Annotated in this window: 42 protein-coding genes; 25 read left to right on the top strand and 17 right to left on the bottom strand. The window is 73.0% G+C overall.

Features of this window, described 5'->3' with window-relative positions; genetic code table 11:
• Positions 1 to 37: 37 nt before the first annotated feature.
• Positions 38 to 955, bottom strand: coding sequence for an RNA polymerase sigma factor SigJ (gene sigJ / locus AB0L00_RS43955; RefSeq protein WP_364443847.1), 918 nt, complete (start codon positions 953 to 955; stop codon positions 38 to 40).
• A 78-nt stretch (positions 956 to 1,033) separates the two neighbouring features.
• On the bottom strand, positions 1,034 to 2,284 hold the full coding sequence (locus AB0L00_RS43950; protein ID WP_364443845.1) for an MFS transporter: 1,251 nt from the start codon (positions 2,282 to 2,284) through the stop codon (positions 1,034 to 1,036).
• 64 nt (positions 2,285 to 2,348) lie between these two features.
• On the opposite strand from AB0L00_RS43950, the gene AB0L00_RS43945 reads away from it, so the two are divergent.
• Entirely contained in the window at positions 2,349 to 2,735 is a 387-nt protein-coding gene (locus AB0L00_RS43945) for a MerR family transcriptional regulator (RefSeq protein ID WP_345363205.1), read from the top strand.
• Between the two features lie 5 nt (positions 2,736 to 2,740).
• Here AB0L00_RS43945 and AB0L00_RS43940 read toward each other — a convergent pair whose 3' ends face one another.
• Entirely contained in the window at positions 2,741 to 3,301 is a 561-nt protein-coding gene (locus AB0L00_RS43940) for a hypothetical protein (protein WP_364443843.1), read from the bottom strand.
• Between the two features lie 164 nt (positions 3,302 to 3,465).
• Here AB0L00_RS43940 and AB0L00_RS43935 point away from each other — a divergent pair, with 164 nt between their 5' ends.
• Together AB0L00_RS43935 and AB0L00_RS43930 are read left to right on the top strand one after the other, a co-directional pair.
• Positions 3,466 to 4,101, top strand: coding sequence for a PadR family transcriptional regulator (locus AB0L00_RS43935; protein WP_364443842.1), 636 nt, complete (start codon positions 3,466 to 3,468; stop codon positions 4,099 to 4,101).
• Entirely contained in the window at positions 4,098 to 5,564 is a 1,467-nt protein-coding gene (locus AB0L00_RS43930) for an FAD-dependent monooxygenase (RefSeq protein ID WP_364443840.1), read from the top strand. Before AB0L00_RS43935 ends, AB0L00_RS43930 begins: the two co-directional genes overlap by 4 nt.
• 170 nt (positions 5,565 to 5,734) lie before the next feature.
• Here the strand turns inward: AB0L00_RS43930 and AB0L00_RS43925 are convergent, their stop codons facing one another.
• Positions 5,735 to 6,010 carry an isoamylase early set domain-containing protein gene (locus AB0L00_RS43925; protein WP_345363197.1) on the bottom strand — a complete coding sequence of 92 codons (276 nt, stop codon included), beginning with the start codon at positions 6,008 to 6,010 and terminating at the stop codon, positions 5,735 to 5,737.
• Positions 6,011 to 6,132: 122 nt separating this feature from the next.
• A complete protein-coding gene (locus tag AB0L00_RS43920; protein WP_364443837.1) occupies positions 6,133 to 7,365 on the bottom strand; it encodes a cytochrome P450 in 1,233 nt (410 codons plus the stop codon).
• A gap of 169 nt (positions 7,366 to 7,534) precedes the next feature.
• Between AB0L00_RS43920 and AB0L00_RS43915 the strand changes: the two genes are divergently transcribed.
• Positions 7,535 to 8,353 (top strand): hypothetical protein, encoded by an 819-nt coding sequence (locus tag AB0L00_RS43915; protein WP_364443835.1) that lies wholly within the window; start codon positions 7,535 to 7,537, stop codon positions 8,351 to 8,353.
• A gap of 52 nt (positions 8,354 to 8,405) precedes the next feature.
• Here AB0L00_RS43915 and AB0L00_RS43910 read toward each other — a convergent pair whose 3' ends face one another.
• From AB0L00_RS43910 to AB0L00_RS43885, 6 genes are all read right to left on the bottom strand, one after another.
• Positions 8,406 to 11,687, bottom strand: coding sequence for a BTAD domain-containing putative transcriptional regulator (locus AB0L00_RS43910; RefSeq protein WP_364443833.1), 3,282 nt, complete (start codon positions 11,685 to 11,687; stop codon positions 8,406 to 8,408).
• A 91-nt stretch (positions 11,688 to 11,778) separates the two neighbouring features.
• Complete coding sequence (locus AB0L00_RS43905; RefSeq protein WP_364443831.1) at positions 11,779 to 12,552, bottom strand: helix-turn-helix domain-containing protein; 774 nt, start codon at positions 12,550 to 12,552, stop codon at positions 11,779 to 11,781.
• The gene (locus AB0L00_RS43900; protein ID WP_364443829.1) at positions 12,549 to 13,859 is read right to left on the bottom strand and encodes a cytochrome P450; all 1,311 of its coding nucleotides are present in this window, start codon (positions 13,857 to 13,859) and stop codon (positions 12,549 to 12,551) included. Before AB0L00_RS43900 ends, AB0L00_RS43905 begins: the two co-directional genes overlap by 4 nt.
• Positions 13,860 to 13,927: 68 nt before the next feature.
• Positions 13,928 to 14,692 (bottom strand): alpha/beta hydrolase, encoded by a 765-nt coding sequence (locus tag AB0L00_RS43895; protein ID WP_364443827.1) that lies wholly within the window; start codon positions 14,690 to 14,692, stop codon positions 13,928 to 13,930.
• Positions 14,638 to 15,303, bottom strand: coding sequence for an ATP-binding protein (locus AB0L00_RS43890; RefSeq protein ID WP_364443824.1), 666 nt, complete (start codon positions 15,301 to 15,303; stop codon positions 14,638 to 14,640). Before AB0L00_RS43890 ends, AB0L00_RS43895 begins: the two co-directional genes overlap by 55 nt.
• A 362-nt stretch (positions 15,304 to 15,665) precedes the next feature.
• Positions 15,666 to 17,069 carry an FG-GAP and VCBS repeat-containing protein gene (locus AB0L00_RS43885; RefSeq protein ID WP_364443822.1) on the bottom strand — a complete coding sequence of 468 codons (1,404 nt, stop codon included), beginning with the start codon at positions 17,067 to 17,069 and terminating at the stop codon, positions 15,666 to 15,668.
• A gap of 144 nt (positions 17,070 to 17,213) precedes the next feature.
• Here AB0L00_RS43885 and AB0L00_RS43880 point away from each other — a divergent pair, with 144 nt between their 5' ends.
• Positions 17,214 to 18,005 (top strand): 3-hydroxybutyrate dehydrogenase, encoded by a 792-nt coding sequence (locus tag AB0L00_RS43880; RefSeq protein WP_364443820.1) that lies wholly within the window; start codon positions 17,214 to 17,216, stop codon positions 18,003 to 18,005.
• A 56-nt stretch (positions 18,006 to 18,061) separates the two neighbouring features.
• On the opposite strand, the gene AB0L00_RS43875 is transcribed toward AB0L00_RS43880, so the two are convergent.
• The gene (locus AB0L00_RS43875) at positions 18,062 to 18,844 is read right to left on the bottom strand and encodes a polysaccharide deacetylase family protein (RefSeq protein WP_364443818.1); all 783 of its coding nucleotides are present in this window, start codon (positions 18,842 to 18,844) and stop codon (positions 18,062 to 18,064) included.
• A 340-nt stretch (positions 18,845 to 19,184) separates the two neighbouring features.
• On the opposite strand from AB0L00_RS43875, the gene AB0L00_RS43870 reads away from it, so the two are divergent.
• The 3 genes from AB0L00_RS43870 (at position 19,185) to AB0L00_RS43860 (ending at position 22,000) form a co-directional block, all read left to right on the top strand.
• The gene (locus AB0L00_RS43870; protein ID WP_364443817.1) at positions 19,185 to 20,396 is read left to right on the top strand and encodes an MFS transporter; all 1,212 of its coding nucleotides are present in this window, start codon (positions 19,185 to 19,187) and stop codon (positions 20,394 to 20,396) included.
• A 126-nt stretch (positions 20,397 to 20,522) separates the two neighbouring features.
• Entirely contained in the window at positions 20,523 to 21,395 is an 873-nt protein-coding gene (locus AB0L00_RS43865; protein ID WP_364443815.1) for an SDR family NAD(P)-dependent oxidoreductase, read from the top strand.
• Positions 21,392 to 22,000, top strand: coding sequence for a carboxymuconolactone decarboxylase family protein (locus tag AB0L00_RS43860; protein WP_364443813.1), 609 nt, complete (start codon positions 21,392 to 21,394; stop codon positions 21,998 to 22,000). Before AB0L00_RS43865 ends, AB0L00_RS43860 begins: the two co-directional genes overlap by 4 nt.
• Before the next feature lie 111 nt (positions 22,001 to 22,111).
• Here AB0L00_RS43860 and crcB (AB0L00_RS43855) read toward each other — a convergent pair whose 3' ends face one another.
• The 3 genes from crcB (AB0L00_RS43855) to AB0L00_RS43845 form a co-directional block, all read right to left on the bottom strand.
• Positions 22,112 to 22,474, bottom strand: coding sequence for a fluoride efflux transporter CrcB (gene crcB / locus AB0L00_RS43855; RefSeq protein ID WP_364399083.1), 363 nt, complete (start codon positions 22,472 to 22,474; stop codon positions 22,112 to 22,114).
• The gene (crcB, locus tag AB0L00_RS43850) at positions 22,471 to 23,043 is read right to left on the bottom strand and encodes a fluoride efflux transporter CrcB (RefSeq protein ID WP_364443811.1); all 573 of its coding nucleotides are present in this window, start codon (positions 23,041 to 23,043) and stop codon (positions 22,471 to 22,473) included. The genes crcB (AB0L00_RS43855) and crcB (AB0L00_RS43850) overlap by 4 nt, the downstream gene beginning before the upstream one ends.
• 127 nt (positions 23,044 to 23,170) lie before the next feature.
• Positions 23,171 to 24,907 (bottom strand): ABC transporter ATP-binding protein, encoded by a 1,737-nt coding sequence (locus AB0L00_RS43845; protein WP_364443809.1) that lies wholly within the window; start codon positions 24,905 to 24,907, stop codon positions 23,171 to 23,173.
• A 362-nt stretch (positions 24,908 to 25,269) separates the two neighbouring features.
• Between AB0L00_RS43845 and AB0L00_RS43840 the strand changes: the two genes are divergently transcribed.
• The 6 genes from AB0L00_RS43840 (at position 25,270) to AB0L00_RS43815 (ending at position 30,982) form a co-directional block, all read left to right on the top strand.
• Positions 25,270 to 26,973: a hypothetical protein gene (locus AB0L00_RS43840; protein ID WP_364443808.1), complete on the top strand. Its 1,704-nt coding sequence runs from the start codon at positions 25,270 to 25,272 to the stop codon at positions 26,971 to 26,973.
• A 35-nt stretch (positions 26,974 to 27,008) separates the two neighbouring features.
• Positions 27,009 to 27,263 carry a hypothetical protein gene (locus AB0L00_RS43835; RefSeq protein ID WP_364443805.1) on the top strand — a complete coding sequence of 85 codons (255 nt, stop codon included), beginning with the start codon at positions 27,009 to 27,011 and terminating at the stop codon, positions 27,261 to 27,263.
• On the top strand, positions 27,260 to 28,048 hold the full coding sequence (locus tag AB0L00_RS43830; protein ID WP_364443802.1) for a hypothetical protein: 789 nt from the start codon (positions 27,260 to 27,262) through the stop codon (positions 28,046 to 28,048). Before AB0L00_RS43835 ends, AB0L00_RS43830 begins: the two co-directional genes overlap by 4 nt.
• Positions 28,045 to 28,428 carry a hypothetical protein gene (locus AB0L00_RS43825; RefSeq protein WP_364443799.1) on the top strand — a complete coding sequence of 128 codons (384 nt, stop codon included), beginning with the start codon at positions 28,045 to 28,047 and terminating at the stop codon, positions 28,426 to 28,428. The genes AB0L00_RS43830 and AB0L00_RS43825 overlap by 4 nt, the downstream gene beginning before the upstream one ends.
• 131 nt (positions 28,429 to 28,559) lie before the next feature.
• Positions 28,560 to 28,751: a hypothetical protein gene (locus tag AB0L00_RS43820; RefSeq protein WP_364443796.1), complete on the top strand. Its 192-nt coding sequence runs from the start codon at positions 28,560 to 28,562 to the stop codon at positions 28,749 to 28,751.
• Positions 28,752 to 28,981: 230 nt separating this feature from the next.
• Positions 28,982 to 30,982 (top strand): prolyl oligopeptidase family serine peptidase, encoded by a 2,001-nt coding sequence (locus AB0L00_RS43815; RefSeq protein WP_364443793.1) that lies wholly within the window; start codon positions 28,982 to 28,984, stop codon positions 30,980 to 30,982.
• Positions 30,983 to 31,031: 49 nt separating this feature from the next.
• Here the strand turns inward: AB0L00_RS43815 and AB0L00_RS43810 are convergent, their stop codons facing one another.
• Entirely contained in the window at positions 31,032 to 31,418 is a 387-nt protein-coding gene (locus AB0L00_RS43810; RefSeq protein WP_345363152.1) for an STAS domain-containing protein, read from the bottom strand.
• Positions 31,419 to 31,566: 148 nt separating this feature from the next.
• Here AB0L00_RS43810 and AB0L00_RS43805 point away from each other — a divergent pair, with 148 nt between their 5' ends.
• Positions 31,567 to 32,118: a winged helix-turn-helix domain-containing protein gene (locus AB0L00_RS43805; RefSeq protein ID WP_364443789.1), complete on the top strand. Its 552-nt coding sequence runs from the start codon at positions 31,567 to 31,569 to the stop codon at positions 32,116 to 32,118.
• An 87-nt stretch (positions 32,119 to 32,205) separates the two neighbouring features.
• On the opposite strand, the gene AB0L00_RS43800 is transcribed toward AB0L00_RS43805, so the two are convergent.
• Entirely contained in the window at positions 32,206 to 33,459 is a 1,254-nt protein-coding gene (locus AB0L00_RS43800; protein ID WP_364443787.1) for a hypothetical protein, read from the bottom strand.
• Between the two features lie 173 nt (positions 33,460 to 33,632).
• On the opposite strand from AB0L00_RS43800, the gene AB0L00_RS43795 reads away from it, so the two are divergent.
• The 10 genes from AB0L00_RS43795 to AB0L00_RS43750 all read left to right on the top strand — a co-directional run bounded on the left by AB0L00_RS43795 (position 33,633) and on the right by AB0L00_RS43750 (position 43,179).
• On the top strand, positions 33,633 to 34,775 hold the full coding sequence (locus tag AB0L00_RS43795) for an FAD-binding oxidoreductase (protein ID WP_364443785.1): 1,143 nt from the start codon (positions 33,633 to 33,635) through the stop codon (positions 34,773 to 34,775).
• Positions 34,772 to 35,023 carry a (2Fe-2S)-binding protein gene (locus tag AB0L00_RS43790; protein WP_345363144.1) on the top strand — a complete coding sequence of 84 codons (252 nt, stop codon included), beginning with the start codon at positions 34,772 to 34,774 and terminating at the stop codon, positions 35,021 to 35,023. Before AB0L00_RS43795 ends, AB0L00_RS43790 begins: the two co-directional genes overlap by 4 nt.
• 50 nt (positions 35,024 to 35,073) lie before the next feature.
• Positions 35,074 to 36,438 (top strand): FAD/NAD(P)-binding oxidoreductase, encoded by a 1,365-nt coding sequence (locus tag AB0L00_RS43785; RefSeq protein WP_364443849.1) that lies wholly within the window; start codon positions 35,074 to 35,076, stop codon positions 36,436 to 36,438.
• 165 nt (positions 36,439 to 36,603) lie between these two features.
• Positions 36,604 to 37,500 carry a dihydrodipicolinate synthase family protein gene (locus AB0L00_RS43780; RefSeq protein ID WP_364443782.1) on the top strand — a complete coding sequence of 299 codons (897 nt, stop codon included), beginning with the start codon at positions 36,604 to 36,606 and terminating at the stop codon, positions 37,498 to 37,500.
• Positions 37,493 to 38,497, top strand: a complete 1,005-nt coding sequence (locus AB0L00_RS43775) for a proline racemase family protein (RefSeq protein WP_364443780.1) — start codon at positions 37,493 to 37,495, stop codon at positions 38,495 to 38,497. Before AB0L00_RS43780 ends, AB0L00_RS43775 begins: the two co-directional genes overlap by 8 nt.
• 110 nt (positions 38,498 to 38,607) lie before the next feature.
• Entirely contained in the window at positions 38,608 to 39,759 is a 1,152-nt protein-coding gene (locus AB0L00_RS43770) for a branched-chain amino acid ABC transporter substrate-binding protein (RefSeq protein ID WP_364443777.1), read from the top strand.
• 10 nt (positions 39,760 to 39,769) lie between these two features.
• On the top strand, positions 39,770 to 40,663 hold the full coding sequence (locus AB0L00_RS43765) for a branched-chain amino acid ABC transporter permease (protein WP_364443774.1): 894 nt from the start codon (positions 39,770 to 39,772) through the stop codon (positions 40,661 to 40,663).
• On the top strand, positions 40,660 to 41,676 hold the full coding sequence (locus AB0L00_RS43760) for a branched-chain amino acid ABC transporter permease (RefSeq protein ID WP_364443771.1): 1,017 nt from the start codon (positions 40,660 to 40,662) through the stop codon (positions 41,674 to 41,676). Before AB0L00_RS43765 ends, AB0L00_RS43760 begins: the two co-directional genes overlap by 4 nt.
• Entirely contained in the window at positions 41,676 to 42,485 is an 810-nt protein-coding gene (locus tag AB0L00_RS43755) for an ABC transporter ATP-binding protein (protein ID WP_345363135.1), read from the top strand. Before AB0L00_RS43760 ends, AB0L00_RS43755 begins: the two co-directional genes overlap by 1 nt.
• Complete coding sequence (locus tag AB0L00_RS43750; RefSeq protein ID WP_364443769.1) at positions 42,469 to 43,179, top strand: ABC transporter ATP-binding protein; 711 nt, start codon at positions 42,469 to 42,471, stop codon at positions 43,177 to 43,179. Before AB0L00_RS43755 ends, AB0L00_RS43750 begins: the two co-directional genes overlap by 17 nt.
• The last annotated feature ends 113 nt before the right edge of the window (positions 43,180 to 43,292 follow it).

Here is a 43,292-nt window from a genome sequence, read left to right as displayed (position 1 = left end):
GCCGGCCTCGTCGAGGCCGGCGGCGCGGACGAGACGGTCAGAACCGGACGCCGGGCAGCTTGTCGGGGTTGCGGATCCCGTCGATCGCGGTGATCCGGCCGGCGTCGACGGTGAACGCCATGACGGTGAGCACGCCGGACGGGTCCAGCATGATGAGCCCGGGCGCGCCGTTGACGTCCGCGATCCGTACCTCGACGGACGGCTGGACGATGAACCCCACCAGCAGGCGCGCGACCTGCTCGGCGCCTCCCTCGACCCGGCTCACCGCCGGGACCTTGCCGCCGCCGTCGCCCCGCATGGTGACGTCGGGGTCGAGCACGCCCACGAGCCGGTCCAGGTCGCCGCCCTGACAGGCCGACAGGAACGCGGAGACGAGTTCCCGCTGTTCGTCGTACGTCGGCGGGAACCGCGGCAGGCCGTCCTCGACGTGCTTGCGTGCCCGCGAGGCGAGCCGGCGCACCGCCACCGGCGTGCGGCCCACCACGCCGGCGACCTCGTCGAAGGGAATCCCGAACACGTCGTGCAGCAGGAACGCCGTCCGTTCCGCCGGAGACAGGCGCTCGAGCACGACCAGCAGGGCCATGCTCACCGTTTCATCGAGCGTCACCCGATCGGCGGGATCGTCCGCGTGGGCGTCCCCGACCAGCGGCTCGGGCAGCCACGGACCGACGTACCGCTCTCGCCGGACGCGCGCGCTGCCCAGCGCGTCCAGGGCCAGCCGGCCGACGGTGGTCGTCAACCACGCGGGCAGCTCACGGATCGTGGACGGGTCCTCGAGCCGGCGCAGCCGCAGCCACGCGTCCTGCACGCAGTCCTCCGCCTCGGCCAGGGACCCGGTGGTCGCGTACGCGACGCTCAGCAGGCGCGGCCGTTCCGCTTCGAAGGCCCGGGCGAGGTCCTCCTGCGTCCACCGGCCTCCGGCGGGCATGTCACCGTTCCTCGGCGCTCCGGTCACGACCGCTCTCCTCCAGCCACGGCGAATCTCATGTTCCAGTGACGACATACCGCGCCGAAGTGTGACATGAGGGTCGGCTCACCGAGGATCCGGCACGGCCTCCCGCGAGCCGGCCGGCGGAGCCGAGGCCGGGTGGCCGTCCCGGAAGCCGTGGGCGCGGGCCGCGAGCACCACCAGCAGGACCGGCGCCATGAGCACGAGGACACTCCAGGGGAACGACCCCGGGCCGGACCGCGCGAGCAGGAGGCCGCCGACGATCCCGCCGCCGGCCATGGCGACGTTCCACAAGGTGACGAGCATGGCCTGGGCCGCGTCACCCTGCTCACCGCCCGCCTGGCCCGCGGCGGTCTGCAGGAGGGTCGGAACGCCTCCCCAGCCGAGGCCCCACAGGGCGCTCGCCGCGTACACCGGCGCGGGATCGTCGGCGAACAGCGCGAGGACGGTGGCCGCCAGCGCGACCAGGAGCGTGGCGGCGATGGTGAGGGTGCGCAGCCGTCGGTGGATCTGTACGCCGACGACCCAGATGCTCACCAGGGACGCGATACCGAACACCAGCAGCACCAGGTCGGTCGAGTCGCCCATTCCGTGCCGGTCGAGGAACGTGGCGATGTAGGCGTAGAGGATCGTGTGGGCCAGGACGAAGACCAACGTGACGACCAGGACCGCCGCCACACCGGGGACGCGGAGCGCGCCGAGGATCGGAGTCCGCTCGTGCTGCCGCAGGCCGGGATGGTCGGGAACCGACGCGGTGATCCACGCGATGAGGACGACGGTCAGCGCGGTCATGCTCCAGAAGGCCGTCTGCCAGCCCAGCGCCTTCCCCACGAAGGTCCCGGCGGGCACGCCCAGCGACAGGGCGATCGGGATGCCGGCCATGGCGATGGCAAGCGCCCGGCCCTGAAGGTGAGCGGGGGCCAGACGGCGGGCGTACCCGGCCAGCAGTGCCCACGCCACGCCCGCCGCCACCCCCGCCACGAAGCGGGCCGCCATGGTCAGGGGGTAGCTCGTCGAGACGGCCGTGACCGTGTTGGCGACGGCGAATCCCGTCATCGCGGCCAGCAGCAGCCGCTTGCGCCGCCACCCCGCCGTCGCGGAGGTCAGCGGGATCGCGGTCGCCGCCGTGGCGAGCGCGTAGACGGTCACCAGCTGTCCGGCCGCCGACTCGCTGACGTGGAGGTCCGCGCTGATGCCGGGCAGCAGACCGGCGGGGAGCGTCTCGGTCAGGCTGGTGATGAACACGGCCGTCGCCAGCGCCAGCAGCGGGGACAGCGGGAGGCGCCGGCCTTCGGCGGCCGGATCGGCAGATGGGGATGCGTGATGGAGGGACATGCCCGTATGCTCAAACCTTCACATTGATGTGACGGTCAACTCGGGACCATGTGAGGTGGCGCACATGCGCATCGGGGAGTTGGCGGAACGCACGGGCACGTCGAGGCGGCTGCTGCGCTACTACGAGGAGCAGGGTCTCATCGTCTCAGCGCGCTGCGCGAACGGCTACCGCGACTACGATCCGCGCTTCGTCGACCGGGTCATCCAGATCAGAGGGCTCCTCGACGCGGGCCTGCCGACGCGGATCATCAAGCAGATCCTGCCCTGCCTCGACAAGCCGAGGTCCATCCACTTCCCGGACGCGACCCCGGAGATGCTCGCGACACTCGAGCGCGAACGCGACCGGATGACCGAGCGCATCACCTGCCTGACCCGCAACCGGGACGCCATCGCCGAGTACCTCGATGTGGTCCGCGGCGACGCCCCTTCCGCCGCCGACGCGGCGTCCTGACGACCTCAACCCAGGCGCGCGATCCTGCGGCGGCCGGACGCGCGGGGCCTCAGCCGGGCGACGGGGAGCAGGTTCTCGCTACGCAAAGCGTACCGCTCGTCGAGTGACGCGCTGCTGAGCAGGCGTGCGGTGAGCTCCCTCCGCTCCACGCCATCGGCGACCGGCAGGACCTCGGCCCGCACCTCGCGCGCGGTCGGCCCGGCGTCGATCCCGGCCCGGAGCCGTGCCGCCTCCGCGTCGCCGTCCGCTCCGTCGGTGACCACGGCGACGGCCGTACGGGAGCCGCCGTCCTCGACCTCGAACGTGACGTCTTCGGCGCCGCACAGGTCGCGCACCCGGTCCGACGCGACCTCGGTGGCGCGCACGAGGACGACATAGTCGTCGCCGTCCCGCAGGTGGTCCACGGCGACCGGATCGAGCTGCGGGACCTCGTCGATCTCCGTCAGGCGAGCGGTCGGCGTGCCGTCGAACCGGTACGGCAGGACCCGGCCGCGGGACACCCGGAACGCCACCCGGTTGACGGCTCCGATCACGTGGATCGCCACAGCGTCCAGCAGATACCCCATACGGCGTCCATCCGGCTCGGCGGCCTCCACTGTAGCCCGGCCCGGCCCGAGGCTCCATGTGCCGCGTCGACGAACGGCGACGGCGCTCGGGCCGCGTCGGCGGATTCGCCATCGATGGCCGACGCCTTATAGTAGGTTCCGGCTATTAGGGGGCGGTGATTCTGATGGCGAAGCGAAAGATCTCCAACACACTGGCGCTGGCCGTGCTGGGCCTGCTGCAAGAGCAGCCGATGCACCCGTACGAGATGGCGTCCACCCTGCGGGAGCGGCACAAGGACAGCAGCTTCAAGGTCAACTCCGGGTCGCTGTACGACACGGTCGAGGCGTTGGTCCGGCATGGCTGGATCGAGCCGGTGGAGACGGCGCGTGAGGGCAGGCGGCCGGAGCGGACCGTGTACGCGCCCACCGAGCTCGGCCAGCGCGAATTCGTCCGCTGGATCGACGAACTCCTCCGCACGCCCGTCGCGGAGTACCCCAAGTTCATGGCCGCGGTGTCCTACCTCGGCGCGCTCGGTCCCGACGGGGCGGCGGAGGCACTGACCGAACGGGCCGGGCATCTGGAGCGGCGGATCGAGGAGACGAACACGGTGCTGGCCGACACGGTCGGCTCCGGCCAGGTCCCTCGGCTGTTCATGATCGAGGTCGAGTGCGCGCTGCACGCCTGGGAGGCCGAGTTGGCCTGGACACGGCGGACCATCGCGGAGATCCGCGACGGCAGCCTGTTCTGGCCCGAGGTCGAGCGAACCGAACAGGGATGGACCTGGTCCGCCTCCACAGACCGGAAGGGAACCACCCGATGACCGAGGTGTTGATCGTCGGAGCCGGTCCGGCCGGGCTGTTGCTCGCCGTTGAGCTCCGGGTCGCCGGCGTCGACACGGTCATGGTCGAACGCCACGCGCAGCGGCCGGGCTTCTGCCGGGGCTTCAACCTCAACGCCCGCGCCCTGGACCTGCTGGCGCGGCGCGGCCTCGCCGACAAGTTCATCGGCGAGGGCTGGCAGGTCCCGCACGCCCCGTTCTCCGGCCTACCGGTGACGCTCACCCTCGCGGGCGCGCATACCGACCACCCGTACTCGCTGGGCATCCCGCAGACCCGGGTCGAGGAGATCCTCGAGGAGCACGCCCTCGACCTCGGAGCCGACATCCGGCGCGGACACGAACTGCGCGCCCTGGAACAGGATCCCGAGTCCGTCACCGCCACCATCGCCACCGGCGACGGGGAGTACCGCGTCCGGGCGGCATACCTGGTCGGTTGCGACGGCGGCCGTAGCACCGTCCGCAAACAGGCCGGCATCGACTTCCCCGGCACCGAGGCGACCCGCTTCACCCTGCTCGGCGATGTCGAGCTCGCCGATCCCGACGCGTTGCCGTTCGGCGTGACCACCGGCCCCGGCGGGGCCGTGTTCGTCATTCCCCGCCCCGGCTACGTCAGGGTCATCACCTCTGACGGGCGGCCTCCCGCGGACAAGGACGCCCCGGTCACTCTCGACCTGCTCCAGACCGCCGTGGATGACGCGCTCGGCCGCCACGTCGAGCTGCGCGCCGCGCGCTGGCTGACCCGGTTCGGCGACGCCGCCCGGCAGGCGGCCGAGTACGTCCGGGGCAGGGTCATCCTGGCCGGTGACGCCGCGCACATCCATCCGCCGGCCGGGGCGATCGGGGTCAACGTCGCCCTGGACGACGCGTTCAACCTCGGCTGGAAACTCGCCGCCACCGTGCGCGGCACCGCGCCGGCGAACCTGCTCGACAGTTACCACGCCGAACGCCACACCGCCGGCGCGCAGGTGCTGGCCAACACCCGGGCCCAGGTGCTGCTCGGCGACGCCGACGATCGGCTCGCGCCGCTCACCGACCTGCTCACCCGCGTCGCCGGCCACCCCGCGGGCAACCGCGCCTTCGCCGAGACCATCACCGGACTGGACACCCGCTACGAGATGCGCCCCGCCACCGACCATCCCTGGCTGGGCCGCCTGGCGCCCGACCTCGCCCTGACCACGGACGCCGGCCGCACGAGCCTGGCCGAGTTGCTCGCCTCGGGCCGTGGCCTGCTGCTCGACCTGACCGGCGGAAGCGCCGTCCGCGAGTCGGCCGCAGGGTGGGCGGACCGCGTCGACATCGTCCCCGCGACCTGCCCCGACCAGCCCGACCTCCACGCGATCCTCCTGCGGCCGGACGGTCACACCGCCTGGCTGCGCACCGCCGACCACGACGACGCCGACGGCCTCCACCAGGCGCTGCGACACTGGCACGGCGCAGCGGCCTGACCCGCGAGCCGGCTTCTTGATCGACGCCTTCCGTGATCACTGGCATCCACTGACGATAGAGAGCAGCGATTGCCAGTGATCTCCCACGCGTAGCGAGGGTGCTGAGCGACGACCCCGGGCGGCCGGGACGGCTGCTCGGGGTCGTGGTCGAGGCGGTGAAGGAGGTGGGGTCAGACCTCGATCAGGGAGCCGTGCTCGTCCCTGCGGTCGGCGGTCTCGTCGTCGAACCACACGCCGCCGGTGGCCAGGTAGCGGAACCGGTGGACGCCGGGGGAGAGGATCACCGAGACGGTGCGCCTGCCGTGCCGCCGCCTGATGAGCTCGTGGCGGCCGGGCTCCCAGTCGTTGAAGTCGCCGACGACGCTGACGACGCCGTCCGGCTGGTCGGGGGGAAGGCTGAAAGTGACACGGGTCTTGCGGCCGAACAGCCGCGAGCGCCTGAGCATCGAGGTCCTCGCACAGGTGTCGATCAGAGGGGGACTCACAGCATGGCGCGCCCGAAGACGGACGGCGCGGACGACACGGCGTGTAACGCAGAATTCACGTATTTGATCCGCTGTGTGCGGCCTCAGAAGGCGCAGGGCAGCCGGCTGATCCCGTTAATGAAGCTCGTACGCTGCCGGACGGGCGGCGCGGTGGCGTGCAGGGCGGGCAGCCGGGTGAACAGCTCTCGCAGCAGCACGGTCATCTCGCGGCGGGCGAGGTGCGCGCCGAGGCAGAAGTGCGGACCGGGCCCGCCGAACCCGACATGGGGGTTGGGCGTCCGGGTGATGTCGAAGACGTCCGGGCGGTCGAAGACGGCCTCGTCGCGGTTGGCCGAGTTGTAGTACAGGACGACGCGGTCGCCGGCCCGGTAGGTGTGCCCGAGCAGGTCCACGTCGCGGGTGACGGTGCGGCGCATCCAGGTCACCGGCGTGGCGTACCGCACGACCTCCTCGACGGCGCCGGGCAGCCGGGTGTCGAGGTCCTCCATCAGCAGCGCCCGCTGGTCGGGGTGGTCGGTGAACAACGTCAGGGCGTGGCTCAGCGCCGTGCGGGTCGTCTCGTTCCCCGCGATGACCAGGAGCCCGAAGAACTTGCCCAGCTCGCGTTCGGTCAGTGACTCGCCGTCGACGTTCGCGGTGACGAGGGCGGTGACCAGGTCGTCAGCCGGACGTGCCCGGCGTTCCCCGGCGAGCTCGCCCATCAGGCGGTGCAGGTAGGCGAACCGCTCGGCGACCATCGAGACCCGGTCCTGCCCGTCGGGGCCCACGTAGTCGGGGTCGCCCACCCCGATGATGAGGTTGGTGGCGTCGATCACGCCGTCGTACTCCGACTCCGGGATTCCCATCATCGCGCAGATGATCGTGAGCGGCAGCGGCATCGCCACCTCGGTGACGAAGTCGCACGGCCCGCGCTCGACCAGCCGGTCCACGATGTTCCTGGCGACCAGCGCGACGTCGTCCTCGAACTTTTTGATCATCCGGGGCGTGAAGGCGCGGGAGACGATCCGGCGCAGCCGCGCGTGCCGGGGGTCGTCGATGCTGATCATGGATCCGGTGAACTCGCTCAGGAGGGGTGGCGGGTCGTCGAGACTCGTCGCGGTCGGCTCCGAGCTGAAGACCTCCGGATTCCGGCTGACCTCGATGATCTGCTCGTGCCGGGTCAGCGCGAAGAACCCGTTCACCGGCTGTGCCGCGTCCGGCGCGTAGTCGACGAACACCGGACGCCCGGTGGCCCGCAGCGCCGCGAACGCCTGCTCGCGCTCGGCCTGCGGCCGCCCCCAGAACTCCAGCCGCGCCAGGTCCGCCCCGTACGTCATCGCTCATCGCTCCCCGGGTCGCCGATCCGCTGACACCCACGGTAAGGCATTGTTGTTGTCACTGTCATCGATCCCGCTTCGTCCGGGTTTTACGGAAAGGGCCGCTCGGTTACCTGGACGTCACGGCGCCGACCGCAGGGCGCAACGCGGGTTCCGCAGAGTGGCCCCCATGGGATTGAAGATCAGGAACGGCCGATCGACCGACCGTGTCGGTGCCTCCCACGGTCACGGCAGGCGGGCCTGGCGGCGGGAGGCCGTCGAGTTCGCGGCGCTGTTCGTGGCGGCGGGCATCGCGCACCTGTTCTCCACGGCGCTGGGCCATCGCCGGTCCGGCGCCCTCATGCTCGTCGTGCTCGGCGGTGTCCTCTGCGCCATCGTGTCGGCGCACATCTGGCTGACGCACCGGCGTGACCACCACGGGCGCCCCTCGCCCTCGCGAACCGGCCCCGCACCGGAGGCCGCTCTGCCGGCGGCGCGGCTGTGGCGGGTACGGGCGCGGGTGCGCGAGACGCCGGGACAACTCGCGGCGCTGGCCGCCGCCACCGCCGCGCTCGGCGGCAACATCCTGTCGCTGAGCACCCAGCCCGACACCGACGGAACCGTCGACGAACTCCACGTCCAACTGCCGGAGCCCGTCACCGCGCCCACGCTGGTCGACGCGCTCACCGCGGCGGGCGGCCGGTCGGTGCGGGTCCGCCCGGCCACCGTGCGCGAACTCGTCGATCCGGTCACCCGCGCGCTCCTGCTGGCGTCCTGGGCCGGCGAGGACCCGCATCGGCTGCCGGTCGCCCTGGCAGCGCTGCTGGAGGCCCGTCTCGTCCCGAACGCGGGGGACCGGACCGAACGGGAGACGCTGTCCCTCACCACCCCGACCGGCGACCGGATCCGGCTGCACCGGCCCGGCCTGCCGTTCACCGCGACCGAGACCGCACGCGCCCTGGCCCTGCTCGGCCACGCCCACCGGCCCACGCCGGCCCGGCCCGCCTGAACCCACCGCGCTCAGCCGCGCACGGCCCGCTTCGCCTCGACGGCGACCGAGCTCAGCCGCGTACGGCTTCGGCCAGCCGGACGACCTCTTCCAGGCAGTCGGCCGGGGATGCGGAACCGCCCTCGGCGTACGCGGCGGCGAACTCCGCCTCCGGGAGCGCGGCGCGGACCCGGGCCGTGGCGCGGTCGACGTGGTCGCGTTCGGCGGGGCCGGCGGTCAGCCCGGAGGACCGGCGGAGCGCGGCCGCCGTGCCCAGCAGGCGGGCGGCCCGGGCGGGGTCGCCGGCGAGGCCGAGCGCGCCGGCGGCGCCTTCGAGGGCGCCCGCCGTGTCGCGGGGCGCGCCCATCCGCAGCGCGGCGGCCAGGGCGTCCCGGTGGAACGCCAGGGCCGTGGCCGCGTCGCCCCGGTGCTCGGCCACGAAGCCGAGGCCCGTCTGCAGCATCGGCAGGTGCAGCGGCGGCGCGGCGTCGGGGTCGTCCCGGGGCACCGCGCGCAGCAGGGTCTCCAGGTGCTCCTCGGCGACGTCGAGGTCGCCCTCGCGCAGGGCCGTGTAGCCCAGTGTGGTCCGCGCGAACACGGCGGCCGGCTGGTGGCCCTGTTCGAGGGCGAGCCGCAGCGCCCGCCGCCCGTACTCGCGTGCCGACGGGTACGCGCCGCGCATCATCGCGGTCCAGCCGAGCCAGGCGAGCCGTACGGCGACGTCCGGCCAGAGCCGCAGTTCCTCGGCCGCGGCCAGGCCCCGCCGCTGCAGTCGCTCCGCCCGCTCGTGGTCGCCGGTCAGCTCGGCCAGGGCGCCGAGCCACTCGGCGGCCTGCAGTTGCCCCCAGCGGTCACCGAGCCCGGTGAAGAGGCGCGCCGCCCGTTCGGCCTCGCCTTCCAGCACCGCGAGTTCGCCCCGGGCGTGCGCGTACTTCGCCTTGAGGATGAGCGCGGCCGCCCGCCCCCACCGGTCGCCGGCCGCGTCGAAGCCGGTGAGGGCCCGGTCGAGCAGTTCCTCGCCCGCGGCGGGATCCTCGACCTCGCCGGCGGTGAAGGCCAGGAACCACTGCGCCCGCGCCGTCACCGCCGGGTCGTCGTCGGCCGTGAACAGCTCCAGCGCCGCCGCCCTGCGGGCGGCCCAGTCGGTCCGGTCGCCCTGCAGCAGGGCCAGGCCGGCGCGCCACGCCAGGGCCCTGGCGCGGTGCGGCCGCGCACGGCCGGAGTGGTCGAGCGCGAGGGCCGCCTCGAGGGACCGCCGCGCCTCGGTCAGCCTGCCGCGCAGGAACCAGTACCACGCCAGCGCGTTGACGAGGCGCAGCGCCGACTCGGCGTCCCGGTCGGTCACCGCGCCGTCGAGCGCGGCCCGCAGGTTGGCCGCCTCGGCGTCGAGGACGTCCAGCCACCGGGCCTGGTCGGGCCCGTAGAGGTACGGCTCGGCGCGCTCGGCCAGCTCCGTGTGGTGGCGACGGTGCCGGCGGCGTACCCGCTCGTGCTCGCCCGCCTCCGCGAGCCGGTCGGCGCAGTAGGCGGCCACGGACTCCAGCAGGCGGTAGCGCGGCCCGTCGTCGCCGTCCTCGGCCATGACGACGAGCGACCGGTCGACGAGGCGCACGAGCAGGTCGAGCACCTCCTCGGCGGGCAGGTCGGGGCCGGAGCAGACGGCCTCGGCGGCCTCCAGCGCGCAGCCGTCCGCGTGTACGGCGAGCCGGCGCAGGACCGTGCGCTCCGGGTCGGACAGCAGCTCCCAGCTCCAGTCGATCATCGCCATGAGGGTCCGCTGCCGCTGTGGCGCGCCCCGGTGGCCGGTGGCCAGCAGCCGGAACCGGTCGTCGAGCCGGGCGACCAGGCCGTGCACGCCCAGGGCCCGCATCCTCGTCGCGGCCAGTTCCAGGGCGAGCGGGATGCCGTCCAGCCGCCGGCAGAGCACGGCGACGGCCGGCGCGGTGTCCGCGTCCAGCCGGAACCCGCGCGCCGCCGCCGTCGCCCGGTCGACGAAGAACCGCACCGCGCTGAACTCCGCGAGCGCGGCCGGATCCGCCTCGTCGGCCCGCGCGGGGATCCGCAGCGGCGGCACGCTCCACACGACCTCGCCGGTCAGCCCGATCGGCTCGCGGCTCGTGGCGAGGACGCGCAGGCCGGGCACCGCCCGCAGCAGCCGGTCGGTCAGCTCGGCCACCGGCTCGATCAGGTGCTCGCAGTTGTCCAGCACCAGGAGCAGCCGCTGCGCCGAGAGCGCGTCGGCGAGCCGGTCGACCGGCGCGACGGGGCGCCCCTCGCCTGCGGCGTCCCGGACGTCGAGCGCGCGCAGCACCACGTCGGCCAGTGCGTCCGCCGCCTCACGCACGGTCCCCGACGGCCCGGACACGCCCGCCAGCTCCACGAGCCACACGCCGTCGGCGAAGTCGTCGACCAGCCGGCCGGCGGCCTCGAGCGCCAGCCGCGTCTTCCCGACGCCGCCCGGCCCGGTGAGCGTGACCAGCCGGTCGGTGGCCAGCCGGGCGCGCACCGCCGCGAGGGCCTCGTCGCGGCCGATCAGCTCGCTGGCCGGCGCGTGCAGGTTGGTCCGCGGCCGGCGCGAGGCGCCGGCGCGCGGGGGCTGCGGCGCCTCCAGGGCGGGGTCGTGCTCGAGGATCGCCTGGCGCAGGGCGACCAGGTCCGGACCGGGATCCAGGCCCAGCTCGTCGGCGAGTTCGGCGCGCAGCCGCTCGTAGCTCTCCAGGGCCTCGGTCTGCCGCCCGCCGCGGTACAGGGCGCGCATGTGCGCGGCGCGGAGGCGCTCCCGGAGCGGATGCGCGGTCAGCAGGTCGCCGAGCTCGCCGACGAGCGCGCCGTGCTCGCCGAGGGCGAGCCGGACCTCGGCGTGGTCCTCCAGCGCGGTGAGCCACTGTTCCGTCAGCCGGGCGGCGGTCGCCTGCGCGAACGCCTCGTCGGCGAAGTCGGCGAGCGCCGGGCCCCGCCACAGCGCCAGCGCGCCGGCCAGGGCCGCCGCCGTCTCGGCGGGCTCGGCGGCCGTACGCGCCCGGCGGGTCAGGGTCTTGAACCGGTGCGCGTCCAGCCGGTCGTCGTCGACCGCGATGAGGTATCCCGCCGGGCGGGAGACCACCAGGGTGCGCGCTCCCGGCTCGGCGTCCTCCAGGACGCGCCGCAGCTGGGAGACCTTGGCCGACAGCGCGCCGGCGGGATTGCCGGGCAGCCGGTCGCCCCAGAGGTCGTCGATCAGCCGGTCGGCGGGGACGGGCCGTCCCGCGTGCACCAGCAGATCGGCCAGGAGCGCCCGTACCTTCGCCCCGGGCACCGGCACCGGCCGCCCCTCGTCGGCCCACACGGCCAGTGGACCGAGCATCCCAAAGCGCATGAGCGGCACGATAACCGCAGACCTCCGGTCGTGCCCTCATCCGGGCACAGGTCGGAGAGGCAGAGCAGGCGCCATGCTCGGGATCCGACGGTCAGAGCAGGCGGGCGATCTCGCTCGCCGCGGTGAGGACGCGCGGTGCGATCGCGGACTCGTCCTGCACTCCGATCTTCACCACGCCGATGCTCGCCTGGGCGGGCCGCCCCTTCGTGACGATCGGCGCGGCGACGCCCCACGCGCCGGACTGCAGCTCGCCGGCGGTGACCGCGTAGCCGACCCGGCGGGACTCGTCCACGATCGGCCGTTCGTCCGGATGGGGCGGCCGACCGGCGAGGATGGCGATTCCCGGCGCGCCACGGTCCACGGCGTGCCGCTTGCCCGCCCGGTACGCCACATGGAAGTCGGAGTCCCGCGGTTCGGCGACGGCCAGCACGACGACCTCTTCCTCGGCGTCCAGGACGCTGATGAACGCCGTCGCGCGGCAGTCGTCGGCCAGCGACTGGAGCGCTCCCTCGGCGGCGGCGCGCAGCCGGTGCTGGACGGCGGCGCCGAGTTCGACGATGCCGAGCCCCAGTGTGAAGCGCGTTCCGCTCCGGAAGACGAGGCGGTGGTTGCGCAGCGCGGTCAGGTGCCGGGCCACGGCGTTGCGATGCACGTCCGCGGCGCGGGCGAGCTCGCTGATCGTCATGCCGTCGGGATGGTCCCGGAGGATCTCCAGGAGCCGCAGGCCGGTGTCGATGGTCTTCGACCCGGTGGCGGGGGACGGCTGCGGCTCCGTGCCGGGGGACGCCGGCCCGGCGTCGGGGGAGGCCGGCGTGCCGGCGTGCGGGCGGCCGGGCGGCGCCGAGCGGTGCGGTCGGTCGGTCATCGCACGTCGCTCCGTCGTACGGGCGTGTAGCGGACGGGCAGGTGCTTGATCCCGGCGATGAAGTTCGACACCAGCCGCACGGGCGGCCCGGCGGGCTCCAGGTCCGGCAGCCGCCAGAGGAACTCGCGGTAGAAGATCCGCAGTTGCAGGCGGGCGAAGTGCGCGCCGAGGCACACGTGCGGGCCGTCGCCGAACGCCACGTGGTCGCCCGCCCGCCGGGCGACGTCGAACCGCTCCGGATCGGCGAACGCCCGCTCGTCGCGGTTGGCGGAGGCGTGGAACACGACGACCTTGTCCCCGGCGGCGATCGGGCGTCCCGCGAGCACGGTGTCCCGTACGGCGGTGCGGCGGAAGCTGAGCACGGGCGGATGCCAGCGCAGCATCTCGTCGATCGCCGAGTCGAGCAGTTCCGGCTGATCGAGGAGCCGCCGGTGCTGGTCCGGGTGGTCGAGGAGCGCCATGACCCCGCCCGGCAGGCCGGACCGTACGGTGTCGTTGCCGGCGATCACCAGCAGGAAGAAGAACATCGAGAGTTCGGGATCGCTGAGGCGCCGGCCGTCGACCTCGGCGGTCGCCAGCGCGGTCATCAGGTCGTCCGAGGGATCCCGGCGCTTGGCGTCGGCGAGCGTGTGCGCGTACTCGAACATGTCGGCCAGCATCGCGGGCGACCGGGGGTTCACCGGCCTGCCGTCCGGGCCGCGGGCGGCCTCGGCGTGGTCCGGGTCCTGGTAGCCGATCACCCGGTTGGTCCAGCCCAGGATCCGGTCGCGGTCCTCTTCAGGGATCCCGAGCAGGTCGGCGAGGTTCTGGATGGGGTAGTCGTCGGTGACGTCGACCGGCAGGTCGCACTCGCCGCGTTCGGCGATGTCGTCGACGAGCCGGCGCGCCCGGCGCTCGATGTCGGCCGCGAACCGTTCGACCCGGCGGGGCGTGAACACCTTGGCCGCGATCCGCCGCAGCCGGCCGTGCTCCGGCGGGTCGAGGTTCAGCATCATCCGGCGGATGAACGGCAGGTCGGCCGGGTCCGGGTCGCGGATCTGCGTCGCCCCGATCCACGAGCTGTACTCGGTAGGACCGCGCAGCACGCGGACGACGTCGGCGTGGCGGGTCACGGCCCAGAATCCCGGACCGGCCGGCCAGCCGCCGACCTCGTACTCCTCCTGCCAGTGCACCGGGTCCTCGTTCCGGAGCCGGCGGTAGGTCTCGTGCGGGACACCCCGCCCGTAGACGTTCGGGTCGAACACGTCGAGATCCGCGGCGGGTTTCGCCGGGACGGCGGCGGTGTCTCGTTCTTCGGCCGGCAACATGCCCCCTCGGATCCTCGGACGGCTGGAACGTTCCCGGGCGGCCGGTGTACCGGCGGCCCGGAGGGCGCTCAGGCGGCCAGGAAGCGCTCGATCTCGGCCACCAGCGCGAGCGGCGTCTCGTCCGGCGCGTAGTGGCCGGCGTCCTGGAACGTCACCAACTCGGCGTTGGGATACCACTCCAGCCACGTTCCCCGCATGACGTCGGCGGACAGCGCCGGGTCGTGCGCGCCCGCGATGACGAGCACCGGCGTGGTGTCGCCCACCACCTCCTCATGGAAGTCGGTACGGGCCCAGGCGTCCAGGTAGGCGCGGAACGCCGGGACCGTGGAGACGCGCAGCGAGTGGTCCACCATCTCGTCGAGCCAGGCGCCCGGGAGACGGCCGCCCGTGGTGAAGTCGATGATCGCCCGGCGGTTCCCGGCCTCGTCCGCCGCGCCGGAGAACAGCGCCCAGCCCTGCTCGTCGAACGGGACGCCGGAGGCGGGGACCGGCGAGACGCCGACCATCCTGCGGACCCGCCCGGGCGCGTCCAGCATCACCCGCTGCATCGCCGTTCCGCCCATCGAGTGCCCGACCAGCGAGAACTCGTCCCAGCCGAGCTTGTCGGCCAGCGTGATGACGTCGCCGGCGATCTCCGCGAGGGTGTAGTCGCCGGTGATGTCCCGGGCCTCTCCGTAGCCGCGGTAGTCCGGGAACGCGTACGTGAACGCCTCCCCGTTCAGATACGGCCGGATCTTGGCGAAGGCGTCGCGATCGCCGAACCAGCCGTGCAGCGCGATCACCCGATGCGGTCCGGTGCCGCAGAGGGCATGGGGAAGGGCGACGGGAGACATACCGGGTCCTGTTCTGTCGATGGCGGTACGGACGGGTCGGGCGAGACAGACGGCTCGGGCACGACGGGCGGTTCGGGCGCGACGGCGACGATGAGCTCCGGGCGCCGGGCGGTCGCCCGACCGGCGCGGGCGGGGTACTCCAGCCCGAACCAGACGTACTTGCCGCCGTGGTACCGGACGAAGCCCCACTGGTCGGCCTGGGCGTCGACCAGGAACAGGCCGCGGCCGCACTCGGCGACGAAGTCGGGCGTCCGCCGCACGGGCAGGGTCGGGTCCCGGTCGCAGACGGTGAGCCAGACCATGCCGTAGGCGACCCGGACGTTGACCCGGATCTCCTGGTCGCCCGAGGGTCCCGGGTTCGCGTGCTGGACGGCGTTGGTCACCAGCTCGCTGGTCAGCTCCGCGACCGTCGCCCGGTCGTCCGCGGGCAGCGCGAGGTCCCACGAGTCCAGCATGGCCGCGACCCAGTGCCGCGCGATGGAGGGCGCGAGGCGCGAGCCCGGGAGATCGCACCATCCGGACAGGCGGCGTCCGTCCCCGGGATCGGACGTGGCCGCCACGGCGTCGTTCCCCGGGGCGCCGGAAGGTCGCTGCTCCCGTGAATCGGACAAGAACTCGCGCTCCAGCCTGTGATGCCCGAATAGTGGGCGTGGTGGGCAAATTTTGGGCGTACGTCCCGGAGCATTGAGCGTCGAGGGCCTGATGTCAACGGAAACGTCGGAATACCCGGGAATTCGTTGGCGGCGTAGGCCCGCGCGGCGAACCGGTCCGGGTGTCGTTCCCCTCGCGGAACGACGCCGCCCCCATACGACACGGACGGTCGTACGGGGGCGGCGTCGTCGATCGGATCAGCGGAGCGGGCCGGCGGCGCGTGGTTCCGGCCGGTGCGGCCGCCCGTGGTTCTCGCCGGGGGACGGTGGCCGGCTCGGCACGAGGGGACCTCGCGTCCCGCGCGGCATGGGGACCGGCGGTCTCAGGGCAGCAGGACGCGGCCCAGCTGCGCGCGGCGCTTCGCGACGCCCAGGTCCGCCGGGGTGAGGGTGCGCAGGCCCGTGGTGGTGAGTCCGCTCCGGGAGCCGCGCAGCACCCAGAGGCCGCCCTCCTGGCCGTTCTCGCCGGGGGCGCCGGCGGTCAGGTCGGCCCGGCCGTCACCCGACAGGTCTTCCAGCGAGAGTCCGCCACCGAAGGCGTCGGCGGTCTCCGCGACGCCCGGTACATGCGCGGTGTTCTGGTCGAAGATCTGGGCGCCCTTGGCGGTGAGGCCACCGGCCGCGCCGCGCAGGATCGTGACCGCGCCGGCGTCCGCCACCCGGCCGACGTCCTCGCCGGGCGCGCCGACCGCGACGTCGGCCCGCCGGTCCCCGTCGACGTCGCCGACGGCGAGCACCGTGCCCCAGCCGTCGCGCGGTTCGGAGACGCCGGGAACGCCGGCGGTGTCCTGGGTGAACTTCTTCGGCGAGCCCAGCCCCGACGCGGTGCCGAGGAAGACGAGGATCCCCTCCGGCGGGTCGGAGGCGTCGCCGTCGCCCCCGCCGGCGGCGGCGACCAGGTCCGCCCGGCCGTCGCCGTTGACGTCTCCGGCGACCGCCACCGGCCCGATGCCGGAGCCCACCGCGGTGGGCGCGCCGAGACCGGCGGGCGACCCGCGCCGGAGTTCCGCGCGTCTCTCGACCTGCTCGCCGTCGATCGAGCTGCGCACCAGTACGACCAGGTCGGTGTACCCGTCACCGGTGAAGTCGCCCGCGACCGGGTTGATGGCGTCGACCTCGTCGCCCTTCGTCTGAACGGGGTAGGCGGTCGCGGTGACGGGCCGGTCGCGGACGTCGCGGAACAGGACGAGGGCGTTCGTGTCGCCCGTCACCGAGGACGCCAGGTCGGTGCCGCCGTCATGGTCGAAGTCCCCGACGGCCAGGTGCGGGGAGATCCACGCGCCCGGGCCCGACAGCGCGGTCGTGCGGCTGGTGAGTCCCTTCGCGCCGCCGTAGACGATGACGATCCGCCACGGCCGCCCGACCGTCACGGCGAGATCGGCGTACCCGTCGCGGTCGAAGTCGGCGGAGGCGACCGCGCCGCCGAACGCGTTGTAGGCGGAGGGCGAGCCAGGGATCCCCGGACTGTCCTGGGTGAGGGTCTGGCGGCGGGCCTTGTCCGGCCCCGACGCGCCGCCGTAGACGACGGTGACGAAACCGGCCTCCTCCTCGCCGGCCACCGTGCCGCCGGGGCTCGCCACCACCAGATCGCGCCGGCCGTCACCGTTGAAGTCGCCCGCCTTCGCCGGACGCGCGGAGGCGTGGGCCGGCGCGGCGACCGCCCCGGCGAGCCCGAAAGCGGTCACGACCACCGCGGCCCCCGCCGCGGCGGCACTGTGCGTCCTCACGATGAGTCCCCTTCCTCGCGGATGTCCACTCGGAGGACGCCGCAAGATCGCCGGGGGTTTACCCCTCCGGACCGGCCGCGTGACCCCTGGACTGCGCGGATAGGGTCGTGTCCGCACGGAGTGTTCCCGATCGAGGAGGAATGCGTGGTTCCGCCGAACACCTCGCAGCCGTCCCCGCAGTCGCCCGCCGGCCTGGACCTGTCCGGTCGCCGGGCCCTGGTGACCGGCGCGGCCGGCGGTATCGGCCTGGCGTGCGCCCGGCGGCTGGCGGCCGCCGGAGCCGAGGTCGTCATCGTCGACCTGCGCGAGGAGGAGGCCAAGGCCGCCGCCGAGGAGATCGGCGGCCGGGCGGTCGCGGCGGACCTGTCCGACGCCGCGGCGGTCGAGGCCATCGACTGTGACGTGGACATTTTGGTCAACAACGCGGGGCTGCAGCATGTCGCCCCGGTCACCGAGTTCCCCCCGGACGTCTTCGCGCGCATCCAGCGGATCATGGTGGAGGCGCCGTTCCGCCTCGCCCGCCGGGCACTGCCCGGAATGTACGACCGCGGCTGGGGACGGATCGTCGGGATCTCCTCCGTGCACGGCCGGATCGCGTCGCCGTACAAGGTCGCCTACGTCGCCGCCAAGCACGCCCTGGAGGGGATGACCAAGGTCATCGCGCTCGAGGCCGCCGAGCACGGGGTGACCGCGAACTGCGTCAGCCCGGCGTACGTGCGCACCCCGCTCGTCGAGCACCAGATCGCCGACCAGGCGGCCGCGCACGGGATGGAGCCCGACCGGGTCGTCGACGAGGTCATGCTGGCCCGGGCCGCGATCCGGCGGCTGATCGAGCCGGAGGACGTCGCCGAGATGGTCGCCTACCTCTGCTCGCCGCACGCCTCGATGATCACCGGGGCGTCCCTCACCATGGACGGCGGCTGGACCGCGCACTGACGGCCGACGGCGCCCGCGCGCGGTCGCGCGGGCGCCGATCGGGTCACATCGAGGGCTTACATGGGCGGGGCCGGGCCCGCGGTGGGCGATCCGAGGAAGGGCGGATAGCGGTCGCCGGGCACGAGATTGCCGCCGTAAAGCTCGGAGACCGTCACGAAGGCGTAGCCCTGTTTGGTCAGAGCGTCCAGAATGCCGGGTACGGCGTCCACGCTGGTCGGCCGGATGTCATGCATGATCACAATGTGGCCCGGCTTCGCGCCGGCGAGGACGCGCTTCGTCACCACCGCCGTGTTGCGGTCCTTCCAGTCCACCGTGTCGACGGTCCACAGGATCTGCGCCAGCCCCATCTGCTTCGCGATCTCATTGACCTGCTTGTCCGAGTATCCATAGGTCGGTCGCATCACCGTCGGCGCCGTGCCGGTCACCTGCAGGATGGCCTCCTGGGTGCGGATGAGCTCATCCTCGACCTTCGCCCGCGGGGCTCCGGTCAGCTTGGCGTGGTCGAAGGTGTGGTTGCCGATCTGGTGCCCCTCGGTGGCCTCCCGCTTCAGGATGTCCTGGTTGTTCGCCACCTGCTGGCCGAGGACGAAGAAGGTCGCGTGCGCGCCGTGCGCCTTGAGGATGTCGAGGAGCTTGGCGGTTCCGGTGACCGGTCCGTCGTCGAAGGTGAGCGCGATGCACTTGCGCACATGACAGTCGACCTTCGCCGGGGCCGCGGGCCGCGCCTTCGCGGCCCGGTGGGCGGACCGGTTCTCGTGCGACGATGAGCCGGCGAGGAGGAACACTCCCGCGCCCACCGCGCCGCCCACCAGTACGGCCGCGCCGAGGGCGGCGGGCATGATCCAACGCCGTTGCAGAAATCCACTTTTCTCGTTTTCATGGCTTTTATCGTTTTCGTCGTTCGTCACCTTTTGCCCCAGACTGAGCGACTTTTGGTCATGCGCAGGGTTCGGGGGGCGGCTAAGAACGGTCCGGAATATCGAGCCGAGCAGCGGAGACCGCGATGGCCACCCCCGTCGCGATACCTATACCCGCGAAATCGAGCCGCCCGAACTCGCGATGACGAACGCTGTCAGAAAAGAGGGGCGACGTAGGCGACCGGCGGCGTGGGGCGCCGGAAATCCGGTTCCCGGCTGTCAGTGCCCGCTGGCATACTGCCAGCGGAGGTAAGTGATCACTGTGACTGTGGAACCTTACCGGCGGGTGCTGGCCATCCCCGGTGTCCGGATGCTGCTGCTCGTCGGGCTGGTCGCCCGGATTCCGGTCGTCGCCTGCGGGCTGACGCTGACCCTGCACGTGGTCGGCGGTCTGGGGCGCGGCTTCATGCAGGCGGGCCTGGTCGGGGCGGCCTCGACCGCCGGAGTGGCGGTCGGATCCCCGATCGCCGGGCGTTTCGTGGACCGACGTGGCCTCCGGCCGGTCCTGGTGGTCACCACGCTCGCTCAGCTTCTCTTCTGGACCGTCGCGCCGTTCCTGCCGTACTGGCCGCTGCTCGTGGGCGCCTTCGTGAGCGGGGTCCTGGCACTGCCGGTCTTCACCGTCATCCGCCAGTGCCTCGCGGCCGCCGTCCCGGCCGAGCACCGCCGCAGCGCCTACGCCCTGGACTCGATGCTGGTCGAGGTGGCCTACATGACCGGCCCGGCGCTCGCCGTGGCCGGCACGACCGCGCTCGGCAGTTCCTGGACCATGGCACTCATCGGGCTCGGACTGGTCGGGTCCGGCACGGCGCTGCTGGTGCTCGACCCGCCCATCCACGTCGGCGACGAGTCGGAGACCGCCGGAGCCACGGTGCGCCGCCGCCAGTGGCTGACGCCCGCGCTCTTCGCCCTGCTCGGCGTGACGTCCGCCGCCACCTTCGTGCTCGCAGGGACCGAGCTCGGCCTGGTCGCGGTGCTCAAGGCCGACTCCGCGACCAGGTGGACCGGCCTGGTGCTCGCGTTCTGGGGCATCGCCTCGCTGGTCGGGGGATTCGTGTACGGCGCGCTGCCCCGGGGCTTCTCTCCGCTCGTCATCGTCGGCGCCATGGCCGCCCTCACCGCTCCGATGGGCCTGGCGGGCCACTGGGAGTGGCTCTGTCTCGCGCTGCTCCCGGCGGGGATGCTGTGCGCCCCGGCGATCTCCGCCTCGATCGACACCCTCAGCCGGTGGGTGCCCGCCGCGGCCCGCGGCGAGGCGACGGGGCTGCACGGCACCGCGATGACGCTGGGGCTGGCCGTCGCCGGACCCGTCACGGGCGTCGTCATCGACGACTTCGGCCCCCGCTGGGCGTTCGCCCTCTCCGGCGCCGCGGGTCTCCTCGTCGTCCTGCTCGCCACCCCGATGTGGCGGCGCGCCGCCCGGCCGGCGGCACCGCGGACGACGGCGGTCGAGCCGGTCGCCGACGCCGCTTGACGCGCTCCCCGGCCCTGGCGAGGCAGGGGTCCGGTCCGCGTCACGCGGTGCCGCCGTCCCATCGTGGCCGCCGCCCACCGCCGGACCCGGGTTCCGCGCGCGGCGGAGCCGGTGTATAGCTGATCCATGCGACGACCGAACGACCCGGCGGCGCTGCGCGGGCGCCGCGTGCTGGTCACCGGAGCCGCGCGCGGCATCGGCGCGGCCCTGGTCCGCCGCCTGCACGCCCGGGGTGCTCGGGTGGCCCTGGCGGGTCTGGAGCCGGACGGCCTCGCGGCCGTCGCCCGGGACTGCGGCGACGCGCCCTGGCGGACGTGCGACGTGACCGACCGCGACCGTGTCGAGCGGGTCGTGACGGAGCTGGCCGACGAGCTGGGCGGCCTGGACGTCGTGGTGGCCAACGCCGGGGTCGCCTGCCAGTGGCCGGTCCTCGGCGGCGACCCGCGCATCCTGGAGACGACGATGCGCGTGAACGTCTTCGGCACCTATCACACGCTGCGCGCGGCGGGCCCGTACATCGCCCACCCGGGCGGCTACGCGCTGGCCGTCGCCTCGCTCGCCGCCGCCGTCCACGCCCCGCTGCTCGGGGCCTACAGCGCGTCGAAGGCCGCCGTCGAGGCGCTCGGCGACACGCTCCGTCTCGAGCTGCGGCACACGGGAGCGCGGGTCGGCGTCGCGTACTTCGCCGAACTGGACACCGACATGACGCGCCGCGGGTTCGGCACCCGGGCGGGCGCCGTGCTGCAGGGCCGGCGCGGCGGGTTCACCGGGGTCACGCCGCTCCGGTCCGGGATCGACGCGCTCGAGCGCGGCATCGCGACGCGCGCCCGCCGGGTGCACGCTCCGCGCTGGGTGGGGCCGGTCCTGTACGGGCGGATGGCGGCCCAGCGGGTGGTGGAGACGGCGGTGCGGGCACGGGTGGAGCCCGCCCTGCGGATCGCGCTCGAGGAGGAGGACCCGCCGATGACGACGCCGCAGCCCGAGGACCGGGCCGGATGACCGCCGACCGGCCCCCCCTGGAGCGGGAGGGGCCGGGGCGTGGGGTGCCGCGTGTGCCGCCCGGATCGCGGCGTGAGCTGGGCACGCCGGCGTGGACGTTCATCCGGCTGGCGGGACGGCGGACCGGCACGCGGGCGCCGGTGCTGTTCCGGGTGCTCGGCCGGCACCGCCGCCTGTTCCGCGGCTGGCTGCACTTCGCCGGCCGGCTGATGCCGGGCGGCGTGCTGCCGCGCCGCGAGACCGAACTGGTCATCCTGCGGGTGGCACACCTGCGGGACTGCCGCTACGAGTTCGATCATCACGTACGGCTCGGCGCCCGGGCCGGGGTCACCCGCGCCGACCTTGCCCGGCTCGTCGAGCGCGGGCCCGAGGACGACGGCTGGTCGCCGCGCGAACGCGCCATCCTGGCGGCGGTGGACGCCCTGCAGGCCGAGCGCGACCTCGACGACGCCGCGTGGGGACGGCTCCGAGAGCACCTCGACGACCGGGAGTGCATCGAACTGATCATGCTCGTCGGCCATTACGACATGCTGGCGACGGCCATCACCGCGCTGCGGATCCCGCCCGACCCTCCCCGGCGGCGCCGGCCCCTCGGGCGGCGCTGACCTCCGGTGGCGCTGATCCCGCCGGGGCTTGCCGGGCCCTGGCAGTCGCGGGCCGAAGAGCGGGCGCCGACACGGCCCCGTGGCGGAGCCGGTCGTGTGGCCGCGGACGGCTCAGAGTGCGGCGCCGACCGCGTAGCCGAGGGCGGCGATCGCGGTCCCGAGGATGAGCCCGCCCACGGCGTTCAGGCCCGCCTCGCGGAACGAGCCGTCCTCCAGGAGCCGTACGGTCTCGAATCCGAAGGTGCTGAAGGTCGTCAGAGCTCCGCAGAATCCAGTGCCCAGCAGGGTGACGACGTGCGCCGGCAGGGCGTGGGCGGAGCCGGTGAGCAGACCGAGGATCAAGCAGCCGATGAGGTTCACGGTGAACGTGCCCCAGGGGAAGACGCCGTCCCGCCGGCGCTGGACGTACCGGTCGATCAGGTAGCGGCTCGGGGCTCCGACGGCGCCGCCGAGCAGCACGAGCAGGACGGTCACCCGCGCCGTCCTTCCCGGCCCTGGAGCACGGGCAGCCCGGCGATCAGCCGGGCCAGCGTCATCCCGCACCACACCGCGGCGAACCCGCCGAGGAGGCTGCCGAGCGCGTACGCCGCGGCGATCCCCCAGGACCCGTGCGCGGCCAGCGTCCGCAGTTCGACCGCGAAGGTCGAGAACGTGGTGTAGCCGCCCAGGACGCCGACGCCGAAGAACGGCCGTACGTAGCGGTTCGGCGGCCAGACGTCCAGGACGAGGACCATGAGCAGCCCGATCGCGAGGCACCCGCTCAGATTGATCGTGAAGGTCGCCCAGGGGAAGCGGCCGGGGGACACGTGGAGCGCCTGGGAGATCAGGTAGCGGGCGACGCCGCCCAGCCCGCCGCCGAGCGAGATCGCCGCCAGCACGCGCCACTGCCGGTCACGGCGCCCGGCGCGGACCGCGAGGACGTCGGCGTCCGGTGCGGTCCCGTCGATCGGGCCGGTGTCGGGGTCGACGGACGGGAGGCCGGGGTCGGCGGGCGGCTCCTCGGTGCGGCGATCCACCGAGCCCTTGGAGAATCGTGCGGCCACTGCGTCCTTTCGGTCTGTCCCCTACCAGTGTGAGGGATGCGCGCAGCGGTCGCGTCCCGGCCCGATCCTCGTCCGTGCCGGACGCCGGTACGGCCCGGGTCCCGCCGGCCTCGGGACGGCCGGGGCCTCACGCGGGTCTCGCCGACGGTGGCCGCGAGACCGGCTCGTCGAGGTACGCGGCCGCCTGGAGGCGGAAGGACTCGGCGTACAGCCCGCCCGCGGCCATCAGCTCGTCGTGGGTGCCGGTTTCGACGACCCGGCCGCGGCGCAGGACGAGGATCCGGTCCGCGGAGCGGACGCTCGAGAAGCGGTGCGAGATCAACACCACCGCTCGTTCGGTGAACAGCTCCCGAATCCGGGCGAACAGGTCGGCCTCCGCCCGGGCGTCCATCGCCGCCGTCGGTTCGTCCAACACGACCAGCGGCGCCTGCCGGAAGAATGCCCTGGCCAGCGCGATGCGCTGCCACTGCCCGAGCGACAGGTCGGTGCCGCCGGTGAACTCCGCGCCGAGCTGCGCGTCGTACCCGCCCGGCAGGTCGGCGACGATCCGCGCCGCCCCGGCGCGGCGCGCGGCCTCCAGCAGCCGGCCCCGGTCTCCGAGGAACGCCGGGTCGCCGAGCGCGATGTTCTCCGCGACGGAGAGCTTGTAGCGCAGATAGTCCTGGAACAGCACGGTGGACAGCGCGCGCAGCTCGGCGGCGGGGGCGGGTCTTCCGTCCACCAGCAGCTCGCCGGAGGCGGGGGAGTACAGGCCGGTCAGCAGCTTCGTCAGCGTGGTCTTGCCCGAGCCGTTCTCCCCGACGAGCGCGACCACCTCGCCGGGGCGCAGGTCGAGCGACACGTCGGCCACCGCGGTCCGGGCGCCGCCGGGGTAGGCGAAGGAGAGGTTCCGGGCGGTCAGGATCCCGAACGACCGGCGCGTGGCCACGGGCGGTGCGGGCGGACCGGAGACCTCGGCGGTGAAGCGCCGCAACTCCCGCAGGTAGCGCAGCGAATCGCCGGAGCTCCGCAGGACCGAAGTGATCATGATGCCCTGCTGGACGCCGATCAGCAGGCCGCCGAGTGCCGTCAGCGCGGTCGGCGCGTCGACCACGCCGGCGACGGTGGCGACGAGCAGGCCGCCGACGGCCGCCGCCGCCATCACCTGCCCGGCCAGCCGCGCCCGGATCTCCTTCCAGAGGAACCGGTGCCGGAAGGCGATCTCGGCGTTCAGCGTGCGGTCGTAGCAGGCGGCCAGCCGGTCGAAGAAGGTGCGGCTCAGGCCGAACGCGCGAAGCTCCTTCGCCTCGTCCCGCCCGGTGAGCAACTGGGTGAGGTAGCCGGCCGCGCGCTGGTTCTCGGTGAGCTGCCGCTGCAGGTCGAAATGGGCGCGCTGCTGGAGCAGCGCGACGCGGATCGACGGGAGGGCCGCGACGAGGAGGAGCGGCAGCAGCCACCAGGCCATGGCGATGAGCGCGATCAGCACCGTCGCCAGCGTCAACGTCGTCCGCGTCACCGTCAGCACGGTGAAGGGGAGATTCGGGGCGTGGATCTGCGCGGCCGTGAGAGCGAGCCGGACCCTGTCGTGGAATCCGGGCCTTTCGAACTCCAGCAGGTCCGTCCGCGCCGTGGCCGAGGTCACCGCCTCCACGGCGTCGCGTTCGATGGCCACGCGAAGGACGGACTGCTGGGTGAGGCCGAGGATGTTCACGGTGCTGTTGACGAACGCCAGCGCCATGACGACGACGGCGGAGACGGCGGCCCGGGAGACGTCGGTCCGCCCGTGTCCGGAGCCGAGGAGACCGTCGGCCACGCCGCGCCCGGCGAGGAGCATGCCGCCGACTCCGAGCGCCTGGCCGAGTTGCAGGAGCAGGACGATCGTCACCCGCCGGCGATCGGCCCGCCACCCGAGAACCACCCCGAAGCTCAGTAATTGCCGCATCTCGGTAAAACGCCGCCGCCGACCTTTGATCGTCATATGGTGCCGCCTTTCCATGTGCCATACCCGTGGCTTGTCGTTCGGCAGTCTGCCATGCCGAGTAAGGAGACATCGAGCGCGGTGAATATGGCATTTCGGGCAATGTGCTCAGCGTCTCGGCATCGGCCTTTTACCTTGGTAAGGTCGGCCTCGTGAGTCCTCCCAGTGAACGATCTATTTATTCCGGAAAGATCGAATCAATGGCGGGCTTGAATGGGAATTCCATTACATCAGGCACTGTGGGGTGATCGGTGGGAAGACGGGGTGACATGCCAGATTCGACCCTGCAGAAGGGTCCGATGACCGGTGCCGCGCCCGGCGTACGGACCGTCGGCTGCGCCGCGGGCGGCGCACCCGTCGGTTTCGCGGGTACGGTCACGTCCGCGCGGATGCTCCTCGAGACGGTCTGCTCATGCGGCGGGCGCCACGTCCCGCCCGCGGGCTCGGAGGCGGTGCCCGGTCCGACGGTCGTGGGCCCGTTCGCCTCCGCGGGGCGGCTCGCGCAGACGTGGGCCGATCCGGCCACCGGCACGCTCGGCAGGGGCGCGCTCGCGCAGATGCCGCTCTACTACGCCGTCGCCGACGGAACGGGCACGGAGGGGCGCCTGGTCCGCTTCTCCACGGACCTGGCCGACCTCGTCGGCTCCCGCTCCGAGATGTGGTCCGCGGCGGTCGCGGCGGCGCTGGCCGGAGAGGCCCTGCCGATGCCGCTCACGCCGTACGAAGGGGTCCTCCAACTGGCCTGCGGCACGACGCTCGGCACGTCGGGCGGCCGGGAGCGCCTCACCCTGGACGAGCTCGACCTCGACGGCCTGGCCGACCAGGCACGGCGGATCACCGGACGTCCCACCGACCCGCGCGGGGTGGTGCGCCGGGCCCTGCGGCACGCCGTCGACGAGGCGCTCGCGGCCGGCGGGGGCAACGGGATCCTCGGCGACGGTGGCGGGATCGGCGCGGCCGCGCTGGCCGCGATCGCTCCGGCGCGACTCCGGCGATTCCACGTGCACCTGGACGTTCCCGTCCTCGACCGCCGGCGCGGACGGCTGGCCGCCGGAGTCGAGGTGATCGACGGCACCGCCCACTGGCACCGTGCGTGCGACACCCCCTGGTTCGGCGCACCGGGGGACGGCGACCCCTGGCCGCCGGCTCCGGACCTCCTCCGGCCCGCGGGATGGGACACCGCCCCGCTGCTCAGCGGCGCGGGACTGGTCGGGCTGCTGACCGGGGCCGCCGAGACACCCGGCCGGCTGCGCACCGGATGGCGCCAGCTGACCATGGCGGCGCCGTTCCCGACGCTGTTCGGCCGACCCGGATGGCGGGCCTGGAATCCGCCGCGGGGCGACGATCCGCCGCAGGGCTCCGGCGACCAGGCGGCCCGGCCCGACGCCTTCCTGCCGGGCGGCTGGATCTCACCCGCCGTCGCCGAGTCCGGCGTCGCCGTGACCTCGGCCCGGACCCCGAGCCACCTCGTCCCCATCGTCGACGACACGACGGGCGCGGTGCCCGGCGCCGCGTCCCTGCAGACCGTCCTCGACCTCCTCGAACGCCCGCCACGGACACCCGGCGACCACAGGCTGGACCCGGTGCTCGTCTGCGCCCACCCGGTCGTGCTCGGCGCGGCGGTCCTCCTGGCCCGGCACGGACGCCTCCGGCTGCGCCGGCGTGACGGGTACGTGCACCGGGCGCCGCTCCTGTGGGACCTGGTGCCCTCCGGCCTGTGGCCCGCGGACGTCACCCCGGCCGAGCGCGAAGCCCTGCTGGCCGCCGCCTTCGTCACCCGCCGCCTGGCGGCTCCGGCGCGGCGCGCGGCACTGCTGGCCCAGGTGGAGGGGAGTCCCTGGGTCCTCGCCGAGCGCCTTCGGGCGGTCCTCGCCGACTCCTCCAGGATGCTCGCCGACGCGCGAGCCCTGCAACGGCTCTGCGTCACCGCCGCCCGCCACCCCGGCCCGTGGACCTCGGGAGGCCGGTCGTGAGCTGGACGCTCCGTGAAGGAGTCAGCCTGCATCCCATGCCCTTCGGGGGCGCCTTCGTCATGGACGACGCCCGGCTGGCCGCTCGGCAGATCGGCTCCGAGCTGGCCGCCCTGCTCGCCGGCACCGCTGCCGCGCCGGCCGGGCCGGGCGGCGGCGACACCTCACCATCCGAGCCGGTCGGCTCCGAACCGGGGGCCGCCGGGACGCCTGGAGTGTCACCCGCGCTCGCCGCCGAGCTCCGCCTCGGAGTCGAGGAGGGCTGGTTGATCCACCAGGAGGAGACCGCATGAAGGAGCTCACCGTCCTCTGTGCCGCCGCCGTCCTCGTGGGCGGCGTCGCCGTCCTCGCCCTCAGCGTCGCCGCCAAGCTCATGGACTGGGAGACCACCCGCGCCGTGTGGCCCGTGACCGGCGGCCTGCGAGCGCTTGCCGGACCGACGCCGGTGACGGTGGTGGAGGGACTGGTGGCGGTGACGGCATTGCTTCCCGCGCCCGTCGGAGTACGCCTCGGGCTGCTCGGCGCCGTCTTCGCCGGCTACACGGTCGCCGCGCTCCTCATGCGGGGCCGTCGCTGCGCCTGCTTCGGCGACTGGATCCCCACGCGGTTCACGATGACCCATGCGGCCGGCTGCGCCGTCGTCGCGGTGCTGGCCCTCGTCGGCATCCTCGGCCCACCGGGAGTGTGGGCGGCCGGCGCCCAGGCCGGAGCCGGCCTCATCCTGGCCCTGGTCGCGGCCGCCTGGTTCCGCCGCCGGTCCGCCGCCGACGGTCACGCCGAGCCGCAGGCCGACGTCCACCGCATCGTCATCTTCACGACCGAGTCCTGTCGCTACTGCGCCGCTCTCGAGGCGCAACGCGACCGCTACCAGGCCATGGCCGACTGTCCGGTGGAGTTCCGGCGGGCCGACGGCGACGAGGAGGTACGGGCCGCGGGTGGAGCGTTCCCGGCGGCCGTCGCGTACGGGGCGGACGGCAGTGCGGTCTCGGAGGCCGCGCACGGCCTCGCCGCGATACGTGACCTGCTGCGCCACTCGACGACACCGTCCCGCCGATCGGGGTCCCAGGTGAGCACGTGACGACCACGATCATCGCGATGTGGACGGCGTTCCGGCTACGCCACCACGACATGCCCGCGCTCGTCGCCGGAATGGACCGGCCCCCACGGCGGCGCCGCGGCACCCGCCCGTCCGTCACGCCGATCGTCCTGACCCTCCGGATCTCCGCCGGCTTCTCCGCCCCGATGCGCGAGAACGCCCTCGTCGTTGCGGCCCTGCACCGCTGTGGCGTCCCGGCGCAACTCGTCGTGGGCGCCGACCCGGTGCCCGAATCCCACGGCGGATATCGCATCTACACCTGGATCGAGATCGCGGGCGTTCCCCTCGACACCGAATCGCCGCCTGGGAATTATCTGGTCGAACTGATCAGATTTCCCAAATCAGGCGAAACGCATTCGTGATCAAAATTAAATCACAACAGGATCAAGAAATGGCCATTGACACTAGAATCCCGGCGCGCCATTCTGTAAATACCGGGTAACCGGCCACCGCGAAAAGAAGGGATCTGCCACGTATGCACGGTCTTCAGGAAATGGCCGCGACACGCACCACCTTCACCGTGACCCCCTACCGCAACGAGCGCGAGGCCGAGACGTGCTACTGGGACGGGACGGCGCCGTTCTGCGCCGGCGCGTGCCCTCCGGGATACACCGAGCGGAACCGCAACAGCTGCGGCGACGGTGCCTGCTGCTGGACCGGCTACAAGGTCTACTGCTGCAAGTGAAAGAGGATCCGCATCGCTCCTGACGCCGAATTCACGGAGCGGATGACGTGATCCGCGAGGACTCCGAGGTCGGCTCTCCCTGCTGAATTCGCAGGCGGATATCACCCCGGATCCCGCAGCGGCGGATATGGCGGCTCGCTCATCTCAGGCGCCATATCCGCCGATCCGCAACGCTGAACATCGAAGCCAATCGATCGGCGGAAGAAAGAAAGGAACGGTCATCGGTCTTCATGACGGATGACGTGAGCGGCGAGAAGTTCCGCGAACAGATCCTCGGCCTGCTGGACGCGTGTTCGGAGCAGGCGACGGAGGCTCATCGCGGCGGATATGGCACCTCGGTCGTCCATGCGCCGTATCCGCCGATCCTTGGCGTCGGCCCGATACCGTCGGGACTACGGCCCGGGCGGTTGTGCCTCCACCTTCCGGACGGCACGCGCTGGATGCCGGACCGGCTGCGGGACGTGCTCGGCCGACCGGTCCAGCATCCCGTCGAGCCGTCGGTGTTCGCCGGTGTCGCGATCGACTCCGGCGCTTCCCGCTGCTGGATCGCGGACGCGGCCGACCGGTCGGTCACGTTCACGGGACCGACCCCGGCGCTGCTCGCCGGGGATGACGCGCCCGTCGCATGGGCCGGGTCCGCGCTCGTGGTGCCGGTGGACCCGCCGCCCGGCCCGTACGCCGCGGCGCCGCAGATCTTCGAAGCACCACCGGGTGAGCGGATCCGGGTGATCACCGGCCCGCCGGCCCATGATCGCCGACCCTGCCGGTTCGTCGCGCTCGATCCGGCGGACGGCGGCATCGAGGCGATGCCCCTGACCGGCCGGCCGTACCAGCGCGTGCGCGGGGCGGCGACGGGTCACATCGCGGCGAGCACGCCGGCCATCGACACCGGAGGCGAGATCCTCGCCGTCGGCGGGCCTGATTCAGCCGACGAGCACCTGATCGCGGTCGGGAACGGTCCGCTGCACGACTTCTGCTGGCTGACGGCGGGGGCGGAGCTGGTCATGGTCATCGGTCGCCCGGACGGCTTCGACATCACGGCCTGCGCGGTGTCGGACCACACCGTCGAACCTTCGCGTCTGCTGCACCGGCACCGTGGGCGTTACCTCCACGCCCACCGCCAGGAGGCCCTGTTCGTCCTGGCCTTGGACGCCGACGGCTCGTACGCCGTGCTCGTCGTGGATCCGGGTGCTCCGCGACCCGTGCTGAGCCTGGCCCTCGGCCTGCGACCGCCGGTGCTCCTCAGGATCGCCGCGGTCGCGGCCGAGCCGGGGCCGCCGGTGGCCGGGCGGTGCTTCGCCACGGTCGACGCGGACAACGACGTGATCGTCTGGGGCGTGCCGGCGGAGGGCACGACCGCGCGGCGGCTCTCCGGCCTTTCCCTACGGGAGGACGAGGAGCTCATCACCGTCTCCGGCTGGGAGGCCGGCGAGGTCAGGCCCGTCTGCGTCCGAAGGCGCGCGCGGGTTCCGCTGCCCGCGCATCCGGGCGGGCCGCCACCGCTGCGCGGCACCGTACCGGCGGCGGCCGCGGACTTTTCGCTGTACCTGCCCGGGCGGCGCGACCCGGCGGCGGTCCTCGTGTGGCTGTCGCAGGCGGGGGAGACGGTACCCGGCGGAGCGGTCGCCTCCCCCGCCGTGCTCGATCCGCACTGGCTGACGCTCGCCGGCTTCGGCGTCCTGGATGTGCGGCTCACTCCCGGCTGGTCGCCCGAAGTGCCCGACGAGGACCTCCGGTCATCTCTCGTCCGGCAGATCCGTGCCGCCGTTCTCGGCAGCGGGGTCCACCGTCACGGGGAGGCGGCGCGTCTCGCCGTCGGCGGCGCGAGTTTCGGCGCGACGCTGGCGTTGCTCGCGGTCGCGGACTGTGACCTGTTCGAGGCCGCGATCGTGCAGAACGGCGCCTACTCCCGGCAGTTGACCCCGTTGGGCTTCCAGGACGAGACCCGATCCCTCTGGGAGGCTCCGCGGGTCTACGCGGACTTCGACGCGATCGTGAACGCGCACCGCATCCGAAGACCGGTTCTGATCATCCACGGTGAGGCGGACCGGAACCCGGCGACTCCGGTGCTCCAGGCGACGCTGCTGTTCCAGGCGCTGATCGCCAACGGGACCCGAGCGCGGCTCGTCGTGCTGCCGGGGGAGGGGCATGTGCTTCGGAGCCGGGACGGCATCGCGGCCGCCCTCACGGAGAAGGCCGCCTGGCTGGCCGCCGCCCAAGACCCGTTGTGATCAGCCGCGCGTGGGCCCCGGGCGGATCGCCTCCGGTGGGCTGAGCGGCTTATCGCGCCGCGGTCAGATCCGCGTCGCCGGTGGGTGCGTCGCCCGGGATCTCATCCGTGCTGGACAGGAACCGGTCGAGTCCGGTGATCTTGAGCATCCGTTGGACGTGCCCGGCGGGCCGGAGCAACAGCAGCTCGCCACCGTCCTTACGAGCGCGCTTCCAGGCGCCGACGAAGCAGCCCAGTCCGACCGAGTCGCAGAACTCGAGCTTCGACAGGTCGAGTGCGATCCGGACCTGGCCCGCCGCCAGTATGGTGTCCAGCTCGTCGCGGATGCTCCCGACGGTCGTGTAGTCGAGCTCGCCCGCCACGTGCACCAGCGCCCACTCGCCCCGTGGCTCGACCGCCACGTCCAGCGTCGCTTCCTCGGGTCGATCCGCCGTCATTCGTCCCCACCTCCACGCCGAATGATGGTGGTCTTCACTTTACGGCCCCCAGTCATTCTTGGCCGATGGTACGTCAACGCCGACCGCGTCCACGTGGTTGGGCTATCCACATATTGTCGACTGACAAAGTGGGGAATATAGTTCGCTCATGCCACGACTCCAGGTTGCGAAGCTCGACACCCACCTACGCGAGGCATCGCCCGACCTCGATGTGGGGCCGCCGCCGGTCCCGGACGACCCGCCACCAGGCGGCCTCCTGGAGGTGATTCCGCTTCCCGGCACCGGACAGGTGGTGGTGATCACCGCCCATCTCCTTCCGGCGGCGGACCTCGGTACGCCGGTCGCCGTTCCCCGGGCGGTCAGGTCTCTGGACCGAGGGCCGGGCGGGTGGGAGCCCGACGACCTGGTCGTCGACCGCGACGCCAGGCGTGTCTGGCTGGACGGCGAAGAGGTGTCGCTGACGTTCCAGGAGTTCGAGCTGCTGGACTACCTGACGGCGCGCCCCGGAAAGGTGTTCTCTCGCATCCACCTGATGAACGCGGTGTGGGAGGGCGCGGCCGTCGTCGTGCCACGGACGGTGGACGTCCACGTCCACCGCCTGCGCCGCAAGCTCGGGCGCCACGGCGACCGCCTGGTGACCATCCGGCGGGTGGGCTACTGCTACCGGCGGCCGGAGGCCGACGCCGCGTCGGTCGGCTGAGCCACCGCGGGCCCCGGCGTGCGGTCACGGCGCGCCGGCCGCCCGCACGGCGGAGTCTCCGGGCCGACACTCGTCGCGGGGCCGGGCTCAGCCTTCGAAGAAGGTGATCCGCACGCCGGAGACGATCCGCTCGACCGGGACGAAGCGGCCCAGGACGGTCTGTTCGCGCAGGGTCTCGCTGAGGTAGACACGGCCGGGCCGTCCGAGGTCCTGGGCCATCTTGGACGCGACGTTGACCGGGGCTCCGGCGATGTCGCGGCCGCCGCCCGGTGTCTCTCCGGTCAGCACCGGCCCGGTGTCCACGCCGATCCGGCATACGATCTCGCGCTCGGCCAGCCCCGCGCGGAGCCGAAGGGCGAATTCGACGGCGGATCCGGGATCGTCGAAGAGGTAGATGCCCAGTGGACCGGCGACCTTGATCTCCACGGCGCCGGCCGACGGCAGCAGGCCCAGCGCCGTCTCGCGCATCGTGGTGGACAGGGCCAGCCCTCTCAGCACCGCCAGGTCGGGCGTGCCCGCCGACGCGCCGCCGCGTTCGACGAGCACGACGGTCCGCTCCCGGAGGTGCCGGGCGGTGAGCCGGGCGAGGAGATCGGCGTCACCGGGCGAGCGCTCGAGGTGAAGGAGGTCGGCGTGGAGGTCGGGGGAGTACGGGATCGGGTACCGCTCGCCCTCGACGGGGCGCGCGTCGGTCAGGCGCGGGCCGTCGAGCAGCCGGTAGACCGGGCCGATCGGATGCCGCAGGTCGTCCCTGCGGACCACGGTGAAGGGATGGCCGGGCGGCAGCAGGTCGACGACCGGTTCGGTGACGGCGATCTCCCCGCCCTCCACGTGGTTCTCCGCGACGTCCTCGATCCCGTCGGCCTCCTCGCCGTACAGCCCGCCGGACAGCTCGCTGAAGGTCCCGCGGTGGACGCCGATGCCGATCCGGATCCGGCACCGGCGCTCGATCTCGTCCTGGACGCTTAAGAGGGCCGCGAGCAACTCCGCTGCGCGGGTGCCGGCCGGATGGAACAGCTGGGCGTTGTCGGCGGCCCAGACTCCCACCGCCCGGCCCCCGATCGCCCGGCCGTACGCGTGCAGGATCCGCTTCGGCCGGTCGATGAGCGCCAGCACCTCCAGCAGTGCCAGCCGCTCGCTGAGCCTCGTCAGGCCCGCCGAGTCCGACACGACGCTGTAGCCCTCGACGGCGTATCCGCTGAGCAGGCGCCGCGCGTCGTCGGCCGTCTGACCGCTTCGCCGCCACCGCTCGACGAGGGCGTGCGGCAGCCCGCCGACGATGTCGCGGGTGAGGTCGTAGTCGCCGGGAACGTGCCGGCCCGCGGGGGATTCGGAGGTCACGCCGCCAGCATAACAACGCACGGTGATCAAATGAGTGCGATTCGTAATAAAAATCTACAATGTAAAGGCGGAGGCCCGGTCGCACAGAACCCTCCCCGACTTCTGGCCCGGCCCGCGATCGCCCATTACCGGACTCTTGTGCGAAAGGTGAGCCATGTGACATTTTACCGCTCGTGAGCACTGCTGACGTGGTGATCGTCGGCGGCGGCGTCGTCGGTGCCGCGTGCGCGTACTACGCCGCGCGGGCCGGGCTGGCGGTGACCGTCGTGGAACGCGGCCCGGTGGCCGGAGGCACCACCGGGGCGGGAGAGGGCAACCTCCTCGTCTCCGACAAGGAGCCCGGCCCGGAACTCGACCTCGCGGTCTTCTCCTCCGCCCGGTGGGCGGAGCTGGCCGCCGAGGACGGGCTCGGGGCGGCCTTCGAGTACGAGCCCAAGGGCGGCCTCGTCGTGGCCGAGAGCGAGAAGGGCATCGCCGGGCTCGCGGCGCTGGCCGAGCTGCAGCGCGCGGCGGGCGTCGACGCGGTCGCCGTGCCCGCGGCGGAACTGCCCGGCTACGAGCCGCACCTGGCCCGCGACCTGGTCGGCGGGATGTTCTACCCGCAGGACGCGCAGGTCCAGCCGATGCTGGCCGCCGCGCACCTGCTGCGCGCCTCCGGGGCCGAGGTCCGTACGGGCGTCACCGTGACCGGGATGCTGCGGAGCGGCGACCGGGTCACCGGGGTGCGCACCGACCGGGGAGACCTCGCCGCGGGGGCGGTCGTGAACGCGGCCGGCACGTGGGGCGGGGAGGTGGCGGCCCTCGCCGGGGTGACCGTCCCGGTGCTGCCCCGCCGGGGCTTCATCCTCGTCACCGAGCCGCTGCCGCCGCTGATCCGGCACAAGGTGTATTCCGCGGAGTACGTCGCGAACGTCGCGAGCGACGACGAGGGACTGGAGTCCTCCGCGGTCGTCGAGGGCACCCCGGCCGGCACGATCCTGATCGGTGCCAGCCGGGAGCGGGTCGGGTTCGACCGCACGCTGTCGATGGCGGCGCTGCGGCGCCTGGCCGCTCAGGCGATCCGGCTGTTCCCGGTGCTCGGTGACGCCACGGCGATCCGCGCCTACTGCGGGTTCCGGCCGTACTGCCCCGACCATCTGCCGGTCATCGGCCCGGATCCGCGCGCCGAGGGGCTGCTGCACGCCTGCGGCCACGAGGGCGCCGGGATCGGCCTGGCGGCGGCGACCGGCCACCTGCTCGCCCAGTCCCTCACCGGCGCGCGGCCGGACCTCGACCTCGCGCCGTTCCGCCCCGACCGCTTTCCGGAGCAGCCATGAGTCAGATCGTCTTCGAGGGCCGGCCGGTGCCGTTCGAACCGGGTCAGAGCGTCGGCGCCGCCCTGACCGCCGCGGGCATCAGATCCTGGCGGACGACCCGGTTCGGCGGGCGGCCGCGCGGGCTGTACTGCGGGATCGGCGTGTGCTTCGACTGCCTGATCACCGTCAACGGCCGCCCGTCGCTGCGGGCCTGCATGGTCGAGGCGCGGGACGGCGACGTCGTGGAGGGCGGTGGCCCGGATGCATGACCTGGTGCTGATGGCGGGGGACGGCGACGTGGGGAAGGGCGGTGGCCGCGATGCATGACCTGGTGGTGATCGGCGCGGGACCGGCGGGCCTGGCCGCGGCGGTGTCCGCCGCGACGGCCGGGCTGGACGTCGCGCTGATCGACGCGGGACGGCGGCCGGGCGGGCAGTACTACCGGCACCACGCGGCCGAGACGGGCCGTCTCCACCACGACTGGGACGCCTTCGTACGGCTCCGGGACGCGCTGGACCGCCTCACCTACCTGCCGGACCACCGGGTCTGGCACGTCGAGGACGGGTTCACCGTGCACGCGCTCGCGGGGGACCGGGACGAGCGCCCGGTCCGGATCGGCGCGCGGACGCTGGTCGTCGCGACGGGCGCGCATGACCGGTCGCTGCCGTTCCCCGGCTGGGACCTGCCGGGCGTGCTCACCGCGGGCGGCGCGCAGGCGCTGTTGAAGGGCGACCGGGTCACGGCGGGCGAGCGGATCGTCGTCGCGGGCACCGGCCCATTCCTGCTCCCCATCGCCACCGGCCTGGCCGGGGCCGGGGCGACCGTCGTCGGGGTCTTCGAGGCCGGCCGTCCGTACGGCTTCGCCCGGCACGTCGCCCGGCATCCGGACAAGGCGCGGGAGGGCACCGGGTACGCCGCCCTGCTGGCGCGGCACCGGATCCCGTACCGCACCGGGCACGCCGTCGTCGCGGTGCACGGGGACGACCGGGTCGAGGCGGCCACCGTCGCCCGGCTCGACCGGGACTGGGCGCCGGTACGCGAGCGCGTCGTCGCCTGCGACACGGTGGCGGTCGGCTACGGGTTCACGCCGCAGCTGGAGATCCCCCTGCAGCTCGGCTGCGCCACTCGGATGGACGCCGACGGCAGCCTGGTCGTCGCGGTCGACGTGGCGCAGCGTACGAGCGTGCCCGGCGTGTACGCGGCGGGGGAGACCACCGGGGTCGGCGGCGCCCAGCTCTCGCTCGTCGAGGGGGAGCTGGCCGGGCTGTCGGCCGCGGAGGCGGCGGGCGGCGTCGCGCCCGACCCGGCCGACGTACGGCGCCTGCTGGCGCGACGACGGCGGCTGCGGGCGTTCGCCGCGGCTCTGCACCGCGCGTATCCCGTCCGCCCGGGCTGGATGGACCGGCTGCGGGAGGACACGATCGTCTGCCGCTGTGAGGAGGTCACCTGCGGTCGGCTGACCGAGGCGGCGGAGCTCGGCGCGACCGACCCGCGCTCGGCCAAGCTGCTCAGCCGGGCGGGCATGGGCCGGTGCCAGGGCCGGGTATGCGGCTACGCGACCGCGTGGCTCGCGGCGGGGATCTGCGGGCGGCTGCCCGACGCCGACGACCTGCGGGGAATCGCGCGCCGACCACTCGCCCAGCCCCTGCGGCTGCGTGACCTCGCCGCCGAGGACCGGCCCTGACACCGGCCAGAGCGAACAGCCACGGCCGGAGGGGCGAATCCCTACGGCCGCGGTGCGGAAACCGTCCGATCAACCAGGCATAACGGACGTATCACGAGTCCTGTCACATCTTGACGGCCATGCTCGGCCCAACGTGAAATGTCACATCGCATAAGGGAGAACCGCATGAGTGCCCCCCGTAAGCCCTGGCACGGCATCCTCGTCGCCACCGCGCTGCCGCTGCGCGAGGACCTGTCGGTCGACTTCGACCGGTACGCCCAGCACGTTCGCGACCTGGTCGACGCGGGCTGCGACGGCGTGTGCCCCAACGGCTCACTCGGCGAGTACCAGAACCTCACCCCCGAAGAGCGGGCCCAGGTCGTGCGGACCGCGGTCGAGGCGATCGGCGGCGACCGAGTCGTGCCGGGCGTCGCGGCGTACGGCTCAGCGGAGTCGCGGCGCTGGGCCGAGCAGGCCGCCGAGGCCGGAGCGGGCGCGGTCCTGCTCCTGCCGCCGAACGCCTACCGCGCGGACGACCGGATCGTCGAGGCCCACTACGCCGAGGTGGCCAAGGCGGGGCTGCCGATCGTCGCGTACAACAACCCGTACGACACCAAGGTGGACCTGACCCCCGAGCTGCTGGCCCGTCTGCACGAGGCCGGTCACATCGTCGCGGTCAAGGAGTTCAGCGGCGACGTGCGCCGCGCCTACCGGATCGCCGAGCTGGCCCCCGAGCTCGACGTGCTGATCGGCGCGGATGACGTGCTGCTCGAGCTGGCCATCGCCGGTGCCAAGGGCTGGATCGCCGGCTACCCGAACGCCCTGCCGAAGGCGAGCGTCGCGCTGTACCGGGCGGCCGTCGCCGGCGACCTGGAGCGGGCGCTGCCGCTGTACCGGGCACTGCACCCGCTGCTGCGCTGGGACTCGCGGACGGAGTTCGTCCAGGCGATCAAGCTGTCGATGGACGTCATGGGCGGGTACGGCGGCCCGTGCCGGCCGCCCCGCCTCCCGCTGACCGAGGAACAGGCCGCGACCGTGCGGGCGGCCACGGAGGCCGCCGCGCACCTGGAGAGCAATGCGTAGCAAGCACGTGTTCCACGCGGTGGACTCGCACACCGAGGGGATGCCGACCCGCGTCGTCACCGGCGGGGTCGGCGTCATCCCCGGTGCGACGATGTTCGAGCGGCGCGCGTACTTCATGGAGCACCTCGACCACATCCGCACCCTGCTGATGTACGAGCCGCGCGGGCACGCCTCGATGAGCGGCGCGATCCTCCAGCCGCCGACCCGGCCGGACGCCGACTACGGCGTGCTGTACATCGAGGTGTCCGGCTGCCTGCCGATGTGCGGGCACGGCACGATCGGGGTCGCGACCGTGCTGGTCGAGACCGGGATGGTGGAGGTGACCGAGCCGGTCACCACGATCCGGCTGGACACGCCCGCCGGGCTCGTCGTCACCGAGGTCGCGGTGCGCGACGGCGCGGCGAAGAGCGTGACGATCCGCAACGTCCCGTCGTTCGTCGACGCCCTCGACCAGACCGTCGACGTGCCGGGGATCGGCCCCGTCACGTACGACATGGCCTACGGCGGCAACTTCTACGCGATCCTGCCGATCGAGCGGGTCGGGCTGCCGTTCGACCGGGAGCGCAAGAACGACATCCTCAGCGCCGGCCTGGCGACGATGGCGGCGATCAACGAGCAGCGCCGCCCGGTGCACCCGGAGAACCCCGACATCGCGGGCTGCCATCACGTGCAGTTCGTCGCGCCCGGCTCGGACGCGAAGCACTCCCGGCACGCGATGGCGATCCACCCGGGCTGGTTCGACCGCTCGCCGTGCGGCACCGGCACCTCGGCCCGGCTCGCCCAGTTGCACGCGCGCGGGGAGCTGGCCCCCGGCGCGGAGTTCGTCAACGAGTCGTTCATCGGCAGCCGGTTCATCGGCCGGATCGCCGAGGAGACGACCGTCGCCGGTTCCCGGCCCGCGATCGTCCCGGCGATCACCGGCCGCGCCTGGGTGACCGGCACGGCGCAGTACCTGCTCGACCCCGACGATCCCTTCCCCGAGGGGTTCCTGCTCTGATCCCCCGTTCCTAGACCTCCCGCTCCTCAACCCGACCGTCCGACGCGGCGTGGCCACTCCGGCCGCGCCGCCATCTCCCCCTACCCGTCGTTCACATATCGGAGATCCCCATGAGGAAAGCAGCGCTCGGCGTCGCACTGGCGGCGACCGCTCTGACCGCCTCGGCCTGTGGCCAGGGCGTGCTCGGTGGCGACAGCAAGAAGGACAAGGGCCCCATCCTGCTCGGGATGGACATCCCCCTGTCGGGCAGCAGCGCCGACATCGGCCCGTACATGAAGAACGGCGCCCAGATGGCGATCGACGAGATCAACGCGAAGGGCGGTGTGCTCGGCCGCAAGCTGGAACTGCGCGCCGAGGACGACGCCTGCGACCCCAAGACGGCGGTCGCCGCGGCGAACAAGCTGGTCGCCGCGAACGTCGCGGTGTCGGTCGGCGGGTACTGCTCGGGCGCGACCCTGCCCACGCTCCCGGTCTTCGACCGCCGCAAGATCCCGATGATCATCCCGGCGGCCAACTCGACCGAGCTGGTCGACCAGAAGCTCAAGCACGTGTTCTTCGTCAACGGCACCGGTGACCAGCAGGCCGTCGCCGCGATGACCTGGATGACCAAGAGCGGCGCCAAGAAGGTCGCGCTCCTGCACGACAACACGTCCTACTCCAAGGACATCGCGGTGCGCACCGCGGCCGAGCTCGACAAGCCCGGCGGCCCCGACAAGGCGACCCTGGACGCGGTCAACCCCGGCGAGAGCGACTACTCCGCGAACGTCACGAACGTCCTTCGGAAGAACCCGGACTTCATCTACTGGACCGGCTACTACCAGGAGGGCGGCCTGATCCTGCGGCAGCTCCGGCAGGCCGGGTACAAGGGCAAGTTCATGGTCGCCGACGGCTCGGTGGACGCCAAGCTCGTCAAGATCGCAGGCGGGGCCGCCGCCGAGGGCGCGTACGCGACCATGACCCAGACCCCGGACACCATCCAGGGCGCGGAGAGCTGGATCGCCACCTACAAGCAGAAGTTCGGCGCCGACCCCGGCCCGTACTCCACCCAGTCCTACGACGCCGTGCGGGTCGCGGCCGAGGCCATCAAGAAGGCCGGCGGCACCGACGGCGACAAGCTCGCCACGGCGCTGGAGGGCATCAACGGGCTGCAGCTGTTCTCCGGTCCGCTGAAGTTCACCGACCGGCACACGCTCACCAGCGGCGGCTTCGTGATCCTCGTCGTCAAGAACGGCAAGTTCGTGCTCCAGGACGCGCTGAAGTAGGCCCCTGCCAATGTCACAGCTGATCTGGAACGGCCTGTTCGTCGGCTCGTTCTACGCTTTGGTCGCGCTGGGCTACAGCATGGTGTACGGCATCATCAAGCTGCTCAACTTCGCCCACGGCGACCTCTACATGCTCGGCGCGTTCAGCGGGTTCGCGATGCTCGGGGCGATGGGCGGGCTGGTGAAGTCCTCCTCTCTCGTCGCCCTGTTCGTCGTGCTGATCCTGACGATGGTGGCGACCGGCCTGTCCGGCGTCGTCATCGAGCGGGTCGCCTACCGGCCGCTGCGCGGCGCGCCCCGCCTGTCCCTTCTGATCACCGCGGTCGGGGCGTCGTTCGCCCTGGAGTACGGCACCCGCATCGTCGCCGGGCCGAACCCGAAGGTGTACCCGGTCCGGCTCGACGGCACGGCGCTGCACGTTCTGGGCGCCCGCGTCACCTGGCAGCAGATCGCCCTGATGGCGGTCTCCGTCGTCCTCATGGTGGCGCTGAACGTCCTGATCACCCGGACCCGGCAGGGCCGCGCCATGCGGGCCATCGCGCTGGACCCGAAGGCGTGCCTGCTCATGGGCATCGACGTCGACAAGGTGATCTCGCGGACCTTCTTCATCGGCTCGGCGCTCGCCGGGGCGGCGGGCGTCATGGCCGGCGGCTACTACGGGAAGATCGACTTCCTGATGGGCTTCATCATCGGGCTCAAGGCGTTCACCGCGGCGGTCATCGGAGGCATCGGCAACATCCCGGGCACCATGCTCGGCGGTCTGCTGCTCGGCCTGCTGGAGTCGTTCGGCACGCACTTCGTCGGCGGGCAGTGGCGCGACGTCTTCGCGTTCGGATTCCTCATCCTGTTCCTGACCGTGCGGCCCACCGGCCTGCTCGGCGAACGCGTCACGGAGCGCGTATGAGCGCGGGCGAGGGACCGGGCGTGAGCGCGGGCGACGGCACCGCGGTCCAGGGCCCACCGGTCAAGCCGGTGAAGGGCCGGGGCCCGACGTTCATCACGCGGTTCCTGGAGAGCCGGCACCTCGGCTGGGCGGGCCTGGCGATCGGGCTGCTCGCGCCGTTCGTCATCGCCACGCCGTACGCGATGGACGTGATGACCAGCGCGGTCGTCTTCGTCATGCTCGCCGTCGGGCTGAACATCGTCGTCGGCTACTGCGGCCTGCTGGACCTGGGGTACGCGGCGTTCTTCGCGGTCGGCGCGTACACCAGCGGCGTGCTGTCCACCGAGCTGAAGATCCCGCTGCTGGCGACGGTCCCGGCGGTCGTCATCGTGACCGTGGTCGCGGGCGTCATCATCGGCGGCCCGACGCTCCGGCTGCGCAGCGACTACCTGGCGATCGTGACGCTCGGCTTCGGGGAGATCATCCGGATCACCGCCAACAACCTGGACATCACCGGCGGACCGTCCGGCATCTACGGCATCCCCGGGCTGTTCGGCGACGCCTCGTCGAACCAGGTCGTCTTCTACTACGCCGTGCTGATCATCGTCGCCGTGGCCGTGCTGCTGGCGGCCCGGCTCGGCCGGTCCCGGATCGGCCGGGCGTGGCGGTTCGTCCGCGAGGACGAGGACGCCGCCGAGGCGATGGGCATCAACACGTACAAGGTGAAGCTGGCCGCCTACATCGCGGGCGCGGTCTGGGGCGGCCTGGCCGGCGTGCTGTTCGCGGCGCAGCTCTCGGCGATCTCACCGGCCAGCTTCACGTTCCTGCAGTCGGCGCTCGTGCTGATGGCCGTCGTGCTGGGCGGCATGGGCTCGACGCCCGGCGTGGTGCTCGGCGCGATCGTGATCAGTCTGCTGCCGGAGGTGCTGCGCGGCCTGGCCGACTACCGGTTCTTCGCCTTCGGCGTGCTGCTGATCATCGTGATGATCGCTCGTCCGCAGGGGCTGTGGCCCCATCGATCGAGGGAGCGGTGATGCTGCAAGTCGAGGACCTTCGGCTGTCCTTCGGCGGCGTGCTGGCCGTGGACGGGCTGTCGTTCGGCGTCGGCGCGGGCGAGATCGTCTCGGTGATCGGCCCGAACGGCGCCGGCAAGACGTCGGCGTTCAACTGCGTCACCGGGTTCTACAAGCCCACGGCGGGCCGGATCCGGATCGACGGCGCGGACGTGACCGGGCGGCGGCCCTCGCTGATCGCTTCGCGGGGCGTCTCCCGGACGTTCCAGAACCTGCGCGTGTTCGGCGAGATGTCGGTGCTGGACAACGTGCGGGCCGGTACGCATCTGTGGCTGCGCCAGCGGGTCGTCGACGCGCTGCTGCACACGCCGCGGTACCGCCGCAGCGAGCGCGAGGGCACCGAGGAGGCGAACAAGTGGCTCGACTTCGTCGGCCTGCGCGGTGACCGGACCGGGCTCGTACGGAACCTGCCATACGGTGAGCAGCGCCGGGTGGAGATCGCCCGAGCACTGGCCCGCCGCCCGAAGCTGCTACTGCTCGACGAGCCCGCGGCCGGGCTCAACCACGGCGAGAAGGCGGAACTGCTCGACCTGATCCGGCGGATCCGCGACCTCGGCATCGCGATCGCGCTGATCGAGCACGACATGGGCCTGGTCATGGAGGTCTCCGACCGGGTCGTCGTGCTCAACTTCGGCCGGGAGATCGCCGACGGGCCGCCCGAACAGGTCCGCAGCGATCCGGCGGTGATCGAGGCGTACCTCGGGCGGGACGCCGACGAGGCCGAGGTCGAGGCGGCCAGAGAGGAGGTCGGCGGTGCTCGAGGTGAGTGACCTGGAGGTGAGCTACGGCGGGGTCCAGGCCCTGCGCGGGCTGTCGCTCACCGTGGGCGAGGGCGAGATCGTCGCGCTGCTCGGCAACAACGGCGCCGGCAAGACGACGACGCTGTCGGCCGTGTCCGGGCTGGTACGGCCCGGTGCGGGACGGATCGTGTACGAGGGCGACGACATCACCCGCGCGGCGCCGCCCAAGATCGTCGGACGTGGTCTGGTGCACGTGCCGGAGGGGCGCAGGATCTTCAGCACCCTGACCGTGCACGAGAACCTGCTGCTCGGCGGCTACCTCGTGCGCGACGCCAAGGAGCTGGCCCGCCGCGTCGACCGGGCGTACTCCCTGCTGCCCAAGCTCGCCGAACGGCGCGCCCAGCACGGCGGCACCCTGTCCGGCGGCGAGCAGCAGATGCTGGCCATCGGCCGGGCGCTCGTCGCCGGGCCGCGGCTGCTGATGCTCGACGAGCCGTCGATGGGGCTGGCCCCGCTGATCGTCGCGGCGGTCATGGACGTCATCCGCGACATCAACGAGGCCGGCACCGCCGTCCTGCTCGTGGAGCAGAACGCCAAGGCCGCGCTCAAGATCGCCCACCGGGGCTATGTGATCGAGAACGGCCGCTGCGTGCTCGACGGCCCGGCCGCGGACCTGGCCGCCGACTCCCGCGTCGTCGAGGCCTACCTCGGCGGCGTCGCCTGAGCCCCGCCCCGGCGTCGTGGTGCACCTGCTCGAAATGTGCGAACGGGCGGGGTTCAGCCCCCGCATCTCGTTCACCACCGACGACTTCGTGGCCGTCCAGGCGCTCGTCGCGG

The organism is Actinoallomurus sp. NPDC052308 (assembly GCF_040679195.1).
Classification (GTDB): Bacteria; Actinomycetota; Actinomycetes; order Streptosporangiales; family Streptosporangiaceae; genus Actinoallomurus; species Actinoallomurus liliacearum.
This window is presented reverse-complemented; position numbering and strand designations above follow the sequence as displayed.

Bases quoted from the DNA above. Each gene is read 5' to 3' on its own strand.
- AB0L00_RS43900 (WP_364443829.1), bottom strand. From the start codon at position 13,859: ATGTTGCCGGCCGAAGAACGAGACACCGCCGCCGTCCCGGCGAAACCC.
- AB0L00_RS43765 (WP_364443774.1), top strand. From the start codon at position 39,770: ATGTCACAGCTGATCTGGAACGGCCTGTTCGTCGGCTCGTTCTACGCT.
- AB0L00_RS43780 (WP_364443782.1), top strand. From the start codon at position 36,604: ATGAGTGCCCCCCGTAAGCCCTGGCACGGCATCCTCGTCGCCACCGCG.
- AB0L00_RS43930 (WP_364443840.1), top strand. From the start codon at position 4,098: ATGACCGAGGTGTTGATCGTCGGAGCCGGTCCGGCCGGGCTGTTGCTC.
- AB0L00_RS43785 (WP_364443849.1), top strand. From the start codon at position 35,074: ATGCATGACCTGGTGGTGATCGGCGCGGGACCGGCGGGCCTGGCCGCG.
- AB0L00_RS43760 (WP_364443771.1), top strand. From the start codon at position 40,660: ATGAGCGCGGGCGAGGGACCGGGCGTGAGCGCGGGCGACGGCACCGCG.
- AB0L00_RS43905 (WP_364443831.1), bottom strand. From the start codon at position 12,552: ATGACCGACCGACCGCACCGCTCGGCGCCGCCCGGCCGCCCGCACGCC.
- AB0L00_RS43840 (WP_364443808.1), top strand. From the start codon at position 25,270: ATGCCAGATTCGACCCTGCAGAAGGGTCCGATGACCGGTGCCGCGCCC.
- AB0L00_RS43925 (WP_345363197.1), bottom strand. From the start codon at position 6,010: ATGCTCAGGCGCTCGCGGCTGTTCGGCCGCAAGACCCGTGTCACTTTC.
- AB0L00_RS43910 (WP_364443833.1), bottom strand. From the start codon at position 11,687: ATGCGCTTTGGGATGCTCGGTCCACTGGCCGTGTGGGCCGACGAGGGG.
- AB0L00_RS43810 (WP_345363152.1), bottom strand. From the start codon at position 31,418: ATGACGGCGGATCGACCCGAGGAAGCGACGCTGGACGTGGCGGTCGAG.
- AB0L00_RS43860 (WP_364443813.1), top strand. From the start codon at position 21,392: ATGACCGCCGACCGGCCCCCCCTGGAGCGGGAGGGGCCGGGGCGTGGG.
- AB0L00_RS43915 (WP_364443835.1), top strand. From the start codon at position 7,535: ATGGGATTGAAGATCAGGAACGGCCGATCGACCGACCGTGTCGGTGCC.
- AB0L00_RS43790 (WP_345363144.1), top strand. From the start codon at position 34,772: ATGAGTCAGATCGTCTTCGAGGGCCGGCCGGTGCCGTTCGAACCGGGT.
- AB0L00_RS43945 (WP_345363205.1), top strand. From the start codon at position 2,349: ATGCGCATCGGGGAGTTGGCGGAACGCACGGGCACGTCGAGGCGGCTG.
- AB0L00_RS43940 (WP_364443843.1), bottom strand. From the start codon at position 3,301: ATGGGGTATCTGCTGGACGCTGTGGCGATCCACGTGATCGGAGCCGTC.
- AB0L00_RS43935 (WP_364443842.1), top strand. From the start codon at position 3,466: ATGGCGAAGCGAAAGATCTCCAACACACTGGCGCTGGCCGTGCTGGGC.
- AB0L00_RS43755 (WP_345363135.1), top strand. From the start codon at position 41,676: ATGCTGCAAGTCGAGGACCTTCGGCTGTCCTTCGGCGGCGTGCTGGCC.
- AB0L00_RS43770 (WP_364443777.1), top strand. From the start codon at position 38,608: ATGAGGAAAGCAGCGCTCGGCGTCGCACTGGCGGCGACCGCTCTGACC.
- AB0L00_RS43920 (WP_364443837.1), bottom strand. From the start codon at position 7,365: ATGACGTACGGGGCGGACCTGGCGCGGCTGGAGTTCTGGGGGCGGCCG.
- AB0L00_RS43805 (WP_364443789.1), top strand. From the start codon at position 31,567: ATGCCACGACTCCAGGTTGCGAAGCTCGACACCCACCTACGCGAGGCA.
- AB0L00_RS43830 (WP_364443802.1), top strand. From the start codon at position 27,260: ATGAAGGAGCTCACCGTCCTCTGTGCCGCCGCCGTCCTCGTGGGCGGC.
- AB0L00_RS43835 (WP_364443805.1), top strand. From the start codon at position 27,009: ATGCCCTTCGGGGGCGCCTTCGTCATGGACGACGCCCGGCTGGCCGCT.
- AB0L00_RS43875 (WP_364443818.1), bottom strand. From the start codon at position 18,844: ATGCCCGCCGCCCTCGGCGCGGCCGTACTGGTGGGCGGCGCGGTGGGC.
- AB0L00_RS43865 (WP_364443815.1), top strand. From the start codon at position 20,523: ATGCGACGACCGAACGACCCGGCGGCGCTGCGCGGGCGCCGCGTGCTG.
- AB0L00_RS43815 (WP_364443793.1), top strand. From the start codon at position 28,982: ATGACGGATGACGTGAGCGGCGAGAAGTTCCGCGAACAGATCCTCGGC.
- AB0L00_RS43775 (WP_364443780.1), top strand. From the start codon at position 37,493: ATGCGTAGCAAGCACGTGTTCCACGCGGTGGACTCGCACACCGAGGGG.
- AB0L00_RS43895 (WP_364443827.1), bottom strand. From the start codon at position 14,692: ATGTCTCCCGTCGCCCTTCCCCATGCCCTCTGCGGCACCGGACCGCAT.
- AB0L00_RS43950 (WP_364443845.1), bottom strand. From the start codon at position 2,284: ATGTCCCTCCATCACGCATCCCCATCTGCCGATCCGGCCGCCGAAGGC.
- AB0L00_RS43820 (WP_364443796.1), top strand. From the start codon at position 28,560: ATGGCCGCGACACGCACCACCTTCACCGTGACCCCCTACCGCAACGAG.